47 protein-coding genes and 1 tRNA gene are annotated in these 52,161 nt (G+C 51.4%); 31 read left to right on the forward strand and 17 right to left on the reverse strand.

Going from position 1 to position 52,161, the window contains the following annotated elements:
- The 15 genes from QWY27_RS14030 to QWY27_RS14100 form a co-directional block, all read left to right on the forward strand.
- Positions 1 to 2,874, forward strand: a 2,874-nt coding sequence (locus QWY27_RS14030) for a VCBS domain-containing protein (protein ID WP_290199047.1), incomplete at its 5' end; no start/stop codon positions are given.
- A gap of 92 nt (positions 2,875 to 2,966) precedes the next feature.
- Positions 2,967 to 3,045 (forward strand) — tRNA-Ile (locus QWY27_RS14035).
- Between the two features lie 112 nt (positions 3,046 to 3,157).
- The gene (locus QWY27_RS14040; protein WP_290199048.1) at positions 3,158 to 4,363 is read left to right on the forward strand and encodes a pyridoxal phosphate-dependent aminotransferase; all 1,206 of its coding nucleotides are present in this window, start codon (positions 3,158 to 3,160) and stop codon (positions 4,361 to 4,363) included.
- Positions 4,360 to 5,055, forward strand: a complete 696-nt coding sequence (locus QWY27_RS14045; protein WP_290199049.1) for an SIMPL domain-containing protein — start codon at positions 4,360 to 4,362, stop codon at positions 5,053 to 5,055. Before QWY27_RS14040 ends, QWY27_RS14045 begins: the two co-directional genes overlap by 4 nt.
- On the forward strand, positions 5,048 to 5,470 hold the full coding sequence (locus QWY27_RS14050; protein WP_290199050.1) for a YchJ family protein: 423 nt from the start codon (positions 5,048 to 5,050) through the stop codon (positions 5,468 to 5,470). Before QWY27_RS14045 ends, QWY27_RS14050 begins: the two co-directional genes overlap by 8 nt.
- Positions 5,471 to 5,597: 127 nt before the next feature.
- A complete protein-coding gene (locus tag QWY27_RS14055; RefSeq protein WP_290199051.1) occupies positions 5,598 to 8,378 on the forward strand; it encodes a monovalent cation/H+ antiporter subunit A in 2,781 nt (926 codons plus the stop codon).
- Positions 8,378 to 8,731, forward strand: coding sequence for a Na+/H+ antiporter subunit C (locus QWY27_RS14060; RefSeq protein ID WP_290199052.1), 354 nt, complete (start codon positions 8,378 to 8,380; stop codon positions 8,729 to 8,731). Before QWY27_RS14055 ends, QWY27_RS14060 begins: the two co-directional genes overlap by 1 nt.
- The gene (locus QWY27_RS14065) at positions 8,728 to 10,266 is read left to right on the forward strand and encodes a monovalent cation/H+ antiporter subunit D (protein WP_290199053.1); all 1,539 of its coding nucleotides are present in this window, start codon (positions 8,728 to 8,730) and stop codon (positions 10,264 to 10,266) included. The genes QWY27_RS14060 and QWY27_RS14065 overlap by 4 nt, the downstream gene beginning before the upstream one ends.
- Positions 10,266 to 10,754: a Na+/H+ antiporter subunit E gene (locus QWY27_RS14070; protein ID WP_290199054.1), complete on the forward strand. Its 489-nt coding sequence runs from the start codon at positions 10,266 to 10,268 to the stop codon at positions 10,752 to 10,754. Before QWY27_RS14065 ends, QWY27_RS14070 begins: the two co-directional genes overlap by 1 nt.
- Entirely contained in the window at positions 10,748 to 11,017 is a 270-nt protein-coding gene (locus QWY27_RS14075) for a K+/H+ antiporter subunit F (RefSeq protein ID WP_290199055.1), read from the forward strand. Before QWY27_RS14070 ends, QWY27_RS14075 begins: the two co-directional genes overlap by 7 nt.
- 15 nt (positions 11,018 to 11,032) lie before the next feature.
- Positions 11,033 to 11,338: a Na+/H+ antiporter subunit G gene (locus QWY27_RS14080; protein WP_290199056.1), complete on the forward strand. Its 306-nt coding sequence runs from the start codon at positions 11,033 to 11,035 to the stop codon at positions 11,336 to 11,338.
- A complete protein-coding gene (locus tag QWY27_RS14085; protein ID WP_290199057.1) occupies positions 11,331 to 12,038 on the forward strand; it encodes an SDR family NAD(P)-dependent oxidoreductase in 708 nt (235 codons plus the stop codon). Before QWY27_RS14080 ends, QWY27_RS14085 begins: the two co-directional genes overlap by 8 nt.
- 135 nt (positions 12,039 to 12,173) lie before the next feature.
- Positions 12,174 to 13,109, forward strand: coding sequence for a sulfurtransferase (locus QWY27_RS14090; RefSeq protein WP_290199058.1), 936 nt, complete (start codon positions 12,174 to 12,176; stop codon positions 13,107 to 13,109).
- A 24-nt stretch (positions 13,110 to 13,133) separates the two neighbouring features.
- Positions 13,134 to 14,207, forward strand: coding sequence for a YeeE/YedE thiosulfate transporter family protein (locus QWY27_RS14095; RefSeq protein WP_290199059.1), 1,074 nt, complete (start codon positions 13,134 to 13,136; stop codon positions 14,205 to 14,207).
- 12 nt (positions 14,208 to 14,219) lie between these two features.
- Positions 14,220 to 14,390, forward strand: coding sequence for a hypothetical protein (locus QWY27_RS14100; RefSeq protein ID WP_290199060.1), 171 nt, complete (start codon positions 14,220 to 14,222; stop codon positions 14,388 to 14,390).
- Positions 14,391 to 14,442: 52 nt separating this feature from the next.
- Here the strand turns inward: QWY27_RS14100 and QWY27_RS14105 are convergent, their stop codons facing one another.
- Positions 14,443 to 14,820, reverse strand: a complete 378-nt coding sequence (locus QWY27_RS14105) for a cupin domain-containing protein (protein ID WP_290199061.1) — start codon at positions 14,818 to 14,820, stop codon at positions 14,443 to 14,445.
- Positions 14,821 to 14,835: 15 nt separating this feature from the next.
- Entirely contained in the window at positions 14,836 to 15,795 is a 960-nt protein-coding gene (locus QWY27_RS14110; protein WP_290199062.1) for a Bug family tripartite tricarboxylate transporter substrate binding protein, read from the reverse strand.
- Positions 15,796 to 15,994: 199 nt separating this feature from the next.
- Here QWY27_RS14110 and trhO point away from each other — a divergent pair, with 199 nt between their 5' ends.
- Complete coding sequence (gene trhO / locus QWY27_RS14115) at positions 15,995 to 16,939, forward strand: oxygen-dependent tRNA uridine(34) hydroxylase TrhO (protein WP_290199063.1); 945 nt, start codon at positions 15,995 to 15,997, stop codon at positions 16,937 to 16,939.
- A gap of 22 nt (positions 16,940 to 16,961) precedes the next feature.
- Positions 16,962 to 17,942 (forward strand): Bug family tripartite tricarboxylate transporter substrate binding protein, encoded by a 981-nt coding sequence (locus QWY27_RS14120; RefSeq protein ID WP_290199064.1) that lies wholly within the window; start codon positions 16,962 to 16,964, stop codon positions 17,940 to 17,942.
- Between the two features lie 91 nt (positions 17,943 to 18,033).
- Here QWY27_RS14120 and QWY27_RS14125 read toward each other — a convergent pair whose 3' ends face one another.
- From QWY27_RS14125 to QWY27_RS14150, 6 genes are read right to left on the reverse strand one after another with little or no spacing between them, the layout of a single operon-like run.
- Positions 18,034 to 18,999, reverse strand: a complete 966-nt coding sequence (locus QWY27_RS14125; RefSeq protein WP_290199065.1) for a M14 family metallopeptidase — start codon at positions 18,997 to 18,999, stop codon at positions 18,034 to 18,036.
- Between the two features lie 17 nt (positions 19,000 to 19,016).
- Positions 19,017 to 20,048 carry an ABC transporter ATP-binding protein gene (locus tag QWY27_RS14130; RefSeq protein ID WP_435433489.1) on the reverse strand — a complete coding sequence of 344 codons (1,032 nt, stop codon included), beginning with the start codon at positions 20,046 to 20,048 and terminating at the stop codon, positions 19,017 to 19,019.
- Positions 19,994 to 20,989: an ABC transporter ATP-binding protein gene (locus tag QWY27_RS14135; protein WP_290199067.1), complete on the reverse strand. Its 996-nt coding sequence runs from the start codon at positions 20,987 to 20,989 to the stop codon at positions 19,994 to 19,996. Before QWY27_RS14135 ends, QWY27_RS14130 begins: the two co-directional genes overlap by 55 nt.
- The gene (locus QWY27_RS14140) at positions 20,986 to 21,888 is read right to left on the reverse strand and encodes an ABC transporter permease (RefSeq protein ID WP_290199068.1); all 903 of its coding nucleotides are present in this window, start codon (positions 21,886 to 21,888) and stop codon (positions 20,986 to 20,988) included. Before QWY27_RS14140 ends, QWY27_RS14135 begins: the two co-directional genes overlap by 4 nt.
- Complete coding sequence (locus QWY27_RS14145; protein ID WP_290199069.1) at positions 21,888 to 22,862, reverse strand: ABC transporter permease; 975 nt, start codon at positions 22,860 to 22,862, stop codon at positions 21,888 to 21,890. The genes QWY27_RS14140 and QWY27_RS14145 overlap by 1 nt, the downstream gene beginning before the upstream one ends.
- Before the next feature lie 50 nt (positions 22,863 to 22,912).
- The gene (locus QWY27_RS14150) at positions 22,913 to 24,547 is read right to left on the reverse strand and encodes an ABC transporter substrate-binding protein (protein ID WP_290199070.1); all 1,635 of its coding nucleotides are present in this window, start codon (positions 24,545 to 24,547) and stop codon (positions 22,913 to 22,915) included.
- Between the two features lie 164 nt (positions 24,548 to 24,711).
- Here QWY27_RS14150 and QWY27_RS14155 point away from each other — a divergent pair, with 164 nt between their 5' ends.
- The 3 genes from QWY27_RS14155 to QWY27_RS14165 all read left to right on the forward strand — a co-directional run bounded on the left by QWY27_RS14155 (position 24,712) and on the right by QWY27_RS14165 (position 27,927).
- Positions 24,712 to 25,803 carry an alkene reductase gene (locus tag QWY27_RS14155; protein ID WP_290199071.1) on the forward strand — a complete coding sequence of 364 codons (1,092 nt, stop codon included), beginning with the start codon at positions 24,712 to 24,714 and terminating at the stop codon, positions 25,801 to 25,803.
- Positions 25,804 to 25,850: 47 nt separating this feature from the next.
- Positions 25,851 to 26,630: an enoyl-CoA hydratase/isomerase family protein gene (locus tag QWY27_RS14160; protein WP_290199072.1), complete on the forward strand. Its 780-nt coding sequence runs from the start codon at positions 25,851 to 25,853 to the stop codon at positions 26,628 to 26,630.
- A gap of 64 nt (positions 26,631 to 26,694) precedes the next feature.
- Positions 26,695 to 27,927: a CaiB/BaiF CoA transferase family protein gene (locus QWY27_RS14165; RefSeq protein ID WP_290199073.1), complete on the forward strand. Its 1,233-nt coding sequence runs from the start codon at positions 26,695 to 26,697 to the stop codon at positions 27,925 to 27,927.
- A gap of 52 nt (positions 27,928 to 27,979) precedes the next feature.
- Here the strand turns inward: QWY27_RS14165 and QWY27_RS14170 are convergent, their stop codons facing one another.
- Together QWY27_RS14170 and QWY27_RS14175 are read right to left on the reverse strand one after the other, a co-directional pair.
- Positions 27,980 to 28,768, reverse strand: a complete 789-nt coding sequence (locus tag QWY27_RS14170; RefSeq protein ID WP_290199074.1) for an HpcH/HpaI aldolase family protein — start codon at positions 28,766 to 28,768, stop codon at positions 27,980 to 27,982.
- A 109-nt stretch (positions 28,769 to 28,877) separates the two neighbouring features.
- Positions 28,878 to 29,540, reverse strand: coding sequence for a nitroreductase (locus QWY27_RS14175; RefSeq protein WP_290199075.1), 663 nt, complete (start codon positions 29,538 to 29,540; stop codon positions 28,878 to 28,880).
- An 84-nt stretch (positions 29,541 to 29,624) separates the two neighbouring features.
- Here QWY27_RS14175 and QWY27_RS14180 point away from each other — a divergent pair, with 84 nt between their 5' ends.
- From QWY27_RS14180 to QWY27_RS14195, 4 genes are read left to right on the forward strand one after another with little or no spacing between them, the layout of a single operon-like run.
- Positions 29,625 to 30,587 (forward strand): tripartite tricarboxylate transporter substrate binding protein, encoded by a 963-nt coding sequence (locus tag QWY27_RS14180; protein ID WP_290199076.1) that lies wholly within the window; start codon positions 29,625 to 29,627, stop codon positions 30,585 to 30,587.
- Between the two features lie 56 nt (positions 30,588 to 30,643).
- A complete protein-coding gene (locus tag QWY27_RS14185) occupies positions 30,644 to 31,867 on the forward strand; it encodes a CaiB/BaiF CoA transferase family protein (RefSeq protein ID WP_290199077.1) in 1,224 nt (407 codons plus the stop codon).
- A 28-nt stretch (positions 31,868 to 31,895) separates the two neighbouring features.
- Positions 31,896 to 33,584, forward strand: coding sequence for an N-acyl-D-amino-acid deacylase family protein (locus tag QWY27_RS14190; RefSeq protein ID WP_290199078.1), 1,689 nt, complete (start codon positions 31,896 to 31,898; stop codon positions 33,582 to 33,584).
- 18 nt (positions 33,585 to 33,602) lie between these two features.
- Complete coding sequence (locus QWY27_RS14195; protein ID WP_290199079.1) at positions 33,603 to 34,298, forward strand: enoyl-CoA hydratase/isomerase family protein; 696 nt, start codon at positions 33,603 to 33,605, stop codon at positions 34,296 to 34,298.
- Between the two features lie 4 nt (positions 34,299 to 34,302).
- Here the strand turns inward: QWY27_RS14195 and QWY27_RS14200 are convergent, their stop codons facing one another.
- The 6 genes from QWY27_RS14200 to garD all read right to left on the reverse strand — a co-directional run bounded on the left by QWY27_RS14200 (position 34,303) and on the right by garD (position 42,534).
- Positions 34,303 to 35,319 carry a zinc-dependent alcohol dehydrogenase family protein gene (locus tag QWY27_RS14200; protein ID WP_290199080.1) on the reverse strand — a complete coding sequence of 339 codons (1,017 nt, stop codon included), beginning with the start codon at positions 35,317 to 35,319 and terminating at the stop codon, positions 34,303 to 34,305.
- Positions 35,320 to 35,350: 31 nt separating this feature from the next.
- On the reverse strand, positions 35,351 to 35,968 hold the full coding sequence (locus tag QWY27_RS14205; protein WP_290199081.1) for a nitroreductase family protein: 618 nt from the start codon (positions 35,966 to 35,968) through the stop codon (positions 35,351 to 35,353).
- A 35-nt stretch (positions 35,969 to 36,003) separates the two neighbouring features.
- Positions 36,004 to 39,018, reverse strand: a complete 3,015-nt coding sequence (locus tag QWY27_RS14210; RefSeq protein WP_290199082.1) for an FAD-binding and (Fe-S)-binding domain-containing protein — start codon at positions 39,016 to 39,018, stop codon at positions 36,004 to 36,006.
- Positions 39,015 to 40,229, reverse strand: coding sequence for a pyridoxal-phosphate-dependent aminotransferase family protein (locus tag QWY27_RS14215; RefSeq protein ID WP_290199083.1), 1,215 nt, complete (start codon positions 40,227 to 40,229; stop codon positions 39,015 to 39,017). Before QWY27_RS14215 ends, QWY27_RS14210 begins: the two co-directional genes overlap by 4 nt.
- Before the next feature lie 66 nt (positions 40,230 to 40,295).
- Complete coding sequence (locus tag QWY27_RS14220) at positions 40,296 to 40,943, reverse strand: nucleotidyltransferase family protein (RefSeq protein WP_290199084.1); 648 nt, start codon at positions 40,941 to 40,943, stop codon at positions 40,296 to 40,298.
- Between the two features lie 22 nt (positions 40,944 to 40,965).
- Positions 40,966 to 42,534, reverse strand: coding sequence for a galactarate dehydratase (gene garD / locus QWY27_RS14225; RefSeq protein WP_290199085.1), 1,569 nt, complete (start codon positions 42,532 to 42,534; stop codon positions 40,966 to 40,968).
- A 72-nt stretch (positions 42,535 to 42,606) separates the two neighbouring features.
- Here garD and QWY27_RS14230 point away from each other — a divergent pair, with 72 nt between their 5' ends.
- From QWY27_RS14230 to QWY27_RS14250, 5 genes are all read left to right on the forward strand, one after another.
- The gene (locus tag QWY27_RS14230; RefSeq protein ID WP_290199086.1) at positions 42,607 to 43,770 is read left to right on the forward strand and encodes a mandelate racemase/muconate lactonizing enzyme family protein; all 1,164 of its coding nucleotides are present in this window, start codon (positions 42,607 to 42,609) and stop codon (positions 43,768 to 43,770) included.
- Between the two features lie 14 nt (positions 43,771 to 43,784).
- Positions 43,785 to 44,882 (forward strand): S1 family peptidase, encoded by a 1,098-nt coding sequence (locus QWY27_RS14235; RefSeq protein ID WP_290199087.1) that lies wholly within the window; start codon positions 43,785 to 43,787, stop codon positions 44,880 to 44,882.
- A gap of 32 nt (positions 44,883 to 44,914) precedes the next feature.
- Positions 44,915 to 46,234 carry a DUF2135 domain-containing protein gene (locus QWY27_RS14240; RefSeq protein ID WP_290199088.1) on the forward strand — a complete coding sequence of 440 codons (1,320 nt, stop codon included), beginning with the start codon at positions 44,915 to 44,917 and terminating at the stop codon, positions 46,232 to 46,234.
- Positions 46,235 to 46,286: 52 nt separating this feature from the next.
- Positions 46,287 to 47,000, forward strand: a complete 714-nt coding sequence (locus QWY27_RS14245; RefSeq protein ID WP_290199090.1) for a class I SAM-dependent methyltransferase — start codon at positions 46,287 to 46,289, stop codon at positions 46,998 to 47,000.
- 106 nt (positions 47,001 to 47,106) lie between these two features.
- Complete coding sequence (locus QWY27_RS14250) at positions 47,107 to 47,937, forward strand: aspartate dehydrogenase (RefSeq protein ID WP_290199092.1); 831 nt, start codon at positions 47,107 to 47,109, stop codon at positions 47,935 to 47,937.
- Here QWY27_RS14250 and QWY27_RS14255 read toward each other — a convergent pair.
- Complete coding sequence (locus QWY27_RS14255; RefSeq protein WP_290199093.1) at positions 47,934 to 48,809, reverse strand: TauD/TfdA dioxygenase family protein; 876 nt, start codon at positions 48,807 to 48,809, stop codon at positions 47,934 to 47,936. The two genes, QWY27_RS14250 and QWY27_RS14255, sit on opposite strands and share 4 nt — an antisense overlap.
- Positions 48,810 to 48,902: 93 nt before the next feature.
- Between QWY27_RS14255 and QWY27_RS14260 the strand changes: the two genes are divergently transcribed.
- Both QWY27_RS14260 and QWY27_RS14265 read left to right on the forward strand, forming a co-directional pair.
- Positions 48,903 to 49,898, forward strand: a complete 996-nt coding sequence (locus tag QWY27_RS14260) for an NAD(P)-dependent oxidoreductase (RefSeq protein WP_290199094.1) — start codon at positions 48,903 to 48,905, stop codon at positions 49,896 to 49,898.
- Positions 49,899 to 50,090: 192 nt separating this feature from the next.
- Positions 50,091 to 51,950, forward strand: a complete 1,860-nt coding sequence (locus QWY27_RS14265; RefSeq protein WP_290199095.1) for a phosphoenolpyruvate carboxykinase (GTP) — start codon at positions 50,091 to 50,093, stop codon at positions 51,948 to 51,950.
- The last annotated feature ends 211 nt before the right edge of the window (positions 51,951 to 52,161 follow it).

Genomic DNA, 52,161 nt, shown 5'->3' on the forward strand with positions numbered 1-52,161 from the left:
GATCCGGAAAGCGCCTTTGATGACCTGGCTGATGGCGACACGCGAGCTGTCACCTTCACGTACACCGCCACCGACGACTTCGGTGCGGTGAGCGGCACCCAGACCGTGACGATCACGGTGACGGGCACGAATGATGCGCCGGTCATCACCGCCACGACGGGCACCGACGTTGGCGCGGTGGCCGAGGACGGCACGCTGGTGGCGACGGGTCAGTTAAGCGCGGCAGACGCCGAAGGTCAGGCCTTGACGTGGAGCACGTCGTCGTATGCGGGCGTCTATGGCGCGGTGTCCGTGGATAGCACGGGCAAGTGGACGTACACGCTGGACAATGCGAAAGCGCAAGCGCTGGGCACGGGCACGACGAGCGAGACCTTTACGGTCAATGTGTTGGATAGCCAGGGCGCGAGTGATACACAAACGATCACGATCACGCTGACGGGCACGAATGATGGAGCGACTATTACCGGCACTCGTACAGGTGCACTAACAGAGGACGCTGCGACAAATACCGCGAGTGGTACGCTCAACGTGAGTGATGTGGATACAGGTGAAAACGTTTTCCAAACTGTAGCGAGCGGAGCTTTAGCTGGCACCTACGGCGCCTTTACCTTCAATGCAACTACAGGTGCTTGGACGTACACGCTCGATAACTCTAAGCCCGCAGTTCAGGCGTTAGGTGCCGGTGTGACGGCCACCGACACGTTAACGGTCCTGTCCAAGGATGGCACTGCTAGCGAAACAATCACTGTCACAATTACAGGTACGGCTGATGCGAATATCGTGGGCACTTCTAGTGCTGATACGCTTACAGGTACGAACAGTGCAGATATTATCGATGGCCTTGCTGGCGGAGACAGTTTAACTGGTGGTAAAGGTGCTGACACCTTTATTGTTAGTGATACCTTTTTACTCGGTGGCAGCGGGACGAGTGGTACCGTATCCGGTTTCGATGTAATCACTGATTTTGTAGCAGGTACAGACCAAATAAAGTTGCCAGTGATCGTTGTTCGTGCACCTAGTACTGTTGGTAAAACTGATGGTGTTGATTCAACGTTAGCGACTCCTGATGGAGTAATAAGAGCCCACTCTATTTCTGCAAATGGGACCGTTACTTTTTGGGCGGCTCCCGATTTATCTAAACAAGTTGTTTTAGGTAGCAATGCTAGTGTCGCAGCGGCGGTGGAGTATTTGAGCTTGAATGATATTGGTAGTACAGGCGCAACTGTTACTTTTGCAACAACCATTAAAGTCGGTGGTAACGTAAAAAACTATATCTACCAGCAACCTGGAGATGATGCTGCGGGTTTAACTGGCACTCTAGTTGAAATCAATCAGCCAAGCCGTAGTCCGTACGTTCTTAATATTGTTCCGGGCACTGAGTACATTCAACCGATTGCCCTCGACCTTAACCAAGACGGCGTAACTTATATCGATCGCTCAGAAGGCGTGACGTACGATTTCGATAACGATGGCTCTGCTGTCTCCACAGCTTGGGTTGATTCCTCCGACGGTTTGTTAGCCGTTCAAACCGAGGACGGTAAACTTAATATTGTTTTCTCTACCCAAGAGGGCGAAACAGACTTGGAGGGGCTTGCTAAGGTTTACGACAGTAATCAAGACGGAGTTTTTGATGCTAACGATTTGCACTTTGAAAAGTTCGGTGTTTGGCAGGATTCCAATAGTGATGGCATTGTTCAGGCTGGCGAGTTCAAGACTCTTGATGAGGCGGGAATTGTCAGTTTGTCGCTTGAATCCTCAGGTGAGCAGTATGTGACTGCGAATGGTGATGTGATTGTTTATGGTCAATCGACATTCACCACAAAAGACGGCGTCACACACCTGCTTGAGGATAGCGGTTTTGCGACAACAACCGGCACTCAAATGATCGGTGGGATCTCGACTGATGAGCCTTCTCTAATCGCGACTGTTTCAACCACGCAAGATGGGCAGGAATCACTGCTAGGCTATTCAGTTGTCGCAAATCTTGATATGGTCGAGGGGAAAGTGGGGGATGAGCTTTCTCTAGTGATCAATGACGGTGCCGTGACGATCAAGCATACGCTCACAGCAGAGGACGTCGCTAACAGACGGTACGAGTTCAGGATGTCTGACAATGTAATCGTCACAGACGTGACCAACGTTGTTGGTGTTCATCTTGGGGCGCTGGGCTCGGCAATTTCCTCTTACGCCAATCCTGTCAGTATTCCCTATACCTTGCTTGCTCCCGCTGCTTACGTTGAGTCTCACGATTCAGCTGATGTAATGGCTGACGCAGAGTCTGGAAGTCAAACTCTACAGTTCTCAGTGATGATGAGCGAAGTGTTGGTTGACCCTAGCGGGGAATCGAAAGGTTTAGAGACTGAAGATTTTGTGGTTTCGAACGGTACGGTGACTTCTGTCTCGATGGTCGACACTACTCACTACACCCTGGAGGTCGTATCAAATGGTCAGGCTCCACTGAACGCAGTGTCCTTGGATATTGCCTTGACTCATACACCCGTCTCCGAGCTCCAGCCGCTTGAAAATAATAGCGGTTTAGTGCAAGCGGCTGATGCTCAGGCTCAGGGTCCTGGTCCTGACCCGGCGGAATTCATGCTTTTAGAGCTTGGTGGGGTGACCTACATGATCGACACGAGCGAGTCGAATGCTGCGGATGGTGTCGCAACTGATGATTATGCACTGACGAGCTCTTTGTCTGCGCCGCTTGTCGCTGGGTCATGGACTGAGGTTGTGGCAGGCACAGAGCCAGCAGGTGAACCAACCGAGCCCGAGGAGCCCGTTAATCCTCTAACCGATACGAGTGCTCCACCTATGATTAACAATGAGGTGTTGGATGACCCAAGATTGACTGATAACGGGTCTTGGACACCGTAGTATCCTTATTTTCAGGAGAGTGCATTCTCGGGCGATATCGTCTCGGGAGTGCTTTTCTGGCTGAGGATATAATGCCGAGATTGAAGCGCAAAGCCCCCCTAGCTCATGCTTGGTTAGAGCAGCGGACTCATAATCCGTTGGTGCCGTGTTCGACTCACGGGGGGGGCACCAGATTCGCGCCCTTCAGGATTTCTTAGGTCGGTTTGACTGACTCAAGCTGGGGCATTACATGAGTTTTTTGTTATAACCTCATGTTATAAAAAACTTATTGTATGGCCCACCCATGAAACGGTTTTCCACCAGAATGATGGCAGTTGATGTGCCGATCATTCCTGCTATCGCTGAACTCGTCCGCAGCAATCCCGGCACTATTTCCCTTGGACAGGGCGTAGTGAATTACGGCCCTCCGGAAGAAGCGATCCGCGCACTTCCTGGTTTGATGGGTGACACCCAGCTCCACAAGTATCAGGCTGTTCTGGGTCATCCGGGTCTGGTCGAAGCGCTCGCTCAAAAACTCAGCACGGAAAATAATATTCAGTTGGGCTCGGACGCGCTGGTGATGGTGACTGCGGGCAGCAACATGGCCTTTTTGAACAGTGTCCTCGCCATCGGCGATCCAGGGGACGAGTTCATTTTGCCGATGCCCTATTATTTCAATCAGGAAATGGCCATCCGTATGTGTGGCTGCGTACCTGTGTCAGTGCCTGTCAATGAAGACTGGAGTCTCAATGTGGAAGCACTTGCGGCGGCGATTACCCCCCGTACACGTGCCATCGTGACTGTCTCGCCTAACAATCCCACGGGTGCGGTGTATTCAGAGGCGTCGTTGACTGCTGTCAACAAACTTTGTGCCGATCATGGGATTTACCATTTCAGTGACGAGGCCTACGAGTACTTTACCTACGATGGTGTCAGGCATTTTTCTCCAGCTTCGCTCCCCGGGGCTGGCAACCATACCTTTTCGTTTTATTCCATGTCAAAAAACTTCGGCATGGCGAGCTGGCGATTAGGGTATGTGGTTTTTCCTGCTGACTTGTTTGATGCCATGAACAAGGTTCAGGATACAAATCTGATTTGCGCACCAGTCCCTTCACAGTTGCTCGCCTTAGAGGTTTTAAAGTACGGCCAGGCCTGGGTTGCACCCAAGGTCGAGGCACTGGCTGCGGTTAGAGAGAATGTTTATCAGAGGCTTTCTGAGCTTGGCGACCTGGTTCAGTTTCCAAAGACGCAAGGTGCGTTTTATGTTTTGATGAAAATGCCAGGCCTGGCCAGCGGGCAGGATCCTTTGGCCTTTAATCGTGCCATGGCTCAGCGCCATAAAGTCGTCTCCATTCCAGGCTTTGCCTTTGGTCTGACCAATACACAAGAAGCGAATTATCAAAGACTTTCTTATGGGGCCTTGCAGGCTGCAAGCGTTTCTGAGGGCGTTGAGCGTTATGTTGCGGCAGTTAAAGACTGGTATGGTCAAAATGGGGCCTTGAACAAATGAAGAACTCGATTCAAAACCTATTTGCTTCCTTAGCGGTTTTTTTTCTGTCATCCGGGCTTGCTGTGATTGCGCAGCCTGTAACCGCATCATTACAGGCCTCTGCCAGCAAGCAAGTTCTTCAGGATGAGATTAAGCTTGTCTTTGCTCAGGAAGCTGCAGGCAAAACAGCCCCGGAGGTGAATCGCATCTTGGCCAATGCACTTGAGCAGGGAAAAGCATCGCTCAAAGGTATGGCGGGATTTAATGTGTCGAGCGGAAGCTTTCGGACTTTTCAGTCTTACAACAAAGAAGGGCGACCTGATGGGTGGCGCGGACGCGCAGAGTTGGTTTTGACTTCGACTGATTTGGCTGCGGCGCAGAGTGCTGCAGGCGTGCTCGGGACGCAACTCGCGCTTTCCAGTGTTCAGTTTTCACTTTCATCTACATTACGCAGAAAAGAAGAGCAGGCTTTATTGCAAGAGGTGGCGCAGGCGTTTCGCGCGCGTGCTCAGGCCGCTGCTTCGGCATTTGGCTATTCAAACTACAAGATCAACAGTTTGGATTTCAATGGGCTGGGCGCAGTTCAGGCTCCATTGCTGATGCGCAGTGCGGCTCCGATGTCCGCACCTGCAGCCGAAGCCATCAAATTTTCGTTTGAACCCGGCCTCGTGCAAGTCACAGTTGATGTCACGGGAAAAGTGACTTTTGACTGAGGTCCGATCCCTGCATCCCAGCGATGCTTGTCCTTGCGGACGCAAGGTCGCCGCTCGGACATTGTCTTTTGAAAAATGCTGCGGCCAGTATCTCGATTTCTTTGAGACGCAACCCGCGCCGGATCCAGAGAGCTTGATGCGTTCTCGCTATTGTGCTTTTGTTCTTGAGCGCGAACGTTATTTGCTCGATACCTGGAGTCCAGACCAGCGTCCGCAATCTGTGGAGTTTGAGGCGCAGGCTCAATGGCTTGGGTTGGAGATCAAATCCAAAAAAACGCTCGATGCAGACCATGCTGTCGTTGAATTTGTCGCGCGCTATCGACTGAACGGCCGAGCCACGAGATTACACGAGAGGAGTGTGTTTGAACGAAAGCGCAATCGCTGGTTTTATCATTCGGCGCAAGAGGATAAATAGTCTCGTGCGCTAAGACTTTGTTATGATGCGGGTCGCAGTAGGCGAGCTCGCACGCAGGTGTGTTCTTCTTGGACAGTCCCGCTGCTTGTCTATTCACATTCAACGCCACAACAGTGACTTTAATGTTATGACACTACTGACGATCATTCTGTTGCCACTGCTCGCCGGGACAACGCTTGCACTGCTCGCTGCGCGGATCAGTCGACTTGCCTCGGCCTTGGCTGTCGCGGCGGTTACCTTTTGCAGCCTAGGGTTACTACTCGGTTTCAGTGACACTGTTTTCAGTGGCCAAAACATCGTTTCCAGCATTCCCTGGATGCCAGAGCTGGGTATCAACTTCGCTTTCAGGCTAGATGGTCTGGGCTTTCTTTTTACTCTGCTCATTCTCTGCATTGGCCTGCTGATTATTCTCTATGCTAAATACTATCTTGCCGAGACTGACTCCATTGGCAAGTTTTACGCGTTACTGATGATGTTCATGGCTGCGATGCTTGGCATCGTGCTGACAGAAAATATTTTGTTGACCTTTGTTTTCTGGGAGTTGACCTCCCTGTCCTCATTCTTGTTGATTGGTTACTGGAATCACAAGTCGGAGTCTCGACGCGGTGCGCGCATGGCATTGACTGTGACGGGTGGGGGTGGTTTGGCCATGCTGGCAGGATTTCTCTTGCTGGGTCATGTTGCCGGCAGCTTCGAGCTGACACAGATTTTCGCGGCACGCGAGGTTGTTCAGTCAAGCCCTCTATACATGCCGATCTTGCTTCTGATTTTGTTGGGTGCATTCACCAAGTCTGCACAGTTTCCCTTTCACTTTTGGCTCCCCCAGGCGATGGCGGCACCGACGCCCGTCTCCGCTTATCTGCACTCCGCAACGATGGTGAAGGCGGGCGTGTTCATGCTGGCCCGTCTGTATCCGGTGTTGGGTGGCACCTACGATTTTGAGATCATTGTCTCGGTCGTGGGTTTGACAACCATGGCCTTTGCCGCCTACGTGGCCATTTTTAAACATGACCTCAAGGGTCTGTTAGCGTATTCAACGATTAGCCATTTAGGATTGATTATTTTTCTAATCGGTCTGAGCTCGCCTCTTTCCGCAGCGGCTGCTGTATTTCATATTATCAATCACGCTACATTCAAAGCATCGCTGTTTATGGTGGCCGGCATTATTGATCATGAATGCGGCACCCGGGATATGCGCCGCTTGCGTGGTTTATTTAAATTCATGCCCTACACAGCTACCTTGGCGATGGTTGCGGCAGCTTCAATGGCGGGCGTACCGCTGTTTAATGGCTTCCTGTCCAAGGAAATGTTCTTTGTCGAGTCCCTTGCCTTATCGCATTTAGGTTGGTTTGGTACTGTGGCTCCCGTGGTTGTCACCTTGGGAGGTGTGTTCAGCGTTGCGTATTCAGCGCGCTTTGTTCACAACGTTTTCTTTAACGGCACCGCGACTGATTTGCCCCATACGCCGCACGAACCGCCTCGATTCATGAAAGTTCCAGTCGAGCTTCTTGTCGTCTTGTGCATCCTGGTTGGGGTGTTACCTGGGCTGACAGTTGCTCCGCTGGTGTTTATCGCTGCTGTGGATGTGTTCGGCGGACCAATTCCACACTACACGATTGCGATTTGGCATGGCTTCAACATGCCCTTGTTGATGAGCGCAATTGCATTATTCGGTGGAGTGGTGATGTTCTGGCTCCTGCAAAACCGCTTCAATCTACATCTCATCGCGCCTAAAGCATTCAATGGCAATCGCGTGTTTGTTCATCTGATCGAGACGGTGCTGAGTATTGCGCGCGGCTTGACTGCCCGTCTGGAAAATGGATCCTTGCAGCGCTATCTGGCTTTGCTGATTGCCAGCGTGATTGTGCTGGGTACTTGGCCATTCTTAAAGTATGGGTACAGCACAGGTGATGCACCGCTCACAGATGCCAATCCGATTGCCGTCATCGTCTGGGTGATTGCAGTGGTTGGCGCCATCGCGACTGCGGCTTTTCATCGGCAGCGTCTGATTGCAGTCATCTTGGTTGGCGTGGTTGGCTTATCGACAGCGCTGACTTTTGCCTACTTTTCTGCACCCGACTTGGCATTGACGCAATTGTCTGTCGAGGTGGTGAGCACTGCGTTGATGCTCATGGCTCTGGCGCTGTTGCCGCTGCACGGTCCCAAAGAATCCAGCTTGTCGCGACGCGGTCGCGATATTGCTCTGTCGGTTTTGGCTGGTGCGGGTGTTACCGCCCTCATGTGGGCGGTTTTAACGCGTCCGCTTGATTCGATTGCCTGGTACTACTTGGCTGAAAGCGTTGGACGGGGAGGTGGTTCAAACGTTGTGAACGTGATCCTGGTCGACTTCCGGGGTTTTGATACGTTTGGTGAGATCACCGTTCTGGGTATTGCCGCGATCGGTGCGTTAAGCCTCATGGACGGATTGAGTATGGAGCGCAAACTTTCACCGGCAGTGCTCAACTCCGTGATGCTGTCGGTTGCCGCACGCATTTTGCTGCCTTTTGCCTTGCTCGTGAGTGTCTATATCTTCCTGCGCGGACATAACTTGCCAGGAGGAGGCTTCATCGCGGGCTTGATTACTTCGGTCGCGTTGGTGATGCAATACATGGCGGGTGGTTTGTTGGCGACTTCAAAAACGCTTCGTATCGAGTTTCCAAAGTTGATTGGAAGTGGGGTATTGATAGCTGGTCTCACAGGTCTGGGTAGTTTTGTTTTTGGCTCAGCATTTTTGACGAGCACTTTTGGTCACCCGGCTTTACCCTTGATCGGGGAGGTTCCGTTAGCGAGTGCGGCGGCCTTCGACCTAGGGGTGTTTTTGACGGTTGTTGGCGCAACACTGCTGACAATTTCCGCATTGTCTGGAGCGAGTCAGCGTCCAGAGCCTGTTGCAGGAGTCGCTCAATAATGGAAATTCTCCTTTCTTCCGCACTGGGAATTGTGACTGCGTGCGGCATTTATCTGATTTTGCGCGGAAGGACGTTTTCCGTCGTGCTTGGCTTGTCTCTTTTGGGCTATGCCGTAAATCTGTTCATTTTCGCGATGGGGCGACTGGTTTCAGCCCGTCCACCTGTTATCACGGATCAGGCGATTTCGTATGCCGATCCAATTCCGCAGGCCTTGGTGTTAACGGCGATTGTGATCGGTTTTGGAATGACCGGATTCATTGTTGAACTGGCACTCAGGACACGCCATGAGACAAAGTCGGATCACGTTGATGGTCGGGAGTCCGAATCCCCCCAAGAAGGGAAGCGTACATGAATCATCTTCTTGTATTGCCAATTATTCTGCCGGCGATCACTGCGGCTTTATTGTTATTTTGTGGCAGACAGCTTGGCGTAACCCGTCTGTTGAGCGTTGCTTCAACGTTGTTATTGCTAGTCGTTTGTATTTCTTTGTTCCTGGATGCGGAGACCGGCGCTTTTCAGACCTATGCGCTGAGTGACTGGGTGGCACCGTTCGGTATTGTATTGGTGCTCGATCGCCTTTCCGGGATGCTGGTGTTGCTCACTGCCATCGTTGCACTTGCGGCCTTGATTTACGCCATACATGCGTGGGATACGCGAGGCAAATATTTTCACGCGCTGTTTCAGTTTCAATTAATGGGTATCAATGGGGCATTTTTAACGGGTGATTTGTTCAACTTATTCGTATTTTTCGAAGTACTGCTGATTGCTTCTTATTGTTTGCTGATGTATGGCTTTGGTGAAAGACGTTTGCGTGCTTCTGTGCATTATGTTGCGATCAATCTGACAGGTTCGGCAGTTTTTTTGATTGCCGTGAGTTTGTTGTACAGCGTGACAGGCACGTTGAATATGGCGCATTTAGCCGAGGTTGTCGCGCAATCTGCTCCGGAGGATATTGCGCTGATCCGCTCGGCTGGTTTGATGTTGCTCGGTGTGTTTGGCGTCAAAGCAGCACTTTTTCCACTGTACTTCTGGTTGCCTGCGGCATATTCGAGCGCCTCAGCGCCCGTGGCGGCTTTGTTCGCCATTATGACCAAAGTCGGTGTGTACGCGATTTTGCGTTTTACAACGCTCATTTTTTCTGGCGCGCAGGGAGCTGGTGCAGATTTGACCGCGCCTTGGTTATTACCTTTGGCACTCGCCACATTGGTCCTTGCTGCCTTAGGCGCTTTGGCCGCAAAGCGCTTACTTGAGTTGTTCGCCTATCTGACCATCGGGTCGGTCGGTACGATTTTGATAGCCTTTTCAGCCGGCGGTATGCCTGGACTTTCGGGCGGCTTGTTTTACTTATTACACAGTACGTTGATCATGTCGGCACTCTTCTTGCTGGCAGAAATGGTTGGCCAGGCTCGAGGAGAAGCCCAGGATCAACTCCATTCCGGGCCGATGCTATTAAAGCCCGTCACGTTGGGGATTGTATTTTTGGCAGGTGCGGTGGTTGTTGCGGGTCTTCCGTTTTCTTCCGGGTTTCTTGCCAAGCTCATGATTTTGAAAAGTACGACTGACAGTGCTTATGTCGCGTGGGTGTGGGGCGTGATTTTGCTCTCAAGTCTGTTTGTGCTGATTGCGCTTTCTCGGGCGGGTAGCATGATCTTTTGGAAAACCTCGCATGAAGTCTCTCCTCAGGCGATTGCCCCTTCGCGCCTACAGTGGCTGCCATTTTTAGGATTACTGGCATGCAGCGTGATGATGGTGATCTATGCCGCACCGCTTAAGCGCTATACCGATGCGACGGCTCAACAACTTCGACATCCTGGACAATACATTGATGCCGTGATTGGTCAAACGACAGATCGCGCACCGCGTGCACTGCCAAGGGAGACAAAATAGTGAAAGCCTGGCTTCCTTATCCCGTTCTGTCGTTATTGCTTGTAGCAGTGTGGCTATTGCTCGCTGCTGAATTATCTGTCGCGCATATTGTGTTGGCCCTCTTTCTGGCATGGGGCATTCCTTTGCTTTGTCGCCCCTTTCTTGCGGGACTCCCACACGTTCGTCAACCGCTTGCCGCACTTCGATTGGTGATGGTCGTGACTTACGATATTGTTGTTGCGAATGTGGCTGTTGCGCGTCTAGTTCTCGGGCCCCCTGAGCGGTTGAGACCGGCCTTTGTTGAGGTACCGTTAACGTTGACTCAACCTATGTCTATTTCCCTGCTGGCAAGCATCATCACGATGACACCCGGAACGGTCTCATCGGATTTATCCAAAGACAATAAAGTTCTCATCGTTCATGCGCTGGATTGCAGCGATACGGATGCACTAGTTTCAGATATTAAACAACGGTACGAAAAACCTCTTTTGGAGATTTTCGGATGCTAGAGATTTCAATCAAAATCGCTTTGGTCGCAATCGGACTATCGATGGCGCTCACTCTTTATCGGCTGATCAAAGGGCCCGATGCACCAGACAGAATTCTCGCACTTGATACGCTTTACGTGAATGCGGTCGCGTTACTCATTGTCCTTGGTATCTACGACGGCAGTTCGATTTATTTCGAAGCGGCCTTGCTGATTGCCTTGATCGGATTTGTCGCAACTGTCGCACTTGCTCGCTTTATTGCGCGCGGCGATGTCATGGACTGAGAGCGGGGGATCAACATGTTTGAAATCGTAACTTCTTTACTTTTACTGGTCGGTGCCTTTTTTATCCTTGTCGGCTCCATTGGCTTGGTGAGGTTGCCCGAGTTTTTTATGCGATTGCATGCGCCAACCAAGGCTTCAACCTTGGGGGTCGGTGGCGTGTTGCTTGCTTCAATGGCTTACGCTTTCAAGGATGGCTTGCTGATACACGAACTGATCATCACGTTATTTGTGTTTGTCACGGCCCCAGTCAGTGCGCATTTGCTTTCTCAAGCGGCATTAAGGCTCAAACTCAAATCAAAAGCGCGTTTGCCGAATGAATAGTCTTGGAAAGGGTTATCGAGCGCTCGTGATTGGCTCAACGGGTGCGATAGGTGCTGGATTTGTTGAGCGCTTGGCTCACGATCCAAACTGTGCAGAAGTCGTTGAGATATCTCGCACGCGGTACCCAGACTTCTCGCTCGAGTCTGAGTCGAGCATGGCGGCTATTGCCGCTGAACTTTCCGGCAAAGGCCGATTTTCACTCATCATTGATGCCACTGGGGCACTCATCATTGATGGAGTGGGCCCTGAAAAACATATGGGCGCCTTGGAAGCTCAGCGTTTGATGCGAAGTTTTCAGGTCAACTCAATCGGTCCTGCTTTGCTGTTAAAGCACTTTTTGCCTTTGTTGTGCACAGGGCGTGCCATTTACGCCAAACTTTCTGCACGAGTCGGTAGTATTGCTGACAATCAGAAAGGGGGTTGGTACGGATATCGCGCCTCCAAGGCTGCCTTGAATATGTTTTTACAAACAGCTGCGATTGAGTGGGCACGCAAAAATCCAAAAATCGTGATCGCTGCCCTGCAGCCGGGGACTGTTCAATCACGTTTGACATTACCTTTTGTCAATCAAGATCAGGCTTTATCTCCCCAGGAGTCGGTAAGTGGGTTATTGCAGGCTCTGGATTCGCTTGGTTTAGAGGATTTAGATCATAGGGGTGCATATTTTATCGATTACAAAGGTCAGTCTATTCCTTGGTAGTTAATTTGCCAAAGCGACTATTTTTCAATTCTATATATGATTTTGTTATATGTAGATAGGAAATATGTACTTCGTCATCAAGGAATCACAGCGCACAATGACATCCTCGTTGATCTTTTACAGGCTGTCACTGTCATGAAGAAAATAGTTACTTTTTTTCTAGGTTTGTTGTTTTCGCTCAGCGCGAACGCGACCGAACCGTTACTGTCTGCTCAGGCTGTTCAAGCAGGCTTATCGGTGCCCAACACCGTCATCCTCGATATTCGCGACCCTAAATCCTATGCCGCTGGTCATATTCCCGGATCTTTGAATGCTCCGTATGGAACGTGGCGGGGTCCGGCAAGCAATCCTGGCGAGCTGCCATCACTGGCCAATTTGACCAAACTGGTACAGCGTCTGGGGTTGACTCCTGATACACACGTGATTGTGACGTCTTCCGGCAAAGATGAGACTGATTTTGGCGCAGCTGCCCGCGTGTACTGGACACTCAAGGTTCTGGGTCTTCAAAAACTGTCAGTCCTGAATGGCGGTCTCAAATCTTGGCAGGCTGCAGGCTTTGCTTTGGACAACAAACCCGCGACTGTCTCAACCAGTTCATTTGTGCCAACCATTAACCAAGACATGATCGCCACGCGTGAAGAGGTTGTGGCTAAAGTTCAGGCCGGAAAAGCCCAGCTTGTGGATGCGCGTCCGGTTGCATTCTTTGACGGTTCGACGCGACACGCAGCTGCCAAGGTGCCAGGTACCTTGAAAGGCGCAGTGAACGTTGAGCACTCAAAGTGGTTTGAGCCTAACAGCTCGAACGTTGTTACTGCAAGCGAGGCTAAAAAGCTTGTCGCTTCGACCTCGGTGAAAACGGATCAGGATACTGTGTCTTTTTGTAATACCGGGCACTGGGCCGCGACCAACTGGTTTGTTTTATCTGAATTGGTCGGACAGCAAAACGTCAAACTCTACGCCGGATCGATGGTTGACTGGACGCAAGCGGATGGCGCTTTGCCGATGGATAATGTTCCCAACCGCTTAAAGCAGTTGTACATCGATGCCCAATTGTGGCTGGCTAGCAAATAAGTATTTAACAAGCATTCAATTGAAATGAAACGTCTGCCCTTAAGTCTGTTATTACTGCTTTTTTTTGTATTTCTTGCCTGGACTGTTTCTATCCGTCAGGCGGTGCTATTTGCAGTGGGCATAGGCATGGGGGCAGCGCTGGCGGGTGCCCGTTTTGGTTTTACGACGGGGTGGCGTCAGCTGATCGAGCATCGGGACCCAAGGGGGGTCACGGGACAGCTTGTGCTGCTCGCCTTGGCGTCGATATTTTCTTTGACATTGTTGGGACAGTACTCTGAACTGACTGCCGCGTTGGGCCCACCTAGCATTAGCTTGTTGGTCGGTGCCTTCGTGTTCGGCTTGACGATGCAGATTGCCGATGGCTGTGGGTCGGGGACTTTATACAAGGCTGGGCTTGGTATCCCTCTCAACATGGGAATTTTGCCGCTTTTTGCACTGGGTAGTTTTTTGGGCTCTGTACAGGTGGGAGACTGGCTCAAACTCGGTCAGATCGCGCCGATTGGTTTGGTCACCGAGTTTGGCAGTGTTCAAGCCATTTTGATCACGTTGATCGGTCTCGCAATCATGGCTTTGGCTGTCAGGTTGTGGGTAGGTAAAGGACGGACCTGGTGGGATCGTAAATGGCTCATCGGCGCCTTGGCTCTCGCAGTTCTTGCTGCGCTGAATTTGATTATTGCCGGTCAGCCTTGGGGGGTCGTGTATGGCTTTGGGCTGTGGGCAGCCAAAATCGTGCACGCAGCCGGATGGTTTGATCCTGCAGCGAATGCTTTCTGGAGTCAGGCCGGTAACGCCCAGCGACTGAATGAAATGGTGTTGATGGATATTACGTCCATTACAAACATTGGTATTTTAGGAGGGGCGTTGTGGATTTCTGCACGTGCATCCTCTGACAGCAAGCCTTTGACTGCCAAACAATGGATGGTGGGTTTGATCGCTGGTTTTCTGATGGGATACAGCTCACGACTGGCTTTTGGCTGCAATATTGGTGCAATGCTCAGCGGTATTTCTACAGGTAGTGTGCATGGCTGGATCTGGGTGCCTTTAGCGTTTGCCGGTACGCTCATCGGTGTGCGTATCCGCCGTCATTACCAATTTTAAGGATCCATGAACATGATCCAATCAACAAGAAAATATCAGGCGATTTTTTGGGCGGGATTGATCTCTTTTCTCGTCTGGGATACGGTAGTTTCTCCGCCCGTTGATTTGCGTAATGAGCCTCCTTTAATTGCAGCTGGCTCGGGTAAGCCCTCTAGCGGTGGTCATTGCGCTGTTTCAAAATAAAACAGCCGCCAGTGTTTGACTGACGGCTGCTTCTCGATCAAGAAATTGATCCTTAACGTCTGACCCGGTCAGGATGCTCGCCGTAGGGTGGGCCATACATCACCAAAACACGAGCGGGCTCGTGGCTTGTGACTGAAAAGACATGCATCTTGTCCGCAGGAAAAAAACATGTGTCGCCTGGCTCCATCTCAAAAGCTTCGCCATCGACCTCAACATGGGCCGAGCCTGCAAGCAGATAGCAAACCTGCTCGAGTCCCGGATGTGCATGTGGCAAAGCACCACCACCGCGCGCAATCGTACCGAGCACGACTTCGATGTGCTTAGCGCCGACATTGTCAGCACCAATCAGCCGACGATTGCTCGTCTCATGATGGTTCGCAGGCGAGTAAGGCTGGACATTTGCTTCTTTGATCAAATATTTTGATGCCATGATGCGCATTCGTCCTTATTCGGGTTTGACGCCGGCGCCACGGAGCATTTCACCCCAGTGCTTAAGCTGAAATTCCACGTACTTGGAAAACTCCTCAGGAGTTTTGGTGGGGTCAAGCTCAAAGCCCGTCGCGGCAAGTTTTTGTTGAAAATCTTTATCAGCGAAAACCGCTTGAAGCTCGGTATTCAGCTTGTCGACGATGGGGCGGGGGAGATTTGCCGGGCCAAAGATGCCATTCCAAGATGTCAAATCAAAGCCCTTGACCGTACTTGCAATCGATGGCACGGAGGGAAAGCTTTGAGAGCCTTTGGCCGTTGTCACAGCAAGCGTCCGTACGCGGTCGGATTTCAGCGCACCCATACCGGAACCCAAGTCCACGACATAAACTTGGACCTGACCTGAAATGAGGTCTGTCATGGCTTGAGGACTTGCTTTATAAGGGATCCCTACGATGTCCAGTCCGGCGATACGCTTGATAGTTTCCATGGCAACCATGGAGGTGCTGTTTGGCGTAGCGTAGGAGAGTTTGCCGGGGTTCTTTTTTGCGTAGTCGATAAATTCCTGCAGGTTATTAACCGGCAGTTTGGGATTGATCGCCATCGCGAATGGGAGTTCACCGACACGGGCAATTGGTGTGAAGTCTTTGATAGGATCGTAGCTGAGTGTTTTAAACATCCAGGGATTCGCGGAGTGCGAGGTATTGGTTGTCATGAAGAGTGTGTAGCCGTCTGGTGCAGCTTTCGCGACGTATTGGGCCGCAATCTGGGCGCTTGCTCCCGCCTTGTTTTCGACGACAACAGGCTGCTTGAGGCGTTCGGATAGTTTTTGTGCCACATTGCGCGCCACACCATCCGTACCGCTACCTGCCGCGAAAGGAATCACGAGCGTGATGGGCTTGTTGGGGTAGGCTTGGGCAAATACACTTGCTGAGAGAGTAAGGGCAGCGATACCAAGAATGGTTTGTAGCTTCTTCATGCGGTTCATATCCCATTAAAAATAGTAATGAGTTTTTAGCATAGGTCATGCGCGCTCAGGCACCCAAAAAGTGAGTATCTTCCCTTAGCTGGCACTTGATTTTTCAGGGTGGACTTGTAGGTTGTTGTTGTAGCGCCGACTATAGCAGCGACTATTACGTTGACTTTACGCAAGTCTGTCAAAAAGGCACAATTACAGTATGTCCACACTTCAATATTTAACAGCTGCGTTCTACTTGTTCGTAGACTTGCCTGATTTCAAAGAAAGACGTCAGCCTCTATTAGACTTTTGCGAGCAGCATAACGTCAAAGGCATGATCTTATTGGCGCGAGAGGGTATCAACAGCACGATCGCGGGTGCGCCCAATGATGTTCGGGCTGTCTTGAACTATTTGCGTGCTGATACAAAGTTCGCTGCCTTGCAACACAAAGAGTCCTGGTCCGATCTACCGCCATTTCACCGGATGAAGGTCAGATTAAAAAAAGAAATTGTCACGATGGGTGTGCCCGGTATCAGCCCAATCCATATGGCGGGGACCTACGTGAAACCTCAGGACTGGAATGCCTTAATTAGTGACCCCGAAGTCGTGCTCATTGATACCCGTAATGACTACGAGGTTGAGCTAGGAACTTTTGCTGGTGCGATTGACCCCCACATCAAGACCTTTTCCGAGCTTGTGAAATGGGTGGATGAAGCGGCGGTTCTTGAGGCGAAAACGGGTAAAAAACCCAAGGTCGCGATGTTTTGTACGGGCGGAATCCGCTGTGAAAAATCAACTGCTTTGATGCGCACCAAAGGCTTTGACGAGGTCTATCACTTGGAGGGCGGAATTCTCAAGTATTTGGAGGAAATTCCGCCTGAGCAAAGCCAGTGGAATGGCGAGTGCTTTGTATTTGACGATCGAGTCTCCGTTGATCATTATCTGAGACGTTCGGGTCGGCAGCTTTGTCATAATTGTCGCGATCCTTTGCCTGACGGCGCGATGCAGTCACCGGAGTTTGAAAAAGGCGTGAGTTGTCCCCGCTGTTTTAGCAAGTCCGATGAGGATCAAAAACGCCGGGCGCGCGAGCGTCAAAAACAATACGAATTGGCCAAGGCCCGGCGTCAGCTTCATATTGGCGCTAAGATACCTCCGCATCATTAATCATTTTTACCCTGAGATCTCAATGAATATCAAACAAACATTGACGGCACTGACAAGCGTCGTACTTTTGAGCTGCCTCAGCAGTGCCGCACTTGCTCAAGAATTTCCGCCCTCCAAGGCTGTAACCCTGTACGTCGGTTTCCCTCCAGGCGGAGCCAATGATATCGCTGCTCGGATTATCGGGAAAAAGCTTTCCGAAAATATTGGTCAAAAAATCGTTGTCGATAACAAACCTGGTGCGGGCGGCAATATCGTGACCAGCATGGTAGCTAATGGCCCATCAGATGGCTCGGTGATTTTGCTTGGATCGATTGGCCCCTTGTCGATCGCTTCACACTTGATGAAAATCCCTTATGACCCCGTCAAGGATTTGGCGCCGCTCGCTATGGGCGGCAGCTTTCCAAACGTTTTGCTCGTCTCACCCGAGTCGGGCATTAAGACGTTGAAAGATCTGGTCGATCGCGCTAAAAAAGAGCCCGGTAAGTTGACCTATGCATCGACAGGTGCGGGTGCCGCTTCACATTTGCAAGGTGAGTTGTTCAACCAGCGAGCAGGCGTTGATATTGTCCACGTACCTTATAAGGGCGGTGGTGCGGCAACGGTAGACGTGATCGGTAATCGCGTGACGGTCTATTATTCTGCATTGCCTTCCGCAGCGCCGCATATTCGCTCTGGCAAGTTGATTCCATTGGCTGTGACTAGCGATACCCGTGCCGATATTTTTCCTGATATTCCCACCATTGCTGAGTCGGGCTATCCAGGGTTTGACGCAAGAAACTGGTATGCCTTTGTTGCCTCCTCAAAAACACCGCCCGCTATTTTGGATCGCTGGAATCAGGAGATCGTGAAAGTGATCACAGACAAAGAGGTCACTGCGGCTTTGCATTCTCATGGGTTGACCCTGGAACCCGGTACCCGCGAAGATTTGGCAAAATACATCGCTAAAGAGTCTGCCACCTGGAGCAAAATCATCAAGGACCGTAACATCAAGATTGATAATTAATCTGCTATTTTCCTGTTCCAGAAGCGGGAAAAGATAATGGGGCGATACCAAAAAGTATCGCCCCATTTTTTATTGATTTACGGATTAAAACTTAGTCTTCAAACTGACCAAAACGAACAGTTGTTGAACCAACTTTAACGTTTGAAGTTGAAGGCATCACTAGAACAGTATTGTCATAAGGCACGCGAATGGTGTGCTCACCATCTGTCGCAACAATATCGCCTTTTTTAGGGACGACTTCCAAGCCTTTGTAATCCTTGTTAAAGCGAAATCCAGTGGATTTAGCCACGACCGCTTCGGTGACACGAACAATGCGCTGTTTGCTCGAAACAGGCAATCTCAAAGCCGGTTGAACAAACGCATCATCCACCATATTAAACAGACGTAAAAATCTGAGAAGTGTGTCATTGGCCACATCAGCTGCCGATTTTTCCCAATGTTGTCCACACTCTATTAGCAAACCGGTGCGAGGATCGTTAGGCTTGCCAAAACCACCTCGTTCAATCATGCGCAGTCCGGCAGGGTGACCCGTATCGATCAACAGATATTCGGGCAAACCGACACGCTTAGAGAGCGCCGCGCTCTTTTCACCACCCTGGCCCGTTGCGCCACACACCATGATGGGTGCACACGGCTCAGACATCGAGTGAATGTCTAGAAGGTAATCCGCTGCATCCACAAATGGTTGAAGGATGCGTGCGCGCCGAAGCTCGGCGGAGTCACGCGAGCCAAACAAGACATCATCGCCCCAGACGCGATTGAAATCCTCGTCCACATAGCGGCTGGCGCTAGGATTTTCAGGATCCCAGCGTGAGTAGGCCAAGGTGTTGGCAAACGCGATCGTGAGTCGACCGACGTTGGGTTTGACTTGTTGACGCAAAAACCAGTCAACAGCGATCGCGCCACAAAATTCGTTACCGTGAGTCAGCGCCTGAACCATGACATGGGGCCCTGGGCGTCCGGAGTCAAAGCTCCAGACGTAAGGCACACCCGTGTTGGAGGTTTCCCAGGCACTGATATCAGGCGCCTGGATTTCGATCGGATAGGGTTGTTTCATATTGTTACTTTTTGTATTTAGTTGGAATCATTCAGGTGGCACGCTGAATAGCGACCAGCACTGATTTCCCTCAAGGCTGGTGCTTCAACTGAGCAGCGAGGCATCGCCTTGGGGCATCGGGGATGAAAATGGCAGCCAGAGGGCGGGGAAAGAGGAGAGGGGATCTCACCGCGGATGGGTACAAAGCTGCGATGTTTGCGATCGATACGCGGAATTTCTTGCAATAAAGCTTGCGTGTAAGGATGGTTCGGCTCAGCGAACAATTCTTCGGTGGGCGCAATTTCCGCCACACGACCAAGATACATGACGACTACGCGGTTTGACAGATGACGCACGACACCCAAATCGTGGCTGATAAACAGATAGGTCAGTCCGAGCTCGTCACGCAAATCCATAAAAAGATTGAGTACTTGAGCCTGAATGGACACATCAAGCGCGGCAACAGCCTCGTCACAGACAAGAAACTCAGGCTTGACCGCCAGGGCTCTGGCAATACCGATTCGAGCCCGCTGTCCGCCTGAAAACTGGTGGGGATAGCGTTGCATATAGGAAGGATCGAGCCCGACGCGCTTTAAGAGGGCGGCAGTATAGTCACGCTGCTGCGCGCTATCCACTAAACCATGCACGCGCGGCGCCTCTCCAACAATGTCGATCACGCGCATGCGCGGATTGAGCGACGCGAAGGGGTCCTGAAAAATCAGCTGCACAGGACGGCGAACCCCACCTTCACTCTCAAGTGGTTGACCCCGATAGCGAACAGTTCCTTCGCTAGGTGTATGCAGTCCACAACCAAGACGACCAAGTGTTGATTTTCCACAGCCCGACTCACCCACTAGACCCACTACCTCGCCCTGATGGATGCTGAATGAAACGTTATCGACAGCGTGAACAGTTTGTTCCTGTACTTTCGAGCCAAAGACGCGAGCAATTTTTTCAAAAACATCGAGTTTTTTGCCGAAACGTTTTGAGACTCGATCAAAAGCTAATAATTCGGTCACGCTAAGCTCTCCGTTGACGCCGTGGAAGGCTGCTGAACGATGGGATTCCAACAGCGGGTGCTGCGCGATCCGATCACGGCCATGTCGGGCATGCGTGAACAGGCTGGCAATGCACGTGTGCAGCGCGCCTCAAAGGCGCAACCCGCGCCAAGCTGCATGATCGATGGCGCGGAGCCGGGGATTTGTCGCAGACGTTGTCCTGGTGTTGTTGTCGCAGGCACTGAATCTAGCAAGCCACGGGTGTATGGATGCGTGGGATCACTCAGGACATCATCAGCCGTACCATACTCAACGATCCGACCGGCATACATCACGGCGATCTTGTCGGCCAAGCCCGCAACCACAGCGAGATCGTGCGTAATCCAGATGAGGGCCGTGCCGGACTGGCTGACGAGTTGCTGCATTTCGTACAAAATCTGTCCTTGCACCGTCACATCGAGAGCGGTGGTGGGTTCGTCGGCAATGATCAGATCGGGTTTATGCAACATCGCAATTGCGATCGCAACGCGTTGACGCATGCCACCCGAAAACTGGTGCGGATATTGGCTCAGACGCTCGCTCGGTGAGGCAATCCCGACCTTGCCTAACACCTCGACGCAACGCTCCCGCGCGAGCGCACGGCTCATGGTCTCGTGTGTCAAGACGGTCTCAATCATCTGCGTCTCAACAGTCAGGACAGGATTGAGGGTCATCATCGGATCCTGGAAGATCATCGCGATTCGACGACCACGCAGGCGTCTAAGCGTTTCTTCGTCAGCGCCAACAAGTTCTTGGCCATCAAAAATAATACTTCCGGCTGCAATTTTTCCGGGCGCATCCACCAGCCCCATGATGGAAAAGCCAGTCACCGATTTACCAGAACCGGATTCACCGACTAAACCAAGCACTTCACCGCGCTTGAGCTCAAGCGAAACATCCGCCACGGCGGGCAAAATGCCATCGCGCGTCAGGAATTCGGTGCGTAGTCCTTTGACAGTTAGCAATGCGCTCATCGTGACAACCTCGGATTCAAAATGTCACGCATTTGGTCACCAACCAAGTTGATCGCCAAAATCGTCAAGAGCAAGGCGATCCCCGGATAGACGCTGATCCAGTATTTGCCTGACAGGAGGTATTCGTAGCCATTGGAAATGAGCAAGCCGAGCGATGGCTCAGTCGCTGGCAGTCCCAGCCCTAAAAATGACAAGGTCGCCTCGAGTGCGATGGCATGAGCGACCTGGACTGTTCCCACCACGATGAGAGGGGCCATTGCATTTGGCAGTAGATGCCTCAAGACGATGCGCGAGCCTTTCAGACCAAGCGATCTTGCCGCTTCGACATACTCTTTGCCTCGCTCGACTAGCGCAGCCGAACGTGCAGTCCTGGCGTAATACGCCCATTGGACACTGACCAGTGCAATGATGATCTTGTCGACACCTTTTCCAAGTACGGCAAGTAAGACCAGAGCGACTAGGATTGCTGGAAAACCCAGCTGTATATCGACCAGGCGCATGATGACCTGCTCGAAACGACCGCCTAAATGGGCTGCCAGCACACCGAGTACGCTACCGATTACCAGCGCGATGATGCCGCTGGTCAGACCGACATACAGTGACACCCGCAAACCATAAAAAATGGCTGACACCATATCGCGACCCTGGCCATCCGTGCCAAGCAGATAGGTTTGCCCATTCAGGCCCTTTTCTCCAGGGGCCAGCCGCGCATCCATCAGATCCAGGGAAGCCAGATCATAAGGGTTTTGAGGGGAAATCCACGGCGCAAACAGGGCTGTGAACATCACCACAACCAACATGACGAGCCCGACCATGGCGACAGGACTTTCCGCGAATTGAGTGCAGAGACGCTTAAAGGGCGTTTGCACCTTGGCGACCGGTGTAATGGTTGCGCTCATCAGTGTTGCTCCGCAATACGTACGCGTGGGTCGAGAAGAGAATAAAGAATATCAACCACCAGATTAATAATGATGTACATGGCGACCACCACTAGCAGGTAAGCCACCACAACGGGACGATCCAACTGGAAAATCGAGTCAATCACAAGTTTGCCCATGCCAGGCCAGGCAAAAATAGTCTCGGTCACGATGGCATAGGCAATGACAGAGCCAAGCTCTAAACCGATAACCGTGACAAGGGGAATCAGGATGTTCTTTAACAAATGCACACCGACCACGCGTGTGGATTTGAGGCCTTTGGCACGCGCGAATTTAATGTAGTCCAGAAGACTTTGCTCGCGAGTTTGCGCACGCGTCAGGCGAATGATCAAGGCCAGTTTGAGGAGGGCGAGGTTCAGAGCCGGCAAGAAGGCGTATTTCAGCCCCTCCCAACTGAAAATGGAAAGTTGGAGCCCAAAAACATCCGTGGTGGGACCTCTGCCAGTGGAGGGCAGCCAGCCGAGGTGCACCGCAAAAAGCATAATCAATAACAATCCGACCCAGAAGGTTGGTAATGAAAAACCAACGATCGAACTTGTCATGATCAATCTGGAAAAAGGTGAGTTGGGCCTGAGCCCTGCGTACAGACCAAGCGGGATTCCGAGACAGACCGATATCACCATGGCTAAAACTGCCAACTCCATGGTGGCAGGCATTCTCTCGAAAATAATGTCCAGCGCCGGACGTGCGTAGACAAAAGAGTTGCCGAGATTGCCGGTGACTGCACCTTTTAGAAAGATGAAATACTGTTCGACGACGGGCTTATCCAGTCCGAGTGCGACCCGTGCACGTTCTTTTTCAATTTGATCGGCTTCAGGGTGAACGAGGATCTCGACGGGATCCCCCACCAGATACAGACCACCAAAAACCAAAATTGACGTGATAAACAACACCAACAAGGACTGAGCCAAACGACGAAGAATAAAAGCGGTCACTGGTTACACGTCCTTAGTTGGTGAGGTCATCTTTAAACGAAAAAATATCGTTACTTAGGTGCGCGCTTGGTGAAGTGCGCGAGTGTGTATTGGTCCGCGCGACCGCCGTACTGGATCCCCTTGCGAGAGGCCCAGGTGCTCACCTCATAGTGAAGGGGAATCAAGCCCATCAGTTCGATGGCTTTTTCACTTGCAGCTGCAAGTGCGGCATCGCGCTGATTGTCATCAATAATCACAATCGCCTTGGCGATCAGTTCGTCAAGCTCGGGACTTGAGAAACGACCACGGTTCGCACCTCCCATGCCTTTCTTAGGATCGTTCGTCGCAAGCAAGGCACGCAGAGGTGAGGACGTGTCACCAGATGCCGCACCCCATCCGGCAAGAATGAAAGAAAATTCCATCTTGCTGGCTCTTGAAAAGAAGATGTTGGAGGGCATTGTATCGACTTTGGTTGGAATGCCATTTCGCGTCAGGAACTGCGCAACAGCTTGAGCCGTCGCACCGTCGTTGATGTATCGGTTGTTTGGCGAGTGAAGCGTCACACCAAAGCCGTTAGGATAACCGGCCTCAGCCAACAGTTTTTTCGCGCCTGCAGGATCATAGGCATCGGGCTTGAGCTTTTTGCTGGTGCCGAAAAATGCCTCGTCCAACAGCTGACCAGCAGGAATAGCCTGACCTTCCATGACGCGAGACACGATCGCATTACGATCGATCATTTTGCTCAGTGCACGGCGAACGCGGGCATCAGTCAATGGATTTGCTTCCATTGGTTTGCCATCGGCTGTCGTGATGAAAGGAGAGTTCGTTTTTCGATTGCTATCCATGTGCAGATAGATCATTCGATTGGACACCGCATTTGACACTTCTACACGGTTATCTTTTTTGAGTTTGGCAGCATCAGAAGTAGGCACACCCTCAATCATGTGCACATCTCCGGAAAGTAGGGCCGCCACGCGAGCTGGTGCGCTGGTAATGATGCGGAAAGTGACTTTGTCCCAGTCAGGTTGTTGACCGTAATAGTCTTTGTTTCTTGTCAACACCACGCGGTCACCAGAAACGTATTCCTGGAAGCGGAAAGGCCCTGTCCCGATCATGGCTTTACCAGAGTTAAAGTCCTCGGTTTTGGCATTTTCTGCAATTGACTTGGGGACGATGGCAACGGACACCATGTCGGCAGGCAAAAGAGGGTAGGGTTCAGCCGTCGTAAAACGAATGGTGTACGGATCAATGATTTTCATGTCCTTGATTGCGCGAACAAAGACGGCAAACGAGGCAGGACTGTTGGGAACATTGGGGATGCGCTTGATCGTCGCAATCACATCTTCGGCGGTGAAAGGCTCGCCGTTGTGCCATTTCACATCTTTGCGCAGTTTGAATTCCCACTCTGTGGGGGAAATGGCTTTCCAAGACTCTGCCAGGCCGGGGTAGGTTTTAAGTGCGGAATCCGTTTTGACCAGCGTCTCGAAAACATGCGCGGCCATACCATTATTCGGTGTCAGATTGTGAAAGTGGGGATCTACAGTCGTAACCGGTGTCGAGAGCGCAACGACCAGATCCTTGACTTCCTGAGAAAAGGAAACTGTCGGCCAAGCTGTTGTCAACGCCACAGAAGCCGCCAGTGATGCACCCACCAACAACCGGCGAACCGGATTCATACTAAATTTTTGCGATTTTGATGCAGTCATGACAAAGATCCCAGATCAAAGTGGTAACGCCGTTCAATATAGCGGTTGAACAGTATCCAGACAACATGATTCACTAGTGGTTTTCACTATCTAACTATAGTTGTGCAGTTGTGAGTATAGAATCGACCTGGCGTATATAAAACTTAGAAAAGGTTGTGAATTCAATGAAACTTTTTACCCCGCTCCAGCTAGGTGCACTTTCACTCAACAATCGAGTTGTCATGGCACCCTTGACGCGCATGCGCGCCTCAGAGGGCGATGTCCCGGGCGAGCTTGCCGCCGAGTACTACAGCCAGCGCGCCAGTGCGGGACTGATTATCTCCGAGGCTGCCCAAATTTCAACGCTGGGCAAAGGCTACCCTGGTACACCTGGTATCTATAGCGATGCACAAGTTGCTGGCTGGAAAAAGGTGACCGATGCTGTTCACGGCAAGGGTGGAAAAATGGTGTGTCAGCTCTGGCATGTTGGCAGGATTTCTCATTCATCCCTTCACCCGATAGAGGGTTTGCCGGTGGCACCTTCGGCCATCGCTCCAACAGGCAAGGTTTACACAGCCACCTGGCAGTTAGCCGAGTACGAGACGCCTCGTCCCCTGTCCTTGTCAGAAATCCCCGCCTTGATTCAAGATTATGTGCATGCGGCTCAACAAGCCAAGGCAGCGGGCTTTGATGGAGTAGAGGTCCATGGAGCAAACGGCTATTTGCTGGATCAGTTCTTGCATGATGGCTCCAATAATCGAAATGACCAATATGGCGGTAGTATTGAAAATCGGAGTCGCCTGTTGCTCGAGGTCTTGCACGCTGTGATTAACGTATGGGGAGCCGACCGCGTGGGCGTGAGGCTCTCTCCTTATGGCACATTTAACGACATGTCCGATCACGACACGATGGGACTCTTTACTCATCTCATCGGCCAGTTGAATCCGCTTGGTCTAGCTTATTTGCACTTGATTGAGCCGCGTTCCACGATGGCTGGCGGCACGGATAAGGTGAAGGAAGATCAGCCAAGTACTTCGGCACTCTTTAGGCCGCTCTATAAAGGAAAGATTATTGCGGCGGGCGGTTTTGATCGAGAGGGTGCCGAACAGTTCGTCTCAAACGGTCTAGCTGATGCCATCGCCTTTGGACGTTTCTTTATTTCCAATCCTGACTTGCCAAAACGCCTAGCTGAAAATTCCCCTCTTAATCCATATGATCGCAGTACGTTCTATGGTGGAGGTGCGAAAGGTTATGTTGACTATCCTTCTTTAGGATAAAAGTCTTGTTCATTGTTTGGTGTGTCTAAGAGGGAGTTGTATTCATCATGTCTGAAATATTGCTGCAATCTCGTGTGGATGAAATCGTAACCTTGACGATTAATCGCCCTGAAAAGTTGAACGCAATGACCAAACCATTGTGGGGAGAGTTGGGCGATACCATCGCCGCCCTGTCGGAGCAGGATGATGTCCGCTGCATCATTTTGCGAGGCGCAGGTGAGAAAGCATTTTCTCCTGGTAACGATATTAGCGAGTTTGAAACGCAGCGCTCCAACAAGGCTCAGGCGACTGAATACGGTCACTTTATGCATCAAACTGTAAAAAAAATTAAAAATTGCCGTCATCCGATCGTTGCCCAGATTCATGGTATTTGCGTTGGAGGCGGTATGGAAATCGCCGCATTGGCGGATATTCGTATTTGTGGAGCGTCAAGTCGTTTTGGTGCGCCAATTAAAAATCTTGGTTTGGTCATGGCGTACGATGAAATGGAGCCGATTGCCTCGTTGATCGGTGCTTCAAAAGCATTGGAAATTTTGCTTGAGGGCAGGATTTTTGATGCACAGGAGGCTTTGCGCATCGGTCTCGTTTCAAGAGTTGTCGCCGATGATCAAGTTGCAGCGGAGTCATTGGCGACAGCGCAGCGTATCGCCTCTGGCGCTCCGCTGGTGGCGCGCTGGCATAAAAAATTCGCGCGTCGCCTCAATGATGACACACCACTCACAGCTAAAGAGCGCGAAGAATGTTTTGAGTGCTTTGATACGGAAGATTTTCGTATTGGATACAAATCATTTTTAGCGAAGCAAACCCCTAAGTTTGTTGGCCGTTAGTCTTCGACTGGTTCGATTACCAATCATCAGCTAGTCACTTTTCATATCGATTCGAGTTTAGAAAATGAGTCAAACAGATCAGTCCTCCTCAGTCCCGACCGGACCGCTTGCAGGCGTGCGCGTACTTGAGCTTTCACAAATCATGGCTGGACCAACTTGTGGAATGATGCTGGCTGATATGGGTGCCGATGTGATCAAGATTGAAAAGATCCCTAAGGGAGACGATTCACGTGGCTATCAAGATCCCCGTATCAATGGCGTGTCCGCTCCCTTTTTAGTGTTGAACCGGAACAAGCGTGGCGTGGCGCTCGATCTGAAAAATCCTAAGGGTGCGGATGTACTCAAACGCATGGTCGTCAAATCAGATGTGCTGACTGAAAACTATCGTAGAGGGACGCTCGAAAAACTCGGAGTTGGATACGAGATCTTGCGTCAACTCAATCCAGGTCTGATTTACAGCGTGGTATCGGGTTATGGTCGCACAGGACCGCTCGCCGATAAAGGCGGATTTGATTTGATTGCACAGGGTTTTAGCGGCTTGATGAGCATTACAGGTCACCCTGGTGGTCCGCCAGCCAAGACGGGTAACCCAGTGTCTGACATCAATGCAGGCATTCTGGCCTGTGTAGGCGTTTTAGCGGCGCTCGTGCATCGTGGAAAAACAGGTCAGGGACAGATTGTGGACACTTCCCTGATGGAGGCTGCCATGCAACAAACCTATTGGCAAGCTGCGATGTTTTTTGCAACGGGAGTCTCTGCTGGCCCCGGAGGGTCTGCCCACCCACTGACGGCTCCTTATCAGGCCTTTAAAACTGCCAACGGCTATTTAAATATAGGTGGTGCGAATCAGGCAAACTGGGAGCGTGTCGCCGAGACGCTTGGTCATCCTGAATGGAAAACTGACCCGCGTTTTGAGACCAACACTATTCGACTCGCTAACAGAGAGGTTCTGGAGGTTTTGATCGAGTCTGAGTTGAGTAAAAAAACAACTGAAGAATGGATCGAAATTTTTGATGTGACTGGCGTACCTGTTGGCCCTGTTCATTCGATTGAGCAGGCCTTTAGCCATCCTCAGGCGATTGCCAGGGAGATGGTGGTGGAGTCGATGCACCCGAAAGCTGGACTGGTCAAGGGGGTAGGTTTTCCGATCAAGTTTTCAGAGCAACCTCGCACGGCAGTCCTTCCTGCACCTGAGTTAGGTGAACATACTGTTCAGGTCTTGCGCGAGTTCGGTTTTATGGATGCCGAAATCGAAGACCTGAAACGAGATCATGTCGTGCTGGATGCATCGAGTTAATGCCTGTACAAGGCTAAACAAAAATCGTATGTCCGTGCATGTCGAGATCTGTTTACTGACCTCGTTCATTGACAAACTGTCGACAGTTCGAGAGCAAGGTATCGCTGGCTTTTGCCAGCAAGCCTTGATCTGAGCCCAGTCCTACCATTTTGTAGCCCCATTCAATATAGCGTTGCGCATCTGCCTCTGAGGCTGCCAAGATTCCAATCGATTTGCCATGTTTGGAGGCTATCTCGGGTAAGGACTGGATGGCCTGTTGAACCTCAGGGTGATGCTGTTGACCCAAAAATCCCATGCTTGCCGCCATGTCGTTGGGGCCGATAAATGCGCCATCTACACCTGCAACGCTAATGATGGCGTCAAAGTTTTTGACGCCGTCGGCTGATTCAATTTGTACCAGCACACAAAGTTGCTCATCAGCTGTCTGAGCATAGTTAGCGACGCGGCCCCAGCGATTGGCGCGTTGCTGGCCCGCTACGCCACGAATACCCTTGTGTGGATAGCGTGTGGACGTCACGATATCTTTAGCCTGACTGGCTGATTCAACATTGGGCAAGATGAGCGTTCGTACGCCCATATCTAAATATTGTTTCACCAAATCCTTATCGAATTTGACCAGTCTCACCGCAGGCTCCAGGTCATAGCCACCCAGCATTTGAATTTGGGTGAGCACGGTATGCATGTCGTTGGGCGAGTGCTCCATATCGAGCGTCAACCAGTCGTAACCGGAACCCGCGACAATTTCCGTGGAGTAGCTACTAGACAATCCGCACCAGAGACCAAGCTGGATTTTTTTGTTGTAAAGCGCGGATTTGAGTGTGTTTGGTTTGAGTATTGTCATGGTTGTTTGTCTCTGCTTTTATGAATAATTGAGGCAATGGTAAAGCATATGATTTCAAAGCACCAACTTCTTAAGTTAAGTACCCTGAGGTCTAGCGATATCGCGCGACTTAGCGATGCCAAGTTGTGAATGCATCAATTTCCATTCTTGTGCTGTGATAGCTATTGATTGGCGCTTCTGGGTCGGGAAAACCAAGAGACATGGCAACAATGAGCTTTTTATCTGCCGAGAGTCCCAAACACTTTCTGATCGCGTCAGGGTAGCCCGATACAGAGGCTTGCATACAGGTGCCTAGCCCCGCGCCGTGTGCGGCAAGCGTAAAAGACTGGAGAAACAACCCCATATCAAGCGCTGACCAGTGTCCAAGCGAGGCATCCATAAAAAAGAAGACTGCACAAGGCGCGCCAAAGAATCGAAAATTTTGCAAACGTAATTCATTGCGTAACTGGCTGTCATCCCGGCCGATTCCCAATGCGTTGAAGCGGCGGGTTCCGTGATCTTTGGAGCGAAAGTCGAGTGCAGGAGGCCAAGATTCCGGTGCGGGAAAATCGTATGTTGGGGGGGTGTTTTGACTCGCAAGCGAATAAAGGGTCTCTGCCAAAGTGTTACGCGTTTGACCCGATACGATCGATACCTCCCATGGTTGCGTGTTTTTATAGGAGGGACTGCGGCCAGCCGCCAGCAGAACCTCCCTAAGCAGGGACTCGGGCACGGGAGTCTGCTTAAACGCGCGTATGCTTTGACGTGAGTGAATCCCTTGCAATATGTCCATCTTAGAGTCTCCTGAATGTTTTCTGCGGGGATTGTAGCGATGGTTTAAAGTAATGCGTGAAATTTGACTTTTGGAGACTAAAAAATGCGCTTTCCATTTTCCCGTACCTTCCTCGCTGCAGCGGCCCTGTTGGGTGCCAGTTTGGCGCATGCCGCATATCCTGATCGCAGTGTGACCTTGGTTGTGACCTATCCTCCAGGTGGGACAGCGGATCGTGTCGCGCGCTTGATTGCTCCTGAACTGGCTAAAGAGCTAGGCCAAAACGTTATCGTGGATAATCGTGGTGGTGCCGGTGGCATGATCGGCGCGGCGTATGTTGCGAAAGCTGCGCCTGATGGCTACACCATCATGCTTGACGCTGCGAATCACGTGCAAAATCCCGCTTTACGCAAAATGCAGTTTGATACGCTGAAAGACTTTTCCTCCGTCATGCTGTTGCAGCGTGTGCCAAATATTCTGGTCTCTAGCCCCACATACCCTGTTAAGACCGTGCAGGAGTTGATCAAGCTCACCACTCCTAAAACGCCAGTTGTTCACTACGCGACCTCAGGCGCTGGAAGTGCCCAGCATTTAGCCGGTGCCTTGTTCAATGCCTTGGCAGGCACCCATCTTGAGTCTGTCCACTACAAAGGTGGTGGTTTGGCAATTACTGACGTGATGTCAGGGCAGGTGCCTTTGGCATTTGCGACTGTCGGGACGGCATTGCCTCAGATCAAGTCTGGTAAGTTAAATGTCATTGCTTCAGGCGGTGAAAAACGTTCTGCCGTATTGCCTGATGTGCCAACAATCGCCGAAAGTGGTGTGAAGGGATACTCAAGCTACGAGTGGAATGCTATTTTCGCGCCTGCAGGCACACCTGCTGCAGTGATCGACAGACTGAACAAAGCCTTGGTCAAAGTCATGCAACAACCTTCCGTCAAGGCAGGTATTGACGCTTTCAGTGGCGAGATTATTGCTTCGTCCCCAGAGCAGCTCGAGGCATTCCGTCGTGCAGAACTTGAAAAATGGGCGCGTGTCACTAAAGAGTTCAACATTAAACTCGACTAACCTCTGTAACGATCAGTCGATAATCAATCTCTGTTTTAAAAAATTGGAATTAAGCCATGTCTGGTCCACTTTCGCACATCAAAGTTCTCGATCTATCCCGGGTGCTCGCGGCTCCCTGGGCCGCCCAAAACCTTGCTGACCTCGGTGCGGACGTTCTCAAGGTTGAGCGTCCAATCAAGGGAGACGATTCTCGCGCCTTTGCCCCGCCCTTTTTAAAAGACGAGCAGGGCAATACGACACGTGAGTCCGCCTATTTTTGTGCCGCGAACCGTGGCAAGCGATCAATCACCATCGACATTTCGAAGCCCGAGGGGCAGGAGCTTGTTCGCGAACTAGCTAAAAATGTGGATGTGATTCTTGAAAACTATAAGGTAGGGGATCTTGCACGCTACGGACTTGGTTACGAAGACATCAAGGCTGTTAATCCTTCGATTATTTATTGCTCAGTGACAGGCTTTGGGCAGACTGGCCCAGAAAAGGATCGCCCGGGTTACGACTTTATGGCGCAGGGTATGGGTGGTTTGATGAGTATCACTGGCGAGCGTGATGACTTGCCGGGTGGCGGTCCCCAGCGTGTGGGAGTCCCGATTATCGATTTGACGACAGGCATGTACGCAAGTATTGCAGTCTGTGCGGCGATCGCTCATCGCGCGGTGACAGGTAAGGGTCAATGGATCGATGTCTCTTTGCTCGACTCCTGTGTCGCGTTCCTTGCCAATCAAGCGATGAATTATTTCGCGACAGGCGAACCACCCAAGGCGATTGGTAACGCCCATCCCAATATCGTTCCCTATCAGACTTTTAAAACTGCAGATGGAGCCTTGATCCTCGCTTGCGGAAACGACAATTTATTTAATAAGTTCTGTGAAGTGGCCGATTGCGTGCATCTTTCCAAAGATCCGCTCTATTCGACAAATGGTGCGCGGGTCAAAAATCGTGAGGCAATTACCAATATTCTGAACGATATTTTCCTTAAGAAAACGACGCGCGAGTGGGTCAAGCTGCTTGACCAAGCTGGCGTGGCGAACGGACCCATTAACAACGTCGCTCAGGTGTTCGAGGAACCACAGGTGTTGGCGCGCGGCATGAAAATTGAATTACCGCACGCGGTTGCCGGAAAGGTTCCGCTCGTGGGAAGCCCGATGAAATTTTCCGATACACCCATCAAGCATGAGATCCCGCCTCCGGCGCTGGGACAACACACAGATGAAATTTTGATGTCTGTATTGAACAAATCGCAAGACGAAGTGACTTCGCTCAAGACGAAGGGTATTGTTTAAATATAAAAGACACAGGGGAGACAACAATATGTATGACTTGATCATCAGGCAGGCCAAAGTTTTTGATGGCTTAGGCAACCCGGGCAAGATAGCGGATGTTGCTGTTAGAAATGGAGTTGTTGCTCAAATCGGTTCCATCTCTGGCAAAGCCACGCAGGAAGTGGACGCAAAGGGTTTGTCCTTGATGCCGGGTATTGTTGATTTACACACACACTTTGATGCGCAGGTCACCTGGGATCGTACGATGTCTCCATCGCCTGCACTAGGTGTGACGACGGTTGTGATGGGTAATTGCGGCTTTGGCATCACTCCTTGTCCTGCAGAGCACCGCGAGACGATGATGAAAAATCTGTCCGTCGTTGAGGGAATGGATCTCAATGCACTGTTTAATGGGATTAACTGGAATTTTGAATCCTTTAAAGAGTATATGGATCAGTTGCGGGCGACTAAACCCTATTTGAATACTGCCTTATTTGTGGGTCATTCTGTCGTGCGAACCGCCGTGATGGGTGAGGCTGGTTCGCAAAAAGTAACGCCCTCTCAACAAGAGCTGGATGCGATGTGTCAGCTGGTTCGCGAGGCGATGCAAGCGGGCGCGATTGGTTTTGCCTCGTCCTTCTCGCCCAATCATAGCGGCTATGGCGGCATCCCGATGCCCTCGACCATTGCAACCGAAGAAGAGCTTCTTGCATTGTCTGGTGTCATGAAAGAGTTCGGTCGGGGCGTTTTTATGATGGCGACAGGTGCACGCGCCACACCCGAGGTGATTGAGAAAGTCGCTTCCAATAGTGGACGTCCTGCTTTTATCTCTACCGTCCTATCGATGTACAACCCTGCCACACCGGATTTAGCGATTACTTATTACGAAAAAGCCGAGCAGGCGAGGGCACGTGGCAATGAAGTGTATATCCTGACAAGCTGCCAGCCGCTTTCTTTTGACTTCACACTCGAAGAACCCTATCCGATGTTTAGCCACTCGGCGTTTGATCGTGTCAAGAATCGTCCCGCCGAAGAGATCTTGGCGGCCTACAAAGATCCGGACTTTCGGAAACAGTTCAGGGAAGACCTTAAAAATCTTAAACCCGGAATTCTGTTCCTTGGTGATTGGCGTTATCTTGAAGTGGGCGAGGTGACGCTTGCCGATCATGCCGACTTAGAAGGCTTGACCTTCGAAGCACTTGGTCAAAAGTGGGGCATGGATCCCCTGGATGCTTTTTTTGAGTTGGCGATTAAAGAAAATTTAAAAAATCACGTGATTGGTAAATTTTTTAATCACATCGACGAGGGTGTCGCACCTTTGCTCAAACACTCTTCCTCAGTTGTCACCCTCTCAGATGCGGGCGCGCATTTGATCTATATGTGCGATGCAGCCTTCGGTTTGCATTTCCTCGGCCACTGGGTACGCAAGACAGGTGAATTCTCACTTGAAGAAGGCATTCGTCGGATAACCAGTCATGCGGCGGACCGGTTCAAAATTCCCAATAGAGGGCGTTTGATTGAAGGCGCGCCTGCGGACATGTTGTTGTTCGATCCCCAGGAAGTCGGCATGACAAAGCTCGAAACTTTGCATGATTTGCCCGGAGGTGGCGCGCGCAAGGTTCGTTCAGGAACCGGCTTGTATGGGGTGTGGGTGAACGGTTGTCTTGTGCATGACGGTAAAAACTATGTGGAGCTGACTGAGGGCCCCGGCCATATTATTGACTCCTTCATGCAATAGGGACAAAGACTTTTATCCATGATTATCTCCAACAACACAGACGGTGTGCTTTGGTTGTCGTTTAATCGTACTCAAGCAGCCAACTCTCTGAATCTCGAGCTCTATGATGCATTGCATGAGGCGATGCACCACGCAATCGATGATCCTTCAGTGAAATGCATCGTGCTGACAGGAGAAGGACAAAAGGCTTTTTGCGCAGGTGCCGATTTGAAAGCCTTCGCTGACTTGGGACGAGAACAGGCTGAATTAAAACATCTCGACTTATTGGAGAGATGTTTTGAGGACATACTTGGATGCGGTAAACCGGTGATTGCTTGTGTCCAAGCTGCTGCAGTTGGGGCGGGTTTAATGATCGCAGCGTTGTGTGATGAGATTGTGCTCGCAGATCAGGCATGGGTTTCTTTACCTGAGGTCTTATTTGATATGCCAACACCGATTGGTGCGGCCATTCTGTCGCCCAGGGTCAGGCACGGCTTGCTGCATCGCCTTGTTCAGCTTGGTGAACGCATTGGCGCTGCGCAGTGCCTGTCAGAAGGTTTGGCGACTCAAGTCGTACCCATGGATCAACTGCATGCCGCGACGCAGGCGCGGGGACTTGCGCTATCTGCAATTCCTCAGCATGCGTATGCGATGAATAAACAGTGGATGAATCAGCGTACGCGATCGGAGCTTGCTCAAGCTTCTAGCCTGGCGCGCTCTGTACTCGAACATTGACCAATCAGGCAGGGTTGTTAATGACAACCTTGCCGAAATGCTTTTGTTCAATTAAATGCTGATATGCAAGTTTGGCATCTTCAAAACTAAAAACTTTGTCGATCACAGGATGCATTTGATTAACATCAATCGCGCGCAGCATGGATTCAAAGCTCTGTCTGCTGCCGACAGTGATCGAACGAGTCGTGATTGAGCGGCCACGAAACAGCACGGGATCAAGCTGTTGACCAACGCCACCCAGAATACCAACTTGCACAACATGTCCACCGATTGCAGCGGATTTCAGGGAGCACGCCAGCGTGCCCGGACCGCCCACTTCGATCACAAAGTCCGCGCCACGACGTCCTGTCAGTCTCATAACCTCCTGATCCCACTGGGGATGAGTCTGATAGTTGATGATGTCATGCGCACCGAGGGCGCGAAGTTTTTCGGCTTTGGCGTCATTCGAGGTCGTCGCGATCACGCGCGCGCCGAACATGCGCGCAAACTGTATCGCAAAGACAGAAACACCACCCGAACCAAGTGTTAGAACCGTATCTCCTGGCATCAGTGTTCGTTGATCAGTCAGGCAGCACCAAGCAGTGACAGCGGCGCAGGGCAGTGTCGCAGCTTCTTCATATGTCAGATGGGGCGGTATCTTGACTACACCTTGTTCGTTTAGAACAACATATTCACTGAGCATGCCATCGATACTACCGCCAAGATCGGTCGAGAGGTGTTCGGCGGCGATATGCCCACCCATCCAACCCTGAAAAAACGCACCCGCAACACGATCACCAACTTTGAAGCGTTTGACAGCAGTGCCGATCGACACAACTTCACCCGCTCCATCTGACAAGGGAATAACACGTGGACGCGGGGGGACGCGATAGGCGCCCCGCATGACCATCAAGTCGCGATAGTTCAACGCATTAGCGCGAACACGAATCACCACATCATTTACGCCCGGTGCAGGATCAGGCTCATGATTAAGTGATAAGTTGTCGAGACTGCCAGTCTGTTCGAGTCGGTAAGTTTTCATTTCCGATGTGCCTCAAGAGCGCAAGGTGTACTTAAACGATCGAGAGGACTTCCTCGACGGGCAGTCTGGGTTTTTGAGGCCAGTTGCCGGGTGCGGCTACGCCGACCGCGACAAGAATCGCAGGAATTTCGTTCGCCTTAAGATTAAATGCTTTTGTGACGCCCGCGGGATCAAAGCCAATCATGGGGCCACTAACCAATCCCATTCCCTGTGCGGCGAGCATGAGGGTCATTGCGCCGAGTGATGCAGAGCGAATAGCCTCGTCGCGCTGGCGAACTGGATTGCCCTCGTGCCCATCATGCGCCATTTTCACCCAGGCATCCGCCATAGCTTGTTCCAAGAGTCCACTAGCAACAGATGCTTTCAGCGCATGGGCCAGGCCTTTGTGTGCCTCGAGTTTTCCGCAAACGATAAATGTCACCGCTGCGTCGACAATCTTTTGCTGGCCATAAGCAACTGCTTGAAGGCGTACTTTAGCTTCTTTGGATTGCACCGCAATGAATGACCAGTTTTGAAAATTGAACGCTGTCGGCGCACAGGTTGCCAGGCGAACGAGCTCTTTAATCTGTTCGGTTGTCAAAGTTTTGCTGGGGTCGAACATGTTGGCGGAGATGCGTTGTTCGATGACTTCTTTAATTGTGTTGCTCATATTGGGGCTCAATCTCATTCAATATTTGTGAAGAATTATTTCAGGGCTTTTGCAAGGAGAATCGCTGTATGTGTGGCTTCCACATCTGCACCGTCGTGAATTTGATGTCTGCAGCTCGTACCATCCGCCACAATGACCGTGCCAGCTTCACGTTTGCGAATGGCGGGGAGTAATGACATTTCTGCCATGGCCATTGATGCTGCGTGGTGTTCGGCTTCATAACCAAAGCTTCCAGCCATGCCACAGCAGGAAGACTCAATTGTGGAGACTTTCAGATTGGGGATCCAGCTTAGAACAGTTTGCACAGGGGTCAAGGCATCAAAGGCTTTTTGATGACAATGGCCGTGCAGCATGGCTGTTTGGTTTTCAATCGGCTGAAGGTCGAGCTTGCATCGGCCCGCCTGCTGTTCCTTGACCAGGAATTCTTCAAAGAGATAGGCGTGCTGGGCAAGGAGTTTAGCCTCGTCTCCATAGCCGTAATCCAAAAACTCATCACGCAACGTCAACAAGCATGAGGGCTCGAGTCCGACAATGGCGACTCCGCGTTGAATAAAGGGTATGAGTGCGTCGAGTGTGCGTCTGGCTTCCGCCTTCGCTTCGTCAACCATTCCTGCAGAAAGAAAAGTACGTCCACAGCAAAGCGGGCGCTCACCAAGACGATGGTTCAGGTGGACAGTGTAGCCAGCAGCTTGCAGCACTTTTAGAGCGGCCTGTGCGTTTTGCGTATCAATGTAGTTGTTAAAAGTATCTACAAAAAGCAAAACTTCGCGTCCCGTAGACACACGAACCGCCTCGGTTTGACTCCCGAGAAAACTTGTTTTGAAGCGAGGCAGGGAACGTTCAGTTGCGAGCCCAAGCGCGCGTTTAGTCATTGAGCCGATGAGAGGTGTGTGTTCAAGAGTGCTCAATAGGCCGCCGACTCGACTGGCGAAACCAGCATAACGAGGCATATAGGCAACCAGTCGTTCACGCAAGGTGGTGCCATGACGTTTTGCCCAGGCTGCGCGGGCTTCAATCTTCATCTTGGCCATGTCAACGCCAGTCGGACAGTCTCGTTTGCAGCCTTTGCAGGAAACACATAAATCGAGCGTTTCTTTGACCTCTGGACTCGCCAGACCCTCGGTGCCGAGCTGGCCAGAGATTGCCAGACGCAGGGTGTTGGCACGACCGCGCGTTAGATGTTGCTCATCTTTTGTGATGCGATAACTGGGGCACATGGTGCCGGCATCAAACTTGCGGCAGTGTCCATTGTTATTACACATTTCGATCGCTGAGGCCAGACCGCCACTTTCATCAGCCCCAGTACCCGGCGCAGTTTCGACGCCGGTCATCGGATCGCGCAAGACGTTCCATGCCGACCAGTCCAAGGCCGTTGGTGTTGAAGACACTTTATAGCCTGGTGCAAAACGGAAGTTACTGCGATCATCCATCTTGGGTGGATGGATCATTTTGTTGGGACTGAATCTGTTTTCAGGATCAAATAGGTTTTTGATTTCGGCAAAAGCCTGATGAATTTTGGGTCCGTATTGCCAGGACACCCATTCGCCCCGGCATAAACCATCACCATGTTCGCCAGACAAGGCACCCTTGTACTCGCGAACGAGCGTAGCGGTTTCCTCGGCGATCGCACGCATCTGGGCGGCACCTTCTCGTCGCATATCCAAAATCGGTCGGACATGCAGGGTGCCTACGCTGGCGTGTGCGTACCAGGTCCCTTCAGTACCGTAGCGGTTGAACACTTCAGTTAGTCGACTCGTGTAGTCTGCCAAATGTTCAAGGGGGACGGCGCAGTCCTCGACAAAGGAGACTGGCTTGCCGTCACCTTTCATGCTCATCATGATGTTCAAGCCGGCTTTGCGTACATCCCAAAGCGCTTTTTGCGCTTTTGCATCAGGCATTTTCACTAAGCAATTTGGCAGTCCTAGATCGCAAAGCAGGGTGTCGAGTTCATCGAGTTTTTTGATGAGCGCCGCTTGATCTTGTCCGGCAAATTCAACAAGCAAAATTGCCGCAGGGGATCCGACCAGGGCTTTTTCAATGACAGGTCTGAACGAAGGATTCTCCATGGCCAAGTCGATCATCGTCCGGTCGACCAGTTCCACCGCAGTGGGTTTGAGTTTGACCAGATGTTGCGTGGTCGCCATGGCCTGATAAAAACTTTCGAAGTTCACGACGCCGAGAGCTTTGTGTTCGGGCAGTAGCGAAAGTTTCAATGTGATCTGGCGACTGTAGGCAAGTGTGCCCTCTGAGCCAACGAGCAGGTGGGACAGGTTTGCAATACCATCGTCGGTGTAGGCACGAGGGTTTTGACAGTCAAACAGGTCGATGTTGTAACCCGCGACTCGTCTCAACACTTTTGGAATACGTTCGGCGAGCTCGCCGCGTTCGCGGGTCGCAATTGTTTTAAGCGTCTCGAGTATCCCTTCGAGCCTCGCGCCCTTGACTGGATCTTTCAATGACCCAAAGTAGGCTTGCGTGCCGTCGGCGAGCACTGCATCAATGCCCAGAACGTTGTGAACCATGTTGCCGTATTCAATCGAACGCGAGCCACATGAGTTGTTACCAGCCATCCCGCCAAGGGTGCATTGCGCGCTCGTTGATACATCGACAGGAAACCACAAGCCATAGGGCTTGAGCCAGGCGTTGAGATGGTCCAGCACAATACCTGGTTCGACTGTGACAGTGCGAGCATCTTTGTCGAAATCCACGACGTTGCAAAGCCAGCGACTGTTATCGATGATGAGCGCATCGCCCACCGTTTGTCCGCATTGACTGGTGCCCGCGCCTCTAGACAAGATGGCGACTTTTTGGTCGCGAGCGATGTCGAGTGCGCGCAGCACATCTGCTTGATCGCGCGGAACAACCACACCGATTGGTGTGATTTGGTAGATCGAGGCGTCGGTTGAATAGCGCCCGCGACTGGCACTATCGAACAACACATCCCCGCGCAATTCTTTTGTTAAAAGCTTTGCTAGAGGGGAGTGTGTGCCTGATCGGGTCGCGGTAAAGTAAACCGGTTTAGGAATCGATGGGGATGCGACTGCGCTCATGATGCTTTTGCAAAATAGTCCATGCCAGCTGCCACACCGCTGCCTGCGAGTTTGATGCCTGAAAGCTTCAAGCCCATTTCAATACCTGTCAGCGTTGCGAGCAAGGTTAAATCATTGCTATCGCCCAAGTGTCCAATGCGGAACATGCGGCCTTTGAGTTTGCCAAGGCCCGTGCCAAGAGAGAGGTCAAAACGCTGCTGGACCAGTTTGCGAATAGCATCGGCATCCACACCCACGGGCGTGATCACGCCTGTCAGGATAGGGGAGTACACGGCAGGATCCGCACACTGAATAGGTAATCCCCAGGCATTGACCGCGGCGCGCACACCAGCTGCCCAGCGCTGATGTCGGGCAAACACATTTTCCATCCCTTCTTCAGTCAGCATATCAATCGCTTCGGACAAACCGTACAGCAAATTGGTGCTTGAAGTGTAGGGCCAGTAGCCGTCTTTATTCATTTCAACGATTTCGTCCCAGGCCCAGAAGGACCGAGGCAGATTCGCTGTCTTTGAGGCTTCGATCGCTCGAGGAGAAAGAGCGTTGAAGCTAATGCCGGGTGGCAGCATCAAACCTTTTTGTGAGCCACTGATCGACACATCGATGCCCCACTGGTCGTGCCTGAAATCCGCGCTTGCCAAGCCTGAAATGGTGTCCACCATGAGCAACGCTGGATGTTTTGCATCATCCATGGCTTTGCGCACCGCAGCAATATCGGAGGTCACCCCTGTCGAGGTTTCATTGTGAACCACACAGACAGCCTTGATACTGTGAGACTTGTCCTGGACCAGACGCGCATGGATCATGTCGGCTTGAACGCCGCGTCTCCATCCGGGTGCGTTGGGCAAGTGGTCGTCTTGGCCCTGCCAAGAAAGGAGCTCTGTCTTCAGACCGATCCGGGTCGCAAGTTTGTTCCAGAGCGAAGCAAATTGACCCGTCTCGAACATCAGTACATGGTCTCCGGCACTCAAGGTGTTGACCAAGGCAGCTTCCCATGCGCCTGTTCCGGAAGCAGGATAAATCACAACAGGATGTTCAGTTTTAAAAATCGTTTTCATCCCCTCCAGTACTTTGCGGCCAAGGGCGCCAAACTCCGGTCCGCGATGGTCGATCGTGGGCAAACTAATTGCGCGCAAAATACGATCTGGCACGGGGCTGGGGCCGGGTATTTGCAGAAAATGGCGACCAGTAGGGTGAAAATTAAGTTTAAGCATGAAAGCTCCAGATTGGACGTTTTGAGAAAAATACCACAAGGCGTCACTGGAGTGGCTTAAAACACTCTACTCAAGCACCAATCCGGTGCGTAGTCTGAATGTTTCGATATCATTTTGTTTGTCAATATCAAAAACAAAGTGATCGGAGTCTGCCTGAAAGGGATGCACCAGCTCCGGGTGTGATGCGATGAAGTCGCGACAGGTCATACCTGATGCGAGTACCTGTCTGATCGTTTGCGCACTCACCACAACGGGATTGCCACGTTGTGCTTTGTAGAGGGGGTAGACGATTGAGCGGTCCAGAGGACGGTTGTTAAAAGCACGCAAACATGTTTGGTAGTCACTGCTCGCCATGAGTGGCTGGTCGGCCAGGGCAATCAGCACTGGCGTTTCACGATTGTGTTGTGACAGTGCATGAAGACCCAGCGTGACAGAGGACTGCTGTCCGCGCTCCGGTTGTTCATTTCGAACAATCTCAACGGAGGTATCAAGGCTAGTTTGCATGCGTCTGATTTCTGCCTCGATCTCCTCAAAGTAATGACCGGTGACGATGACAATGTGAGAGGCGCCAGCCTCTTGGAGAGCGATAAGTTGCCGCGAAATTAAAGTTTGATCGCCAATGCGCAGCAGGCCTTTGGGAATGCGGCCCAGCCGCGAACCTTCGCCCGCGGCAAGGAGGAGGGCGCTAAATTGTTCGGAATCAACAGATCGCATCTTCGCAGCCGTCGTTGGAACTTCAGGTGATCGGTGCAGGGTTAAACAATACAAGCGAGTTGTGTATTTTCCAGTGTTCCGCCCAGGTTTTCTTCCCACTCGCGACATCGAGCATCAGATGGAAAATTTCCCAGCCTAGCGCATCCAGGTCCAGTTCGCCGTCTGCGACACGCCCCGCGTTCACATCCATCAGATCATGCCAACGGCGCGCCAGATCGGAACGCGTTGCGACTTTAATCACGGGACAGTGGGCAAGACCGTATGGTGTGCCTCGACCTGTCGTGAAAATGTGAAGATTCATGCCTGCAGCCAATTGCAACGTGCCGCAGATAAAGTCGCTCGCGGGTGTCGCAGCGTAAATCAGGCCGCGCTGATTGCGAGCGAGTTTCTCTCCGGGGGACAGGACGCTTGAAATGGGTGCGGTGCCGCTTTTGATGATCGAGCCCATGGCCTTTTCCACAATATTGGCCAAGCCTCCGGCTTTATTACCCGGCGTCGTATTGGCGCTGCGGTCCACCTTTGCTCTGGCGAGGTAACGGTCGTACCAGTCAAGTTCAGCCACAATTTCACGAGCGATCTCGGGCGTCGCCGCGCGTGAAGTCAACTGGTCCACACCATCCCTTACTTCAGTATTTTCACTAAACATCACAGTGGCACCGGCGCGAACAAGCAAATCGGCCGCTTTGCCAAGGGCGGGGTTGGCAGTCACGCCGCTCAAGGCATCGCTGCCTCCACATTGCATCCCCACTACCAGTTCACTGGCGGGAACCGTCTCGCGCTTGCGTTGATTCAGGCGTTTAAGATGCACATCCGCTTCAGCCATGATGGCATCTATCATCGACATGAAGCCCACATGCTTTGGATCTTGCAAACAAACGGTGTCCACGCCGCTTGAACGATCATCTTTGATTGGAAAACTGCCGGGAGGCATGAGGCGGTCAGGTTGCAGCTTTTCACAGCCTAAGCTTACGACCATCACCTCGCCGCCAAAGTTTGGGTTCAGGCTGATGTTTCTGACAGTGCGAATAGGAATAATGGCCTCGGGCGCATCAATCGCAACGCCACAGCCATAGGCGTGCTCCAGACCAACGACATCGTCCACATTCGGATATTTGGGTAAGAGCTCATTTTTGATGCGGTCAACAGCAAAGTCCACCACGCCGGCCACACATTGAACAGTGGTGGTGATGCCCAGCAGATTACGGGTCCCCACCGAGCCGTCCGCGTTGCGATAGCCTTGAAACGTGTAGCCTTCGAGCGGCTCGCCCAGATCTGGCTTGACTGTAGCGAAAGGGAGGTTTTCAAAGTTTCTGGCCTCGGGCATCCGAAGGAGTCGCTCGTGTATCCAGCTACCGGCTGGTATGTCTTTTAGTGCAAAGCCGATCGTGACACCGTAGCGCGTCACGGGCTGATCTTTTTTGAAATCAATCAGGGCAACTTTGTGCGCCTGGGGGACTTTGTCCTTGAGGACCAGTCCGTCTAAAACGACAGTTCCTGCTGCAAGCCCGCCATCATTGCCTACAATCGCAACGTTGTCGTTTGGGTGCATTTTGATTAAAAGAGGCTTTGGGGTGTCTGATGAAGTGACCATGGCTCTGTTTTTTAACGATAATGTCAATACATCTTATACCGATCATTCTTTAAACGCTGATACTTTATAAAAATGAAAATTGTTGAAATTCGCGAGTCGACACGCCCAATCAAGTCGAATATTCGTAATGCCTACATTGATTTTTCCAAGATGACCTTGAGTCTGGTTGCGGTGGTGACGGATGTCATCCGTGATGGCAAACCGGTGATCGGTTATGGTTTTAATTCGAATGGTCGTTATGGACAAGGCGCGTTGATGCGCGAACGCTTCATTCCCCGCGTGCTTGAGGCTGCGCCGGAGGCCCTTTTGGATGATCGAGGTATTTTGTGTCCGCACAAGATCTGGGCCACGATGATGAATAACGAAAAGCCCGGCGGACATGGAGAGCGCTCTGTGGCAATCGGTACGATTGATATGGCGGTCTGGGATGCGGTCGCAAAGATCGAAGGCAAACCGTTGTATCAGTTGCTTGCAGACCGCTATGGAAATGGCGAGCCTAATCGCAAGGTTTTTGTCTATGCGGCGGGTGGGTATTACTGGCCAGGTCAAGGTTTAGAGGGTTTGACACGTGAAATGCAGAGCTATCTGGATCGCGGCTACTCTGTTGTTAAAAAGAAAATCGGTGGGGCATCGCTAGCCGAGGATTGCAAGAGAATTGAAGCTGTTCTCAAACTGCTTGGCCCCGGTCAGCGTCTCGCTGTGGATGCCAATGGTCGCTTTGATCTTAAGACTGCAATTGAGTATGGAAAAGAGCTGGCTCAATATGATTTGTTCTGGTACGAGGAGGCGGGTGACCCGCTTGATTATGAATTACAAGCTGAATTGGCCAATCACTACGACAAGCCAATGGCGACTGGCGAAAATTTATTTTCCATGCAGGACGCACGCAACCTGATTCGCTACGGGGGAATGCGACGCGACCGTGACTGGTTACAGTTTGATTGTGCCTTGAGCTACGGACTGGTGGAGTATCTGCGTACGCTCGACATGTTGCGCGAATATGATTGGTCTCCCAGCCGCTGTGTGCCGCACGGTGGACACCAGATGTCCCTTGCGATCGCAGCTGGTTTGGGGCTGGGTGGCAATGAAAGCTATCCTGATTTGTTCCAGCCTTATGGCGGTTTTCCGGATGGTGTGCGTGTTGAAAACAGCATCGTGACCTTGCCTGAGCTTGTCGGCATTGGCTTTGAGGGTAAAGCTGATCTTTACGCGGAAATGCGCGCGCTGGCGAGCTGAGACAGGTTCAATACATGAAGCTCTCGAACAGAACTTTCCTTCTCACTGCGGCCATTTTGATCGCTTTGAATCTGTTTGTGTATCTTTGGTGGGTAAACAGACCGTTTGTGATGTTACGCCCAGCCGAGATCAATCGAGAGATTATTTCAGGTCTTGAGGCAGAAAGCAGGCGAGTACAGGCATTGCTAGATAGTGCCTGTACGAGTCCGGAGCTTCAGGCCTATCGTCGGGGCGAAGTGGGCCCGCTCAGACGTCCTGTCCCGTTAGCCAGCAATCCCAATTCTGCGGGCACACCTGCTTCGGGCGCACCTGCCGCTGTCATTCCAGGTGCTGCGTCTACGCCAGTCCCTCCAACAGCTCCGGGAGGGGCGGGTCTTTCACCGCAGCCCCAAGCATCGGCGACGAACACTGTTCCGACTCAAGCGACCACCAAAATACTGCCTCAGGAACAGCTGGTGGCTTTACTGGAGTCTGCTACTGTCCGAGTGCTCGTTTTTTCCGAGCAAATGAAGTATTTGGGGCATGGGACTGGATTTTTTATTGATCCAAACACGGTGGTGACCAATCGACACGTCATTGAAGTGGGTAAAAAATTCGCCATCACGAGCAGCTTTTTAGGAAAAGAGCCTTTACCTGCTCGGCTCATTGCTGCGACAAGAGACTCCGAATACACCAACCCTGATTTTGCAGTCCTGCGCGCGGAAAAGGTTCCGGGAAATGTCCGTCCTCTCGCCATCTCTACCCAACCACAGCTTTTGCAGACAGTCGTCGCCTCTGGCTTTCCAAGTTCAGAAATCCGGGTCGATGCGAATCTCGTCACGCCCAATACCGTATTCTCACAGGGTGAGGTGAGCGTTTTACAACCTCAGCCCAACAACATGGTGCTGGTGTTGCACACCGCGCGAATCGCCACTGGCAGTTCGGGCGGACCGCTCGTGAATAGATGTGGCAATGTGGTGGGAGTCAACACATTTATTGGCGCGCAAACTGATAAGTTCAGTGACCGCTCGTTGTATGCCCTTTCTGGTAACGCACTGAGAAGCTTCCTTGAGCAGAGTGGAGTGTCTTACACAAAGATACCGAATGACTGTTCATCGGATCCCAAGAATTAACCCAGCTAACAGTGCTGACTGAGCGCCAAGCCATGCAAACATTGCCCATTCTCACCAAACGAACCCAAGTTGACGTTCAAGGCATCAACGGCCAGCCAATTTTTAGCTATTACCAACAGCTGTTGGGTTTATTGAAAAAGAATAGCTCAGGCGAGGATTTATCTTTAATTTTCGCGGAGCCTGTGACAAATGTGTTGCGTGGCGAAGTTTCTTGGGTCACAAAGTTGGAGGGGCCGGTTCGTCCTTTTGAGACATGGACTGCAGATGAAAAGTTGCAGGTTGCAAAGACGCTGAGTCAGCTTTGCGCAGGGGTACGCCAAATAGCCGACAAAGTGGCAACAGGTACTGGGGCCTCAGCATCCTATGGTGCGCAAGCGCTGCGTGCAATGTTGTCCACGCCAGATCCCATCGCTTCTCTCTTTCTCGTAGGAGATCAGCTCGTCATTGCGCAGTGGGGGTGCTTGCCGTTTGGCGTTTCTGCTAGCTCTCAAGATATTGATACACAATTTGCGCGGTCCTTTAAGCCTGCTACTAAAGTCATGGCAGACCATCAAAAGGCGCTCGCGGCTACACAGTCTGCCTCGCGCACCTTTGGTTTGACAGGGGTACTCCAATGGTTAGTTCTCGGACTATTGACGCTCGCCTTGATACTGGGTTTGTTTTACAAACAATGGCTAACAATCATCGATCCGGGCCCCAACATTCAGGTTGAAGAGTCTTTGCGGACTCGTATCGCAGATTTGTGGGTGAAAGTTGAAGAAAAATCGGCAGTATGCTTTCCGCCCGCACCTATCCAACCCCCAGTGTCTCCTACATCTGCTGCGCCTCATTCTCCAGCTACGCTCTTGCCAAATGTTCAAGAGCCTCCCGCAACAGTGAGCACGGTTGAGATTGATCGCCGACTCAAAGAGAGTGCCGTCACGCAAGGGGAGTCAGTCAACGTTACCCTGGCATGGAAAAATCAGGCAGATTTGGACTTGATTGTTGTTGAGCCGAGCGGCGTCAGCATCAGCATGTACGATAACGATGTGCGTAAGTCTCCATCCGGCGGGCGCCTCGATATCGACGCGAATGCTTGTCAAAAGATGTCTGGTTGTCCTGCGCGTCCGGAGCCTGTCGAAAATATATCCTGGAATAAAAAACCGCCCTCAGGCCAATATGATGTCTATGTTGCGTTGTTCAGTGCGAATGTGCCGATTCAGCAACGTGAGGATATCCCCTATACCGTTGTGGTCACGATTGACGGTAAAAAGACGAGCTACGAAGGCGTGATCAAAGTTAATGACACAGTGTGCGGTGAGCGTTGCCGCAGCAAAGTCAGAGCAAAAGTGACCTCTTTCGTCATTCCTTGACGTGCGTCTGAGACGTGGCGTCTCTTGATTGATTTTTTTGTGTGAGTCAATTTTGTCGCCACCCTTAATGGTTAAACAAAAGGCGTACCGTGCCGCGGTTGCGCGTGCATTGCATTCGGATCAGCCTCAAAAAGTTTTGGATATTTGCTGCGGTGACGGATGGCTACCCTTTGCGCTTGGGTCAGGTGTTGAGTTGCACGGCATGGATTTATTTGAACAGGCTCCTGCCGGCTATCATCACTTCCAGGTGGCGGACTTCAATCAGGGGCTGCCAGCGAGCCTGGGTCAATACGATGCCATTGTGTGCTGTGAGGCGATGGGTTACCTCCTAAATCCCGGCCTTTTTTTGCAAAATGTCAGGGACCATCTGAAGAGCGGGGGGCTGTTCATTTTGTCCATTCCGAATCCCAACTATGCCGGCGCCAGGTTCAATCACTTGATTCAGGGCTTTCCCAGATCTTATTCATGGTTTAAACAAAATGAGTCGCTAGAGCCCCACATGCCTTGGTTGTCTTTGGGGGTCTTTCAGTTATGGTTATTGCTGGGGCTCAGTGGCTTTACGGATATGCAGGTACACGATGTGGACGAGGAAAAGCCGCGTCGTGTCTGGGAGCGATTGCTGGGCTGGTTTGTTAAAGGCTATGCAAGGCGACGCGTCAAAAAATCGCAGACTGAATCTGTCCGCAAGTTATGGAAGTTAGCGATGACAGACCAAGTCGTCTACGGCAGGCAACTGGTCGTCTCCGCAAGGGCAAAGACCATTTAAAAATAGCCCTGCCAAAGTGATTGCGCTCACGGAGCCTGCGTTGATTTCACTATAATCAGCGCACTATCGATTCTCATTTAATCTTTTTTCTTCTTGGTGGAACCTCATGACGCAAGCTGCTGCTCAAAGACCGAATCTTCGTATCGCGATCGCTGGTTTAGGTGCGATTGGTCAATCCATTGCGAAGACCCTTGCCAAAGGGAGCGTGCCTGGCGTCGAGCTCACAGCGGTTTCTGCCAAAAATCATGAAAAAGCACGGGCTTTCGTCTCGACGCTTGCGCATCCTGTCAAAGTTTTGCACATTGCCGAGTTGGAAAAAGAGGCGGATCTTGTGATCGAGTGTGCCCCTGCGGCACTTTTGCCTGAGATCGTTGCGCCCTTTTTAAAAGCGCAAAAACAAGTGATTGTTTTATCGGTGGGTGCTTTGCTGTTTCATCCCGAATTGATCGCGATGGCCAAAGAGCAGGGTGGGGTCATCCACGTGCCAACCGGTGCGTTGATTGGTCTGGATGCCATGATCGCCGCTGCGGAGGGTACGATTCACTCGGTACGCATGGTGACACGCAAGCCACCCAAGGGCTTGGCTGGCGCGCCCCACTTGATCGAGCACAACATCAGCATCGAGGGTTTAACTGAGGCCAAGAAAGTTTTCGAGGGGAATGCACGAGATGCCGCCAAAGGCTTCCCAGCCAATCTAAATGTAGTTGTTGCGTTGGCACTCGCTGGAGTCGGTCCTGAAAATACCCTTTTAGAGATTTGGGCAGATCCTAAGGTGGTTCGAAATACTCACACTATCGTCGTGGACTCTGACTCGGCCAAGTTCACGATGACAATGGAAAACATTCCCTCTGAAAACCCCAAAACAGGCAGAATCGTTGCGCAAAGCGTGATTGCCATGCTCCGTAAAATGAATTCAAATTTTAAAGTCGGAACTTAAGCCGAGGCCATAAGCGGCAAGTCAAGCGTGGTGACACGCGTCAATTCGCGCTTATACGTTTTGTCGTCAAAGGGTCGGGCGCGATGCATGGTCGTCCGGTTATCCCAGATCACCAAATCACCTAATTTCCACTCATGGGAGTATAAAAACTCCCTCTGCGTGGCATGCTCGATGAGGTCCCGCAGCAACAACCGCCCTTCAGGGATCTCCCATTCAATGATTCGTGCCGCATGAGAGGCCAGATAAAGCGATTTTCTGTCAGAGCCTTCAATTGTTCGCACAAGAGGGTGTGTGGCACCTGGCAACTTTGCCTGCTCTTCAGGTGAAAAATCAAAACCCATTGTGTGACGGGAGTACACGATCGAGTGATAAGCATGCAAGGGCTCAATCGTTTTTTTCATCTCGTCACAGAGGGCGGCATAAGCCGCCCTCATATCTGCAAACTCCGTATCCGCCCGAACAGGAGGGATATTGCGTGCATAAAGCATGGAGTATCGGCCGCAGGGGTTTTCAAAGGAAGCATCGGTATGCCAGATACGGTTGCTGATGCCGTTCATTCTTCTACGATCTTGCGCTTCAAGGATGTCGCCATTTTCACCGACGTTTGAAATATCGGTCAGCGCTTCGTTGCCAAAACGATTCTTTGAGACGACTGAGGAAGACGTTTTGGCATGAAGCTCACCGTCAAGTCTTCGCGCAAATTCAATTTGTTCTTCATTAGAAAACTTCTGGTCGTGAAAAACCAAAACACCAAATTGGCACATCGCCGATCTGATTTGTGCCAATACCGTTTCATCATGCAAAGTGCGCAGGTCAATTGGGCTGGCCTGTGCCACAAAGCTTGGATGAAGTTTGTTGAAGGTCAAAGTCACTTTTGTCTCCCGCTACAAAGTTTGTGTAGGCTAGGTTGTGTTTTTTAGTTAGGATTTGTTTTTACAAATATACACGTTCTAAATCGGGCAGCCATGCATAAAAAAACAGTTTTCCTCACTAATCCCATCCACCCGGCCATTCATTCTGAGCTGGAGCAGGTTGCCATTGTTCGGGTTTCAAACTCTACGAGCGACAATGATTTGATCGAAGGCGCCGAGTCTGCTTCGGTCATTGTGGTGAGGCATCCGTTACCTGAGTCTTTATTTGAGCGTGCGAAACAGTTGCTTGGGGTCGTCCGCCATGGGGCGGGTATTGATATGATTCCTCTAAATGTTGCAAAGCAGCATCATGTTGCGGTGGCGAATGCCCCTGGCGCCAACGCACGGACAGTGGCTGAGTTTGCCGTTGGTCAGATGCTGGCTTTGGCGCACCAGAGTGCTGCAATCGGTATGAGAATGCGTACGGAAGGGTGGCGTTCTGCACGCGCTTTGGCGGATCAAGGGTTTGATTTAGCAGGTAAACGCTTAGGTTTGGTTGGGGTGGGTGCAATCGGCCAGGCCGTGGCCAATATGTGCCATTTCGGATTTGGTATGCAAGTGATGGGATACCGACCGAGCGGCCGATCCGCGCTTGAGTTGATCGAGCACGCATCGTTGGAGCGAGTATTCGCTGAGTCTGATTTCGTTGTGCTAGCTTGCCCCTTGAATGACCAGACGAGAGGACTGGTGAGTCGGTCACTTCTTGAGTCGATGCGGCCGTCCGCCTGCCTCATCAACGTCGCACGCGGAGCAGTGGTTGATCAGGATGCGTTGGTAGAGGTTTTGTTGACAAAAAAGATCGCTGGTGCGGCGCTTGATGTGTTTACGCATCAGCCGTTGCCGGATTCCTCGCCTCTTTATCAAATGGAGCATGTTTTGCTGTCACCCCACATGGCAGGAATTTCGGACGACAGCATGCGTGCAGTCGGAGCCAGTGTTGCGGCCCAAGTCAAACAGTTACTCAATGGAGAGCTACCCGCACATCTCGTCAATAGAGAGCAAGCAACAGAGATAACTGCCCGTATGAGGCTGTTGCATGGCAATCCCTAGGGGCATCCAACTTTTTAATCAAGTAATGGCTAAGTTAAATTATGCGTAGATATTTTGCTCTGGTCATTTAACTTAGCTATCAGGCTGTTAGTCCCTGTTTATGAGAGGGGAAATGATTTTCTTAGGAGTCCTTCCGGTGCTACTATTTCAGGTTATCGAAGTTTGAACTCAGTGACTTGAAGAAGCATTTACATGAATCTGCCACTTAACGCTCCCGCATACGTCCGTCACGAAGGCCTGAAACAATGGGTCGCCTCCATCGCAGCAAAGGTCAAACCTGCCCGCATCGTCTGGTGTGATGGTTCCCAAGAAGAATATGACCGCCTCTGTGCAGAGATGGTCTCCTCGGGAATGCTGATTAAGCTCAACGCTGAAAAGCGTCCCAACTCCTATTTGGCGCGTTCCGCGCCGGATGATGTTGCGCGCGTAGAGGATCGCACGTTCATTTGCAGTGCTAAAAAAGAAGATGCGGGTCCAACCAACAATTGGATCGCGCCTGCCGAGATGCGTGCCAAGCTAGACGAGTTGTTTGAAGGCTCAATGGCTGGTCGCACCCTTTATGTTGTGCCTTTTTCAATGGGTCCCTTGGGCTCGCCCATCGCTCAGATCGGTATTGAGTTATCCGATTCTCCATATGTAGTCGTCAACATGCGCATGATGACTCGCATGGGTAAAAAGGTTTATGACGTTCTCGGAACGGATGGCGAATACGTTCCTTGCGTGCATACCGTGGGCGCGCCGCTTGCTGCCGGTCAGGCTGATGCGGTCTGGCCTTGCAACTCGACCAAATACATCGTTCATTTCCCTGAGACACGCGAAATCTGGTCCTATGGCTCAGGTTACGGCGGCAACGCTTTGTTGGGTAAAAAATGCTTTGCCTTGCGTATTGCCTCTACGATGGGTCGCAGCGAAGCCAGCGAAAAAGCACCAGGTTGGCTTGCTGAACACATGCTGATTCTTGGTGTACAGGCTCCGTGGGGCAAGAAATATCACGTCGCAGCCGCTTTCCCATCAGCATGCGGTAAAACCAATTTTGCCATGTTGATACCACCAGCTGGTCTGGCTCAACAAGGTTGGAAGATCACAACGATTGGCGATGATATCGCTTGGATCAAGCCAGACGCCAAAGGCAACTTGCGTGCGATCAATCCTGAAGCGGGTTATTTTGGTGTTGCGCCGGGCACGAACGAGCAATCCAATTTCAACTGTATGGCCACGCTCAGCCGCGACACAATCTTTACCAACGTTGCGCTCACTGATGACGGTGATGTGTGGTGGGAGGGCATGACCAAAGTTCCACCCGCACACCTGATCGATTGGCAAGGTCGCGACTGGACCCCTGAGCAGGCTAAGGAAAAAGGTATCAAGGCCGCGCATCCCAACGCTCGATTCACTGTTTCCGCTACACAAAATCCAGTGCTTGATCCCGAGTGGGATAATCCCGAGGGAGTTGTGATCGATGCTTTCATTTTTGGCGGCCGTCGCTCGACAACAGTGCCGCTAGTTACTGAGGCACGCGACTGGGCTGAGGGCGTTTACATGGCAGCGACCATGGGATCCGAGACAACAGCTGCAGCGGTTGGTCAACAAGGTGTGGTGCGACGCGATCCCTTTGCAATGTTGCCGTTCTGTGGCTACAACATGGCAGAGTACTTCGAGCATTGGTTATCCCTCGGTAACTTCCTGCAAAAATCAGGTGCAAAACTACCCAAGATTTTTTGCGTCAACTGGTTTCGCACGGATGAAAACGGTAAATTCGTTTGGCCAGGCTTTAGCGAAAACACCCGTGTACTGAAGTGGATGCTTGGACGTATCGAAGGGCAAGCCCAGGGCAGTGAGCATGCCTTCGGTATCACGCCAGGATTTACGGATATTGACTGGGCGGGTATGGACTTTTCACAGGAAAAGTTTGATCGAATCACTTCAATCGATGCGAATGCTTGGGCCGAGGAGTTTAAGCTGCATGATGAGTTGTTTGAAAAGCTCTCATACGGTCTGCCCGAGCACTTGTTGAAGATCAAAGCAAGCTTCGAAGCGCGTCTGGGCAAATAAGCTGGTATTGTTTTCTTAGTTAAAAAGGCCCGAATATTTTCGGGCCTTTTTTATTGTTCGATACCGCAATCAGGATGAGGCACCGTAAGCGTCTGCCGAACACATATTGCCAGAGCACTTGTTTTGATGATTGATTAGGGCATGGTAACTGTTGGCTGCCAGCGATGTGGCAACAACTCTTGAATCTGGCTGGCTTTCTGGGTCGGCAGTC

It is taken from the genome of Zwartia vadi (genome assembly GCF_030410375.1).
In the GTDB taxonomy this organism is placed as follows: Bacteria; Pseudomonadota; Gammaproteobacteria; order Burkholderiales; family Burkholderiaceae_B; genus Zwartia; species Zwartia vadi.

Bases quoted from the DNA above. Each gene is read 5' to 3' on its own strand.
- QWY27_RS14125 (WP_290199065.1), bottom strand. From the start codon at position 18,999: ATGAAACAACCCTATCCGATCGAAATCCAGGCGCCTGATATCAGTGCC.
- QWY27_RS14100 (WP_290199060.1), top strand. From the start codon at position 14,220: ATGATCCAATCAACAAGAAAATATCAGGCGATTTTTTGGGCGGGATTG.
- QWY27_RS14230 (WP_290199086.1), top strand. From the start codon at position 42,607: ATGAAAATTGTTGAAATTCGCGAGTCGACACGCCCAATCAAGTCGAAT.
- QWY27_RS14135 (WP_290199067.1), bottom strand. From the start codon at position 20,989: ATGAGCGCATTGCTAACTGTCAAAGGACTACGCACCGAATTCCTGACG.
- QWY27_RS14180 (WP_290199076.1), top strand. From the start codon at position 29,625: ATGCGCTTTCCATTTTCCCGTACCTTCCTCGCTGCAGCGGCCCTGTTG.
- QWY27_RS14170 (WP_290199074.1), bottom strand. From the start codon at position 28,768: ATGACAATACTCAAACCAAACACACTCAAATCCGCGCTTTACAACAAA.
- QWY27_RS14185 (WP_290199077.1), top strand. From the start codon at position 30,644: ATGTCTGGTCCACTTTCGCACATCAAAGTTCTCGATCTATCCCGGGTG.
- QWY27_RS14055 (WP_290199051.1), top strand. From the start codon at position 5,598: ATGACACTACTGACGATCATTCTGTTGCCACTGCTCGCCGGGACAACG.
- QWY27_RS14235 (WP_290199087.1), top strand. From the start codon at position 43,785: ATGAAGCTCTCGAACAGAACTTTCCTTCTCACTGCGGCCATTTTGATC.
- QWY27_RS14220 (WP_290199084.1), bottom strand. From the start codon at position 40,943: ATGCGATCTGTTGATTCCGAACAATTTAGCGCCCTCCTCCTTGCCGCG.
- QWY27_RS14155 (WP_290199071.1), top strand. From the start codon at position 24,712: ATGAAACTTTTTACCCCGCTCCAGCTAGGTGCACTTTCACTCAACAAT.
- QWY27_RS14090 (WP_290199058.1), top strand. From the start codon at position 12,174: ATGAAGAAAATAGTTACTTTTTTTCTAGGTTTGTTGTTTTCGCTCAGC.
- trhO (WP_290199063.1), top strand. From the start codon at position 15,995: ATGTCCACACTTCAATATTTAACAGCTGCGTTCTACTTGTTCGTAGAC.
- QWY27_RS14200 (WP_290199080.1), bottom strand. From the start codon at position 35,319: ATGAAAACTTACCGACTCGAACAGACTGGCAGTCTCGACAACTTATCA.
- garD (WP_290199085.1), bottom strand. From the start codon at position 42,534: ATGGTCACTTCATCAGACACCCCAAAGCCTCTTTTAATCAAAATGCAC.
- QWY27_RS14165 (WP_290199073.1), top strand. From the start codon at position 26,695: ATGAGTCAAACAGATCAGTCCTCCTCAGTCCCGACCGGACCGCTTGCA.
- QWY27_RS14250 (WP_290199092.1), top strand. From the start codon at position 47,107: ATGACGCAAGCTGCTGCTCAAAGACCGAATCTTCGTATCGCGATCGCT.
- QWY27_RS14175 (WP_290199075.1), bottom strand. From the start codon at position 29,540: ATGGACATATTGCAAGGGATTCACTCACGTCAAAGCATACGCGCGTTT.
- QWY27_RS14150 (WP_290199070.1), bottom strand. From the start codon at position 24,547: ATGACTGCATCAAAATCGCAAAAATTTAGTATGAATCCGGTTCGCCGG.
- QWY27_RS14080 (WP_290199056.1), top strand. From the start codon at position 11,033: ATGTTTGAAATCGTAACTTCTTTACTTTTACTGGTCGGTGCCTTTTTT.
- QWY27_RS14160 (WP_290199072.1), top strand. From the start codon at position 25,851: ATGTCTGAAATATTGCTGCAATCTCGTGTGGATGAAATCGTAACCTTG.
- QWY27_RS14205 (WP_290199081.1), bottom strand. From the start codon at position 35,968: ATGAGCAACACAATTAAAGAAGTCATCGAACAACGCATCTCCGCCAAC.
- QWY27_RS14190 (WP_290199078.1), top strand. From the start codon at position 31,896: ATGTATGACTTGATCATCAGGCAGGCCAAAGTTTTTGATGGCTTAGGC.
- QWY27_RS14060 (WP_290199052.1), top strand. From the start codon at position 8,378: ATGGAAATTCTCCTTTCTTCCGCACTGGGAATTGTGACTGCGTGCGGC.
- QWY27_RS14095 (WP_290199059.1), top strand. From the start codon at position 13,134: ATGAAACGTCTGCCCTTAAGTCTGTTATTACTGCTTTTTTTTGTATTT.
- QWY27_RS14210 (WP_290199082.1), bottom strand. From the start codon at position 39,018: ATGAGCGCAGTCGCATCCCCATCGATTCCTAAACCGGTTTACTTTACC.
- QWY27_RS14215 (WP_290199083.1), bottom strand. From the start codon at position 40,229: ATGCTTAAACTTAATTTTCACCCTACTGGTCGCCATTTTCTGCAAATA.
- QWY27_RS14265 (WP_290199095.1), top strand. From the start codon at position 50,091: ATGAATCTGCCACTTAACGCTCCCGCATACGTCCGTCACGAAGGCCTG.
- QWY27_RS14105 (WP_290199061.1), bottom strand. From the start codon at position 14,820: ATGGCATCAAAATATTTGATCAAAGAAGCAAATGTCCAGCCTTACTCG.
- QWY27_RS14085 (WP_290199057.1), top strand. From the start codon at position 11,331: ATGAATAGTCTTGGAAAGGGTTATCGAGCGCTCGTGATTGGCTCAACG.
- QWY27_RS14195 (WP_290199079.1), top strand. From the start codon at position 33,603: ATGATTATCTCCAACAACACAGACGGTGTGCTTTGGTTGTCGTTTAAT.
- QWY27_RS14040 (WP_290199048.1), top strand. From the start codon at position 3,158: ATGAAACGGTTTTCCACCAGAATGATGGCAGTTGATGTGCCGATCATT.
- QWY27_RS14075 (WP_290199055.1), top strand. From the start codon at position 10,748: ATGCTAGAGATTTCAATCAAAATCGCTTTGGTCGCAATCGGACTATCG.
- QWY27_RS14110 (WP_290199062.1), bottom strand. From the start codon at position 15,795: ATGAAGAAGCTACAAACCATTCTTGGTATCGCTGCCCTTACTCTCTCA.
- QWY27_RS14140 (WP_290199068.1), bottom strand. From the start codon at position 21,888: ATGAGCGCAACCATTACACCGGTCGCCAAGGTGCAAACGCCCTTTAAG.
- QWY27_RS14065 (WP_290199053.1), top strand. From the start codon at position 8,728: ATGAATCATCTTCTTGTATTGCCAATTATTCTGCCGGCGATCACTGCG.
- QWY27_RS14120 (WP_290199064.1), top strand. From the start codon at position 16,962: ATGAATATCAAACAAACATTGACGGCACTGACAAGCGTCGTACTTTTG.
- QWY27_RS14260 (WP_290199094.1), top strand. From the start codon at position 48,903: ATGCATAAAAAAACAGTTTTCCTCACTAATCCCATCCACCCGGCCATT.
- QWY27_RS14240 (WP_290199088.1), top strand. From the start codon at position 44,915: ATGCAAACATTGCCCATTCTCACCAAACGAACCCAAGTTGACGTTCAA.
- QWY27_RS14045 (WP_290199049.1), top strand. From the start codon at position 4,360: ATGAAGAACTCGATTCAAAACCTATTTGCTTCCTTAGCGGTTTTTTTT.